Here is a 57671-nt window from a genome sequence, read left to right as displayed (position 1 = left end):
AATTTGCCGAATATTAAAGAATTACTCTATTTTAAAGAATCATTGAGCATTCTTTTAATCTCTATACTATTCATTTTATTGGCTGCTAATATTGATATTTCAGATCTAGAATTAATTTATACTTGGAAAACCATAGTGCTGTTCTTAGCTATTGTGTTAGTCATTAGGCCGCTTGGTGTTTTCTTAAGTTCTATTGGTTCTAATTTAAAATTGAATGAAAAGCTTTTTATCAGCTGGGTAGGTCCAAGAGGTATTGTGGCCGCTGGTATTGCGTCTTTATTTGGTTCTAAATTAATAGCTAGGGGAGAGCCAGGAGCAGATTACATTACTCCGTTAGTGTTTATGATAGTTTTGGGTACGGTTTTATTAAATGCCACCACAGCTAGAATTTTTGCTAAACTAATAGGTGTCTTTCTTAATAAGTCTGAAGGGATTTTGATTCTAGGGGCCTCAAAAGTATCTCGTTTAATTGGAGAGTATTTACATAAAAACGACAGGCATGTAGTACTAATAGACAATAACCAGTCTAATATTGAAAAAGCAAATAAATTAGGATTAGAAGCTATATCAGCAAACATTTATTCTGATAATTTAACCGATAATATAGAACTTAACGATATTGGTTATTTGATGGCATTAACCGCAAACTCAGATATAAACAAGTATGCTATAGATAAATTTCAAGATGCTTTCGGTGAAAACGGTTCCTTTAGATTGGTAGATGCAGATGAAATGTCAGATCCAGAGAATAATCCAAAAGAAGGGTTGTTTTCACACACCGATGACTTTATTAAATTGACAGAAGCGGCACGAAAGTATCCGGCTATACATGAAATTGAACTTCACGATGCAGAGCATTACGAAGGTTTAATAGAAATAACAAAGGCCGATGCAGATATTGTTCCTTTATTTCTCTTAGATCCAGAAGGAGAAATACATATTATTACTGCATTTAGTAAAGAGTTCACAGACATTCAAAAAGGATACAAATTGGCATACTTGGGTAAAATGTTCCCTCTTGAAGACCCTGATAAGGAAGAAGCCAAAGAGAATTCATAATAGCACATTTTCACTCTTTTAAATGTTAAGCAATAGATTTGCTAAAGGTCTATAGCATCATTTTACTTCATCATTTTCAAAACTAATGGAAAACCAGTAGGCACAAATACGTTGTTTATGGTATTGTCTAAGAGCCCTTTCGGGGCTAGTTTTATCTCGAAAAATAAACTAACCATTTAAAATATTCGAGATGAAAAATTTATTAAAAACGGTGTCAATTATTGTATTATTTATTATCGTAGCATCATGCAATAAGAGCGATGTAAATAAGTGTGTAGCATGTAATGTAGAGGGAGTTGAAATCTGTGAAGAAGAGGCTGGTAAAATTAGAATTCAAAGTGATGGAGAAGCAATTGGAGATTTAATCACCCTACCAAGTGATTTTGAATTTAATGATGTAGCAGAGCAATTGTGTGCAGAGTTTGAAAGAGAATTCAATGCACTTGGTGACTGTTATGAGTGCTCGGGACCTAACGTTGAAGATTTTCCTGTATGCCAAGAAGGAGATGAAATTACTGTAAATGGGTCTATTGTAGAAGGCTTTGAAGGCCTATCATTAGAAACGGTAATATCATTGTTAGAAGAAAACTCAACAGATGAAGAAGTCTTTAGAGAATTGGCCTGCCAAAGAAATTAAATTTTATGCGGGTGTTCCAGTTGTTTTCTATCGCACATGTACTAATTAGCTAGTTCTCAACTAGAACACCCGTTTACACCTTTTTAAAAATACCCTCATACTAGAGATAGACCTAACTTATCCTTTTTTTATCCCAATTGGGCAGAATCTACTTTATAGAATAAGAGGTTGACTATAGTTTTACAGCATCAATCAAAAAACGACCAGTCATGAAACTAAAATCAACAATTCTATTAGTTGCGCTACTCATCACAGCAGTTACTATCGCTCAAAACACTATTACGGGTACTATAAGTGACCCATTAAAAACACCGTTGCCTTATGCTAATATAATTCTTTATCAGGTAGGTGAAGAAAAAGCTATAACCGGGGTAATTAGTAATGAAATTGGTGCTTACTTATTTGAGAATATTGCAAATGGCACTTATGTGATAGAGGCATCTGTTCTTGGATTTGAAACCAAAAAATCTGATAAAATTCAATTACCTCAATCAGAGTTAACAGTGGATTTTACGCTGAACGAAGAAACACAAAACTTAGATGAGGTTGTTGTAAAAAGTAAAAGACCACAAATTAAACAAACTGCAGAAAAGCTTATTGTTAATCTTGAAAATTCAGATATGGTGAATACCAATCTTCAAGACGTGGTAAAAAAAGTTCCAGGTATTATAATGACTAACGGTAATGTAAGTTATGCGGGTCAAGGCAATATTAGAATACTCATTAACGGAAAGACTACCGATTATATGGATACGGCAAGTTTACTAAGAGATTTGCCTGCAGATAATATTTCTAAAGTAGAATTGATTCAACAACCTGGGTCAGAATACGATGCTGAAGGCTCTGGGCCGATTCTAAACATCATTTTAAAGAATAATGTAAAACTAGGTACGCATGGCAATGTAAAGCAAATGGTGGGCTATGAGAATAGATTTGAGTATGCTACCAGTGCTTCAATAGCAAGCTATAAAAACAAACTTAATTGGCAATTAAATGCAGGGTATAGAAAATCAACTTCTAGAGATGATTTAACACTATCTCGTAAAGTTCTTGATGACACTTATGAGCAAACCTCAAAATCTGCTTTTGACCCAATAATCATCAATATTGGTACAGGTGTAGATTATTACCTAACAGATAAGCATTCAATTGGTATAAGTGGTAGAGTAGTTAACAGCAACTCTGACCGAATTTCTAATAACAATACTACAATATCAAGCGCAACATCAGACATTACCTTATTAACCGATAATAGTTTCGATAGAAATAGAAACATTAAATCTTTGAATCCGTATTATGAGTTCAAAGATGACAAGAATAAATTAGTACTAGATTATAATTTTGTGGACTATAGCTATGATAATGAAAATAATTTATATCAAATAGGAACATCGCAATTACAGTATGATAATAGGCGTTACTTTCAAGATGCATCATATAAGATTAACACCTATAAAATCGATTATAAGCGAACTGTAAATGAGAATTTTTCATGGAATGCAGGTGCTAAGTTTTCAGATGTAAAATCAGATAGTGACTTACAATCGTTAACGGAGGATAATGAAGGAGTTTTTCAGTTTCGACCAGCAGAAAGTAATCGGTTCTTGGTAGATGAAACTATTCTTGCATTTTACTCTAAAATGAACATAAAGGTTGATAAATGGAATTTCTCTGGCGGATTGCGTTGGGAAGAAAGTGACACCCAAGGTACCGCAACAACAACGAGTGAAACCAGAACTAGAAAAATTTCAAAGCTATTTCCAAGTGCAAGTGTTAGTAGAAAAATAACAAATGAAATTAGTGCAAATTTAGCGTACAGTTATCGTATTCAGCGGCCTTCTTATAGCTCACTTAACTCTTTTGTGTATTTCTATGATCCATTTACCTTTGAAGAAGGAAACCCTAATTTAAAACCTGCATTCACAAATAGTTACCAGTTTAATTTAACGTATGACAACCAACCATTTTTTAATATAAATTACAGAGAAACCTCAGACCAATTATTTGAAATCATAACACAGAACGATGCCTCGGCAGAAACCTCTAGAACCATGATTAATTTGGCTGATAATAAAAACTGGAGTTTTAGTTTTTTCGCGCCATTAGATTTTATAGAGAATATAGATGGTTATGTAGGTGTTCAAGCGAATCATAATGAATATACCTCTGAGAATTTAGAACCGATGTTAGACTTGTCTAAATGGAGCTTTACGGGTTTCGCAGGGGCTGAATATGAACTACCATGGGAAATCAACTCTGAAGTATCTACATACTATACTTCTGGCGGGCTAGAGGGCATTATCGAATATGACTGGCTTGCCGGTATTGATATTGCTTTTAGCAAAAGTTTTCTTGATGATAAATTAAAAGTAAGTTTAGAGTTCGAAGAATTGATTCAAAGACCTTTTAATGGGGTTGTAAAGTATGATAATGTAGACGCAACAGTGGTTTCAAATTGGGCAAGAAACAATGTATTTTTACAATTGAACTATAATTTCGGTTCTAAATTCGGAAAGAATAAAAATAGAGGTAATTCTTCAAAAGACGAGCAAGATCGTATTAAACAAGACAATTAATACAGCATAGCAAATGAATACTAAACTAAATAAGTCAGATTACATTTTACTTGGTATTATTCTGGGCGTAACATCAATATTTAATGTTTGGCAGTATTACACTTATGACAATGATCTGTTGGAGTACCTAATCGATATTCCTGCTTATATTTTGATGACCATCGTAGCAATAGTATTGTTCTTGTATTGGTTAATGCCAAACTATTTACTAGGTAAGCCAAACTATTTTGCATTAATCAGTTTGGCAATTTTGATATTAACCGCAACAGGATTTATTGAACTTCTTGCTGGTTATTGGTCATGTGAAAGGGATTGTAATGAATTTCCAATATGGCATAGAGCTATTCTTAACGGGCTTTTTGTAGGGGCAGACAATGTTGGTATTCCCTTTGGGATTTTGTTGACCAAGAAGTTTTACGAAAGCCAAACTCAAGTCGTAAAAATTCAAAAACAGCAGAAAGAGAATGAGCTTAAACTTTTACGTTCACAACTAGACCCTCACTTTCTTTTTAATAACCTAAACACTCTAGATGCATTAATAGATAGCGATACTATAAAGGCAAAAGAATATATTAATCGCTTGTCATTAATCTATAGATATTTAATACAGACAAAAGATGCTGAGGTAATGGAACTGTCTAAAGAAATGAATTTAGCAGAGAATTATATCTTCCTGATTCAAACACGGTTCGGTGATGATTATGATTTTCATGTGAATAAGAATATTGATTTTTCGAACAAATTTTTACCAACAGGCGCTGTACAGACATTGTTAGAAAATGTGGTAAAGCACAATAAGGTAAATGGGGAAAACAAAACACATGTTGTCATAGATATTGATGAAGATAGGTTAACTGTTATGAATCTAAAATCAAATTCTACGAAAACTAAGGACAGTTTGGGCACAGGTCTTCCAAACCTAAAAGCACGATACCAATTACTTTCTAAAGAGTTACCTCATATAGAGGATACTGAAGCAGAGTATAAAATTTCAATTCCGATAATTAAACTAAGCAACTAATTAGAAGCCTATGACACTTTTAATATTAGAAGATGAAATTCCTGCATATCAGAAATTGTTAAGCCACCTTAAAACATTTTTTGATGATGAAATAACAAGTCATTGGGCTAGGTCTATTGTAGAGGGCAAAACACTTTTAGCGTCAAATTCATACGACCTAATTTTGTCTGATATTAAGTTGCTTGATGGTATTTCTTTTGATTTGTTCAATGAGGTTGAGGTTACCTGTCCTATAATATTCTGCTCCGCTTATGATGATTATTTGTTTCAAGCCTTCAATACAAATGGTATTGCCTATATCTTAAAACCATATTCAAATACTGATTTTAAAAAAGCGCTAGAAAAATATCAATCGCTCTTTAAGCAGGGGAAATATGATAGTAAATTAAGTAGCGACACTTTTAAAGCGTTAAAATTGGCATTAAAAGAAGACCAAAATAACTATAAGAAACGGTTTGTTATAAAACGGTCTAATGGCATTCAGCTATTGAACACTTCTGAAATTAGTATGATAGAAGCTTCTGGAGATTTTTGTATTGCTACCGACCAAGAAGGCAAAAGGCACCCAATATCTCAAACTATTGGTAGTATAGTACAGCAGTTACCACCACAAAAGTTCTTTAGAATCAACCGTAGCGAAATTGTACATATAGATTTTATAGAACAGATAGAAAGTCACTTTAAAAATCGATTACTTATTACGATAAAAGGGTGTAAAGAAAAAGCAATGACCAGTACCTCTACCACTTCCGACTTTAGAAAGTGGTTAGAGTAATCTGATATTTAGTCGTTCAATTTCAATACTGCCATAAAAGCTTCTTGTGGCACCTCTACGTTACCTACTTGACGCATACGTTTTTTACCTTTCTTCTGTTTTTCAAGAAGTTTACGTTTACGAGAAATATCACCACCATAACATTTGGCGGTTACATCTTTACGTAAAGCTTTTGTAGTCTCTCTAGAGATGATTTTTGCACCAATAGCGGCTTGAATTGGAATATCAAACTGTTGTCTTGGTATCAGTTCTTTTAGTTTCGCACAAATCTTCTTACCAATATTTACGGCATTATCAGCATGTAGTAAAGCAGAAAGCGCATCTACTGGCTGTGCATTTAGCAAAATATCTACACGTACTAATTTAGAAGGTCTCATACCTATAGGCGTGTAATCGAAAGAGGCATACCCTTTAGAAACTGTTTTTAAACGATCATAAAAATCAAAAACAATTTCTGCCAAAGGCATGTCGAAATTAAGTTCAACACGCTCGGTGGTCAAATACGTTTGATTGGTAATTACGCCACGCTTTTCAATACATAAAGACATTACGTTACCTACAAAGTCAGCCTTTGTAATAATGGTAGCTTTTATATAAGGTTCTTTAACATGATCAATACTTGATGGGTCAGGTAAATCAGTTGGGTTGTTTACAACAATTGGGGTATCAGGGTTTTTACGAGTAAATGCATGGTAACTAACGTTAGGTACCGTAGTAATTACCGTCATATTAAACTCTCGTTCTAAACGCTCTTGAATAATTTCCATGTGTAGCATTCCTAAGAAACCACATCTAAATCCGAAACCTAGGGCAGCACTACTTTCTGGTGCAAATACAAGAGAAGCATCATTCAATTGTAGTTTTTCCATCGAAGCACGTAGCTCTTCAAACTCATCCGTATCAACAGGGTAAATACCCGCAAATACCATTGGTTTTACATCTTCAAATCCGCCAATCGCATTTTTGGTTGGGTTGGCCGCATCTGTTATAGTATCACCTACTTTAACTTCGCGCGCATCTTTTATACCTGTTATTAAATAACCAACATCACCAGCCTTTACACTTTTTTTAATCTCTTGTGTCAACTTCAAAGTACCAACCTCATCGGCATAATAGTCTTTGTCAGTTGCTACAAATTTTATTTTTTGGCCCTTTTTAATTTCGCCGTTTATAACTCTAAAATAGGTTTCAACACCTCTAAAAGGATTGTAAACAGAATCAAACACCAAAGCTTGTAGCGCTTCATCTGGGTTGCCCGTAGGAGCAGGAATACGCTCAATGATAGCTGCTAATATTTCTTCAATACCAATACCTGTCTTTGCAGATGCAGGTATTACTTCTTCTGCCTTACAACCTAAAAGATCAACGATATCATCTGTAACTTCTTCTGGGTTGGCACTTGGTAAATCCACCTTGTTTAAAACGGGTATGATTTCAAGGTCATTTTCTAAAGCTAAATACAAATTTGAAATAGTCTGTGCCTGAATGCTCTGTGCAGCATCTACAACCAATAAGGCACCTTCACAAGCAGCAATTGATCTAGAAACCTCATATGAGAAATCTACGTGACCAGGTGTGTCAATTAGATTTAAAATATATTCTTCACCCTTGTAGGTGTATTCCATTTGTATGGCATGACTTTTTATAGTGATACCACGCTCCCTTTCAAGATCCATACTATCTAGCAACTGTTCCTTTTTCTCTCGATCAGTAACAGAACCGGTAAACTCTAACAGTCTGTCTGCCAGGGTACTTTTACCATGGTCAATATGTGCAATAATGCAGAAATTTCTAATGTTTTTCATAGCGGTAACAGTAATAATAAAGCCAATTTATACCAGGATTCTTGCCCCGGCATTAAAGAGCAATTGCAAATATAATCTAATTTATAGCGCTAAGCTTGAGTGTAGTTACCTATTTATTGTTGTATAGATTGGTTTGGATTACATATATTGTAAAGGATTACAACGTTTTTTTAACTAGATTTGATTACCAACCCCGAGTCACCATTGAAACTACTAACAGTTATTTTATTCTTTTGCATAGGTATGTCCCATTTTGGGTATAGTCAAACCTTTGAATTAAAAGGAGAGGTTAAAGACCAATACCAAGAACCCGTCGCATTTGCGTCTGTATTTCTACTGACCGTTGCAGATTCTGTATTGGTTAAAGGAAGTTCTGCTGATGAAAATGGATCGTTTTTATTCTCTGATATTGCAGAGGGTCTCTATTTTTTAAAAGCGTCTTATGTAGGTCAAACTTCAGAAAATTTAGCTATTGAGATTTTAAAGGATACCAAAATCGGAGCTGTAATAATTGAGCAGCAAGCGGAGCAACTTAATGAGGTAACCGTTACAAGCAATAAACCCGTTGTGAAAAGGGAAGTTGACCGAATTGTTTTCAATGTCGAAAACACGGTTATTTCTCAGAATAGCTCTTGGGATATTCTTCGTCAAACACCAGGAGTCATTATGATGAATGATGAACTGAAAGTGAGAAATCAAGCAACTACAGTCTATATCAACAATCGTAAAGTTCAATTGTCTTCAGAAGAGGTAAGAAGTCTTTTAGAAAATTACCAAGGAGAGAATATAAAATCTGTTGAGGTTATTCATAATCCGCCCGCAAGTTATGATGCTGAGGGCGGGTCAATTTTAAATATCGTTACCAGTAAAAATGTATCTGTAGGGTATAAAGGCAATGTAAATGCTGGGTATACACAAGGGGTATTCCCTAAGTACAATTTTGGAACTTCTCACTTTTACAAGACTAAAAAGCTAAATGTAAACGCAAGCTATAATTACACACCCAAAAAGGAGTTCAAGAATACTTTGAGCAATACCAATTTTATGGATAATACCGGTATTACTTCTGTTTGGGATACAGATTTTGATCAAGTAATACGCACTAATACCCATAGTGCTGGGGTATCGGTAGATTATGAATTTGATGATAAGAACACGCTAAGCCTAACAAGCAACGCACAGTATCAACCAAAAAAGGATGCTGATTTTTTTCAGGAAACTACCATTAAAAACAGTGTTGGGGTTTTAGATTCAATTTTTACAACAAACAGTTTTTTAAGCGAACAAAAGCATAATGTTTCGGGCGACCTTACTTTTAAACATCAGTTTAAAGACCAAGGTAATTTAACTGTAAATGCACATTACACAAATTTTGATCTAGACCGAAATCAAGAAGTAAACTCAGATTATTTTCAACCTAGTGGCTTATTTCTTCGCGATTTTAATTTCTCCACCATTGCCGATCAGCAGATAGAAATAAAGACCGCTCAAATAGATTATACTGATTATTTAGGCAGTGTATTTTTTGAAACAGGGGCAAAAGGTTCTTTTATTGATTCTGAAAGTAGATTAGATTATTTTTTACAAAATAACGGTACGCAGTTTATACCCAATTTATCTGATGACTATACCTATGACGAAAGCGTGTATGCCGGTTATTTTAGCCTTTCTAAAGATTGGGATAAGTGGAGTATAAAAACAGGCTTACGTGCAGAACAAACAGAAAGCACAGGAGTGTCTGTAAATGTATCAAACATTAACGAGCTTAGTTATTTTGAACTTTTCCCTTCATTGTATATTCTGCACAATATAAATGACCACCATAGTCTATCTTTTGATTATGCCAGAAAGGTACAACGCCCTCGTTATGAAGATTTGAATCCGTTTAGAACCTATATTAATGAACGTAATTTTGAGGAAGGAAATCCTAATTTAAGACCTGGTTTTGGGCATAATTTCAACTTGAATTACACGCTGAATCAAGAATTCTTTTTTGACTTCTACTATCGTGATAATGGGAATTATATTTCTACACTTACTTTTCAGGATAATGATAATTTTGTAATGAGAGATAATACCCAAAATGTTTTGGAAAGCACGTCTTTTGGGTTGGATTTTACTTATGGTAAGTCAATCTCCAACAACTGGTATTTGTACAGTTATATTTCTATTTTTCATGAAGATGAAACATTTCTAGCGTTAGAAAGCAATGAGTTTTCTTCTAAGAATAAATATAATGGAGCGTATGTAGACCTTACTAATTATATAACTCTATCTAAAGATGGAACTTTTAAAGGCGAATTAGGATTGGTTTATATGTCAGGTTATTTAGAAGGATCATATCTTCAAGAAGATTTTACAAATTTAACTGTAGGATTAAGAAAATCATTCTTGAACAATAGAGCTGTATTGAGTATAAGTGCTAACGACATCCTAGGGCAGTATAATAGTTATTTTTCTTCTAATTACTTAAATCAGAATAACGGATTTATAATAAAGCCAGAAACCCAATATGTAAAGTTTGGCTTCACGTATAACTTTGGTAATTTCCGCTTAGAAGACAATCAACGTGATATAGATAAAATAGAGAGAGAACGTCTTGAATAATGCTAACTGTTTAACTATCAGAACCTTTATTTTTTATTAAGAAAAAATTAAGAATACTGTAAGATAATTCAATATTACTTTCCTACATTTAGGTGTTATACCTGCACTAAATGATTAAGAATTTCAATATAACACTTCTATTTTGTCTTACGTTTACCCTAGCGTTTACCCAAGATTTTATTATTAATGGTGTAGTAATAGATGACAATCAAAACCCTATTGTTTTAGCGAATGTAATATTGTTAACCGGCGAGGGTGAATTCATAAAAGGAACGGTCACAAATGACCAAGGTTTTTACGAGTTTAAAGCTGTTACTTCTAGCACTTATAACATAGTTGCCAGTTATATAGCAAATACTGTAGAGAGCTCTAATATTTCAGTTACAGAAAACATTGAAATGAAACCCTTAGTTCTTCAAAGCGCTCAAGAGTTAGATGAGGTTGTAGTCACTCAAAAAAAGCCGGTATTAGAACAATTAGCAGATCGGCATATCTTTAGCGTTGAAAACACCGCACTATCAGATGGTGATATTTGGGATGTTCTAAAACGTACTCCTGGTGTTATGGTAATGAATAATCGTTTATACATTAACGGTAGTCCTAATGTTAATGTGATGATTAATGGTAAGCTAGTGAACTTACCAGAAAGCGATATTATTAATTTACTTAGCGGTAGTTCAGCAAGTAATGTACAATCTATAGAAGTAATAACGAGTCCCCCTGCAAAATATAGTGCTGAAGGCGGATTGTTGATTGACATTAAAATGAAGAAAAACTTGGTTGCAGGGTATAATGGTGCTGTTTTTAATAGATATACGCAAGGAGTTTTACCAAAACATACTGTAGGTACAGATCACTTCTTTAAAGGTAAAAAGATAGATTTTTCAACGAATTATAGCTTTAGTCATGATAGAAATAGGACCAGATATTCTGATGTTACAACATTTTTTGAAGCCGGACAGGAAAGTGAGATTTGGACAGCAGAGCAAAAATCTATAACTAAGAAAAAAAGTCATAATCTAAACCTTTTTTTAGATATTGAATTAAATGATAAAAATGCGATTAGCCTTTCTTCCACCTCAAGTTTTTCGCCCAATGGCAATACCTTATATACTTCTACGACCGATTTAGAAAATACCGATGCAGATTTAATAGCGCGTTTACAAGGTCTCAATATATTAAACGATGATACCTATAACTCGTCTAACTATTTAGACTGGGTGCATAAGTTGAATGATAAAGGAGCAGAAATTGCAACAAATACACATTTTACATATTATGATTCTAAAGATAGTCAAGAATTAAATAATGATATTGTAGAGGGTTTTACCGATAATACTTCTGAGAATACCTTGAATGTAGAATCAGACCAAATCATAAATCTTTTCAGTGTCCAAACAGACCTTACGTTACCATTGTCAGAACAGTCGACTATGGAGACAGGATTGAGATTTGCAAATATAAACTCTGAGTCGAGTATTCTTCAATTCGGTTTTGATGAAACCTTTGAAGGCATTAACCCTACTGAATCTGGTATTTTTAATTACGACGAACAAATTTATGCAGGGTATGTCAGTCTTAGCAACAGTTGGGAAAAATGGAAGTTGAATGTAGGTCTTAGAGCGGAATATACAGATACAAAGGGAGATTTAGATGTTTTATCACTGATGAACACGACTTCTTATTTTGATTTGTTCCCAAACCTGTCAATGTCTTATACGAAAGACAAAAATGCTTTCATGGTAAAATACTACAGGCGAATTACCCGGGCTAGATATAGCAGTATTAACCCTTTTCAATATTATCTTTCGGCAAATTCTATCTATGAAGGAAATCCTAATTTAAAACCAGCTTATAATACTTACGTAGAAGTCGATTATGTATTTGATAAAGACTTTAAGTTTGCCTTATTTACCAGTATAAAATCAGATGAACAAGTACAACAATTTATTCAAGATAATACAAGCAATATCCTTAAAGCACAATATTTAAATTTAGAAACTAATTATAGTTTTGGTGCCGATGTAAGTGTGTCTAAATATTTTACTTCGTACTGGTACTCTTATTTTTTGGTAAGCCAATATTATAATCAAAATAAGTTTATTGATATAGCAACAGATGCAACTATAGAGAATTCTATTTGGACAACATATATACGAGCTAATAACTATTTCACATTATTAAAAGATGAATCGTTGTATGCAGACATGGCATTCACCTATATTTCTCCATATGTTAAAGGTAATGCTAGTAATAGAGCATATAGTAAATTAGGTGTAAATTTTAGAAAGACTTTTTGGAATAAAGATGCTAGTGTTTCAATAGGAATAGAAGATATTTTTAATAACGGAAATACCTTTTCTACAAGAAACTACCTTGACCAAAATAATACTACAAGTACTAGATCTGAAAGTCGATTATTTGTATTTGGTTTTAGATATAAGTTCGGAAACACTAAAATTCGCGGTAATTCTAAAAGTAAGAATACAGACGAAAATAAGCGATTATAACATTTTCTATGATAGCATAGCACCGCATATACCAAGACTTATTAGGCAATAAACGCCGGCTAAAATCATAAAGACCTTACCCGCTTTTTTCTTTTTATAATAAAACAAAATCGCCCCAATTATGATGAACAATATTGCGGGACCGAACATTACTAGAAACAAAAATGTAGCAAGACCATCAAGATTACCAACTTCTAAAATCATAGCATTTCGTTTTGTAGTTCCTTTAAGCGTTCAATTTTATCATCTCGGTAAAAGAGGTTCATAGTCTCGAACGGAATAATTTTATAGTCTTTATTTACAATGTGCACACATGATTTTTTAATGGCACGCACATCAAAGTTATGGGCATCTATAAATTGCATAATAATGATGCGAAACAAGTTATCATACCCAAGCTCAGGCGCATCAATTTCTGGTAAGCAGCACATAATACTCTTTAGGTTTTCAGAAGCTTTTTCAACGGAGTTTCCAGTACTGAACAACTCGATCATTTTACCATGTAGCTGTTCATCTTGCTCATAGATAATGGTGTTTTTTCCTTCGTTCAACAAATCATCAGGATTTATAAAACGCGTTAACGGATTCACCTCATCTTCTAATTTTAATGCATAAGCCATAACCAAAGCATCTGGGTTACAGGGCACTGGTATTAAATCATCAGACTCAAAAATGGGGGACTGTTCTAATATCTTTCTACGTACTTCTGTTAAGGTGATACGGTTTTCATCCACTTCGAAGTTTTCTAACCGCCCAGCAATTTGTGTGGGCTGAAAAGTAACTCCGCGTATACATTTTTGCTTCAAAGCAAAATCTATAGTGCTTCCCATTTCGTGGTCGTTCAATCCTTTTTGTAGCACAACCACTAAAGTGGTAGAAAGATTTAATTTGTTAAGATGTTCAAGGGCTTGTAAACGAACATCCGCAAGGTCTGCGCCTCTTAAAGTTCGTAGCACTTTGTTATCCAAAGAATCAAATTGTAAATACACTTCAAAATCTGGAGCATAGGTAGCTAATCGTTTAGCAAATTCAAAATCCTTTGCAATTTTTATTCCGTTGGTATTCAACATTAAATGCCGAATTGGCAGTGACTTTGCGTAATCTAGTATTTTAAAAAAATCGGGGTGTATGGTAGGTTCACCACCACTAAGCTGCACCACATCTGGTTCACCTTCGTTTTTTACAATGACGTCGAGCATTTTCTTTATTTCCTCTAGTGATCTATGTCTACCATAAGTAGGCGAAGAACCAGCATAACAGGTAGGGCAAGTAAGGTTACAACGATCTGTCAGTTCTATAACCGTAAGACAAGAATGCTGCTCATGGTCAGGGCAAAGTCCGCAATCGTATGGGCAACCATAATGCGTTTGTGTATTGAATGTTTTAGGGTATTCAGAAGCCTTATTATAGTTTCTAATATTCTTGTAATACTCAATATCATCAGCTATAAGCACCTTAGATCTACCGTGCTCTTTACAATTTTTAAGCATGTACACCTTTTCATTTTCAAAAACGATTTTAGCATCTACCCGTCGTAAACATTCTGGGCAAAGGCTTAAAGTGAAATCATAATACGTATAGTTTTTTTCGGACATATGTAATTCCCTGAAGGATGAATTTATAGTAGTAAACCAAACAAATTAAACATAATATTTGAATGCTGCTTAGACCAAGGGTATAATAACTGTTAGGTTTTAGAAACTCGATACAGAAACGAAGGGAGAAATAACTGACCATAAAGAGCTTAAAAAGATCTCCGTTTTTAAAAGTAATATTCGATTTTTGAAATCTACGGATGATAATAAAAAGCACCATTAAAAACACCACTTCATACAACGCAATAGGATGCCTTTGAATACCATCACCTAAGTCCATTCCTGTAAATAACGTTGTTTCTTTTCCATAGGTAAACTCTTTAATACCCGCTAAAAAGCAGCCAATTCTTCCAATGATAATCCCTAAGATGATGGGTAATGTAAACAGGTCTCCAGAAGAGTGTTTCTCGCCGATAACCTTTTTGGCAAGCTCGACACCTAATAGACCACCAAAGAGTCCGCCCATTATAGTTTTGTTATTCAGATTGTATAGCCAATCTTCTTGAATATGCGCCACGGGGTTTTCAAAAAAAGCAACTACGCGTGAGAGAAACAAAGCACCAAAGACGGCACCTATTATAATAGAAAGCCGGTTGTTAGATGAAATGACATCAGCACTATTTTTCCGTAACAAAACATAATATCTGAATCCGATAAAGAACGCTAGGTATTCTAGAATGAGGTGGATATTTAACTTTATACCAAACACAACAGGCTCAAAAGGAAGCGAGACGATAAGAAGTGTATTGTTCATAAAGTAATTGGCAAGAGAATTAAGTGATAAAATGTCAGTCTGAGGGCAGCCGAAGACCAATTTAGTTACTAATTTACGTCCTTTCTACAAACAAGTATTTCAGTCCTCAACAATCCCTTTCAAAATGACACAATTTATCCAAAAGGGGTAGTAATGCCCTTCCCGTATTTTTATATAACTTTGCAACCCAAAATTAAAATACGCCAGTGCCCAAAATAGGAGACATACAACTGCCTGATTTCCCGTTGCTTTTAGCACCGATGGAAGATGTGAGCGACCCACCATTTAGAGCCCTTTGCAAAGAGCAAGGTGCCGATGTGGTATACACAGAATTTATTTCTTCGGAAGGATTAATTCGTGATGCTGCAAAGAGTGTCATGAAGTTAGATATTTACGAAAAAGAACGCCCAGTAGGTATTCAAATATTTGGTGCCAATCTAGATAGCATGTTGCAGTCTGTTGAGATTGTAGAAAAGTCTAAACCAGATATTATAGATATTAATTTTGGTTGTCCTGTTAAGAAAGTAGTCTCAAGAGGAGCAGGAGCCGGAATTCTAAAAGATATCGATCTAATGGTTTCTTTGACCGAGGCAATGGTAGAACATAGCAATTTGCCCATTACGGTAAAAACTAGACTGGGTTGGGATGATAGCTCTATTAAAATTGTTGAGGTTGCAGAGCGTTTACAAGATGTAGGCTGTGCCGCAATTGCTATTCATGGTAGAACCCGTGCACAAATGTATAAAGGTAATGCAGATTGGAATCCTATTAGAGACGTTAAGAACAACCCAAGAATGCATATACCTGTATTTGGTAACGGTGATGTAAATTCACCGGAAACAGCCATGAAAATGCGTGATGAATACGGATTAGATGGTGCAATGATAGGTCGTGCAAGCATAGGTTACCCTTGGATATTTAGGGAAATAAAGCACTTTTTTGAAACAGGAACACACTTAGCTCCACCTACCATGGCAGAACGCGTAGAAGCTGCTCGACGTCACTTGCAGATGTCAATAGACTGGAAGGGCGAAATACTAGGGGTCTTTGAAACCCGTAGGCATTATACCAACTATTTTAAGGGTATCCCTAATTTTAAGGAATATCGTATGAAAATGGTAACCAGTGATGATTCAGCATCGGTATTTGCCGCTTTTGATGAGGTATTGCAAAAATTTGGAGATCACGAATTTGTAAATCCTTAAGTTTTATTCGGAATTAAAGTACCCTTAAAACTTTAGCAGCTTTACTTGTTTCATAACCTGTACTGTATTTTCTTTCGCCAGATGTTTCATTGTAATTAAGTTTATAATTAGCATAAAGTTTGGCAAAATCAATTTGAGCTTGTTTTACGGTACTTGATTTAAATTTGACATCGGCAGCTTGTTGTAAATAGCTGTTTGCTGTATTAAAATTCTCGGTCATTAAAGACATTTGGTATAGGTTCATTAGAATACCCCCTCTAATTTTTGCGATTTTTTTATCACCGGTATCCTCATACTTGGGTAAGAAACCTTTCCAATAGGCAATATGTTCTTCCATCTTAGATTTGCTAGCTCTTGCATCTATCAAGGTAGAAAACTTAGCTTCAGAAAGTTGCGACATTGCCGTAAGTTGCTCTTTGGATTCATCGGATAAATCACTGTTTTTCTTATCTTTTATATAATAGAAGTTGGTATAGGTTTTCTCCATATTATTGTCGTAAATACCTTGAATGGTATTCACAATCTTATTTATAAAAGTTTTGCCTAGTTTTTTGTCCAAGAACATTTCAACCATATACGGACTAATATCTGGCACGGCACGACCGCTTTCTAGCATCAGATATTTTTCTTTCTCATCTTCCTTGAAATTGATAGTTGTCGGTATTTTGTTTCCCCTTACATCAACTTGTGGTAAAAGGGGTATTTGCCATAATTGTGTTAGTTTTTCGTTGTAATAGAAAAGTAGTTTTACGCTCTTATTATCCTTCGGAGATATATTAATGCTGTAAGTGTCACCTGATACAGGTGCAATAGTTCCAGTAACTTCTAGATCGTTTTCTGAAATACCGTTAATGGCAAAGAACAGATCCGGTGATTGATCACCGGTAATTTCCTTAAAATCTTCGAGTTGAAGTGCTTTTTTAAACTCACTTTTAGTGAAGTTCAACACTTCTTCAGGTCCTAATATGACCTCAGCCAAATAGGTTTCACTTTGTTTTGGAGCTAGTTGTTCTGCATAATTGGGCAGGTAAACGTTATATGCCTTAGACTTTAAAGATTGCGCCTGTATTTGAAAATGAAAAAGTACGATTGCTGTTAATGCGATGATTTTCTTGAACATTACTTTGATATTTTAGGTTTATTTGCCTTGATAGAATGTATTGTACTTGTCGCTGTATTCGGGTTTTACCGTATTTTCTCCTGGTGAAAAAAGAATCGCTTTTCGTTGCATTTTAAATTGAGCTTTCTTTTTTCCGTCAGACATATAAGAACTTAAACCTCCGCGACTGCTAAAAGAAGTACCTAAATCATATTGAGCAATTGCTTTTTTGAAATCTTCTAAGAGAGAGTAAAAGGAACCTAAATTACCATGTACAAATACTTTATAATCATCATTTTCTTTGTAATCTTCAGAATCTATTAGAGATGTAAATTTTTCAATTAAACTTTGTACTTCTTCATTTCTACTGCTTCTGGCTTTAAGACCGGTATCTATGTTCTTTAAATTTCTTATGGCTTCGGTAAGTGAATTTACCTCGTCTGCAGAATTCATTTTTTTGGTTTTCTTAAGTTTGATAAAAGCCATATTTTTCTTGCCATAAGATAATTGTGCCCTGCGTATAAAACCTTGATATGCATTATGAACCGTAACTAGTACATTGTCATTAGCGTCATAAGCTACATTTTTACTTTTGTTAACGGCTACAATGGCAAAATCTTTACCATTAAGCTTGCTTACAATTTCGCCTACTTTATCATTAAAGATTAAAGAGTCTTTGGCAATGGTATTTCCGTCATATTTAGCATTGTAACTAGCGGTAAAATTTGCGTAGACATCATAAATAGTGTCAGTCTCGCCTTTCTTATAGTAGAGTTCGATATTACTACTTTTTAAATTGTAAAAAATAGTATTTGATTTAATACTTTTTCGTTCATCATATTTTTGAAGTACACTTAGCGGATTGCTATAATTTTTATAATTTGGATGATAGGTAGGGCGCTTATGATTGAAGTTGTCAATGGTCACTATTTCGCCACGGTAGTCTTTCATGGTAATGCTACCTGATTTTAAATCATGGTCCATTTTGTAATAAGTCACACCAGAAGGTGCAGGGGAGAACGGGTAACTGAATTCGCGCATTTTTTCATAAAATCCGCTTGCTTTTTGAGCGTTGGAGTTAAAAATGAAACCTATTAAAAAAAGGGATAGATAAATAAATTTGGAGTGATCTTTTAAAATCTTCATTGGTTAGTTACTTAGTGTGGTAGAAGATAATAAAATAAAAATGAAGCGCTTGTTCAGCTTAAAAGCAAGGTCACTTATAAATCAACCAATTTCTTATTGATCCTACTGCTAGCTATTTTAGAAGCAATTACGCCCAATACTAAAATGGTTGCCAGCACTATGACAATATTGATGAATTCAAATTTTACTGGGTAAGCTAACGACGGGGTAATTTTCAACCAACTAAAAGCAAGTTGAGACCATACGATCAGCACACCTAGTAACACACCAATTAATCCGCCAAAACCTGTTACCAATATACCCTGAACAAAATAGATTCTGCGCAATTCTTTAATCGTTGTACCAAGACTGTATAGTGTTTTTGAATTCTGTTGCTTATCTAATATCATCATAATGATTGCGCCTACTACATTAAAAAGCGCAATTATAAGCACCAAGGTAAAGATGAGGTATGTAGCAACATTTTCAGTATTCAGCATTTTATACAACGTACTGTTCAGTTGTTGTCTATTTTTCAATTGCACATTAGAACCTAGAATAGACTGAATTTCTGAACGTACAGCACTTGGTTCTACACCTTCATCCATTTTAAAGTTGATTCCAGATACAGTAAGTGAGTCTTTTTCAAGTAAAGCTTGCGTTAAACGTAAATCTGCAAACACGTATTTATTATCCAAATCTGCCTCAACGGCATAAACACCGCCAATAACCATAGGTAGTTGATTGTATAGCGTTGATGTGTTCATAGTTTGTGAAAGAGAGCCTTTACCAGGTTTAAAGGCATAAATCTGCATTGGGCTACGAAACTGGTTGATGGTTACACCTAAAATATTGGCTATGCCTAAACCTGTAACTACTTGGGAATCATTAATGGTCCAATCGCCAATGTAGAGTGTACTGTCAACACCGGTTACTTTGGTGTAATTACTATTGATACCTTTAATGTATGCAATATGATTTTTACCTCGGTGTTCAAGAGAGACTTTTTCTTCTAGTTCTTTAGCGTAAAATGCGAGTCCGTCTACAGACTGTAAACGTTGTTCTTGTTCTGGGGATAGTGTAAATATCTTTCCGGTTGCCGGTAAAGCCTTTAGTTGAGGGTCGAAAGATTCGGTAAATGAAAGGCTAAAAGTTTTTAATCCGGCGAAAGCCGAAAGCACAATAAAAAGTGCTGCAGAGCCAATAACTATAACTAAAAAGGTAATAAAATTAATGATGTTGACCGCGTTCTGTGTGCTTTTAGAACGCACATACCTTTTAGCTATATAGAGAGGAAAATTCAACCGATCAGGACTTTTTACGTTTAGGTAACAAATCTCTATTTTCTATTGGGTTCTCTTCGCGTTTTAATGACTTTTCAATATTCTCAATATAATCTAAGGAATCATCTAGGTAAAAAAGTAACTCAGGCACTCTACGTAATTGGTTACGTGTGCGTTGAGAAAGCTCATGTTTAATAAGCGGTTGGTTAGATTTTATACCCTCCATTAATTCACCTGCTTTATCGTTTGGAAATATACTTAAGTAAATTTTCGCGATAGATAAATCAGTAGTTACAGCAACTTTAGACACTGATATTAGGGTATTACGTAATCCGCCATCAATGGCAGCCTTTTGTAGAATATCTACAATATCTTTCTGAATGACCCCAGCTATTTTACGTTGTCTTTGCGTTTCCATACTGCAAAAATACATAGAAATTGTATCTTAACCCCTATATGATGTACACTGAAGCAAATAAGGCATGAAAAAGATTGAACATTTAGGTATAGCGGTGAAGAGCATGGAAGATTCTAATGCGCTTTTCGAGAAATTATTGGGTGTTGCTCCCTATAAACAAGAAGAAGTAGCGTCTGAAGGCGTAATGACTTCTTTCTTTCAAAACGGACCTAATAAGATAGAGCTTTTGGCTGCCACAGAACCAGACGGACCTATTGCCAAATTCTTAGAAAAAAAAGGTGAGGGGATACATCATGTTGCATTTGAAGTAGAAGATATTGTTGCAGAAATGGTACGGCTAAAGAAAGAGGGCTTCACTTTATTAAATGAAAAACCCATAAAAGGAGCTGATAACAAGCTAGTAGCCTTCGTTCATCCAAAGACTGCAAATGGGGTGTTGGTAGAGTTGTGTCAAGAAATTAGAGAGTAATGATTTACTTTATTTAATCTTTCGAACGAGAATGGTTCTCGATACAAAATTCTGAAAATAGAATTTCACTCGAACTGACATTGATGCTAACGTTTGCTGAAATAATGTTGAGATGCCATACTGAGCGCAGTCGAAGTGTCTAGTAAGTTAGCACCTTTCACTTAGACATTTAACAATTACTCATTTAGTACAAATAAACTATTCCACGAACTATGCATAAAAATCTTGTGTCGATTAAAAATAAGTAGTAATATTGCATCCGCAATTTGCGGGTTTTGTAATACAGCTGGTATGAGCACCGGTCTTACTGATTTTAATCAGAATACGTATTTCAAAATTATAACCGGTCCTATAGCTCAGCTGGTTAGAGCACCTGACTCATAATCAGGTGGTCCCTGGTTCGAGTCCAGGTGGGACCACACATAAAACTCCTTTTAAATCTAATGATTTAAAAGGAGTTTTTTTATTTAGTTTCATGTCTTCACAGAAATAGGTACTAGAAAGTAGTGAAGACGACTTTTAAAAAAGTATTACTTAGATTTCAACAATCAGAAAATCATTTCCTCAACAACACACCTATTAGATTACATAATCAGAAATTAACATTTCTTTTAACACAATCTTTCTTGGTTAGATGTACCTAGCTCTTTACTATTTCTTAATTTACTAGTTCAAACAAACTAATTCGAAAAATGACTACAAAAAACTCTTGGTACAAGGCGGCGTTGCTGACCTTTGTACTAGCCATTTCGTGCATATCTGTGACGATGGCGCAAACCGTACCTTCACCAGAAGATGTTTATGGTTTTAAGGTAGGTACCGACTACAAACTGGCAGACTACAGCCAAATTGAAGACTACCTTTCTCAATTAGATGCATCTTCAGAGCGTGTAAAAAAAGTAGAAATAGGGACTACTGTACTTGGTAGAAAAATGTACATTCTATTTATTTCTAGTGAAGACAATCTTAAGGATTTAGATAAGTGGAAAGACATTAGCACTAAACTTGCCCGAGTACAAGTTTCTAATGATGAAGCCATGAAATTGTCTGAAGAAGGTAAAGCTGTGGTTTGGATTGATGGCGGTATGCACTCTACTGAATTGGCGCATGGGCAAATGACTTCTGAATTTGCATATACTTTGGCTACTTCTGAAACTACGGAAATAAAGAAAATCAGGGAGAATGTTATTACGATATTGATGCCTGTAATGAATCCTGATGGGTTGGATATTGTTGTAGACTGGTACAAGAAGAACTTAGGTACCGCTTATGAAACATCAAGACCTCCAATTTTATATCACTACTACATGGGTCACGATAATAACCGTGATTGGTTCATGAATACCATGCCAGAGACGTATAATGTTACAAAGATATTGTATAATGAGTGGTATCCGCAGATTGTGTATAACCACCATCAATCTTCTCCATCTTGGACAAAAATATCTTTACCACCATATGCAGATCCAGTAAACCCAAGAATTCACCCAGCAATTACCGCAGGTGTTAGTGAGGTAGGTTCAGCAATGACCAAAAGATTTTCACTTGAGAATATGCCAGGTGCTATTGCCGATAATTTTTATACGATGTTCTGGAACGGTGGCGGGCGTACAGTGCCTTATTACCATAACATGATCGGAATCTTAACAGAAGTTGGTCATACTTCTCCAACACCAAGATTTTATGATCCAGAGAAATTACCTAAAACTGTTGCGGGTGGTACCCCAACCGATGGTACGGATATTATGTATCCGGATCCATGGAAAGGTGGTGAGTCTCACTTTCGTGATGCGGTAGATTATATGTTGACTGCGACTTGGGCAACCTTAGATTTGGCAGCGGATCGTAAGAGCAACTACTTGTACAATATCTACAAAATGGGAGCTTCGGCAATCGAGAAGTCGAAAGAAGAAGGTCCGTTTGCATACGTAATCGGTAATAATCAATGGGATGCTTTCGAGTCTGTAAACTTGGTAAATGTATTGCTTAAAGGAGGAATCGAAATAGAAAAAACCACTAAGAGTTTTGAACTTAACGGTAAGAAATACGAGAAAGGTGCCTATGTAATTTACACGGCACAAGCATTTAGACCGTATTTGATGGATCTAATGGAAAAGCAAAATTACCCAACACGTTTTCAATATCCTGGTGGACCACCAGATACTCCGTATGACTTAGCAGGTTGGACACTACCAATGCAAATGGGCATCACCGTAGATAAAATAGCAGAACCTTTTGAGGTAGCTACAGAAAAGGTGTTGGATTCAGCTCCTTATTATGAAGGTGAAGTAAAAGGGAATGCATCTTACGGGTATTTGTTAAGCGCCAACAGTAATGCATCGGTTATAGTAACCAACAAAGTATTAAATGCCGGCGGTACTGCTTATAAAACGAAAGCATCGTTTAAATCGGGGAAATCAACATATCCGGCAGGTGCTTATATTGTTTCTGGAGGTAGTGCTTCAGTAGAAGAGTTAGCAGCTGAATATGGCTTAGAAGTAACAGGATTATCCGCAGAACCAAAAGTAGAAATGACAAAGGTCCACGCACCAAAAGTAGGCTTGTACAAATCTTGGGTTTCTAATATGGATGAAGGTTGGACACGTTTTATCATGGATGAATATTCGTTTGAAACAGATACGCTTCATGATACAGATATTCAAACAAAAGATTTATCGCAGTATGATGTATTGATAATACCATCGCAACGACCAAAGTCCATATTACATGGTAATTCTCCATTAAAAATGCCAGAGAAGTTTACAGGTGGTATTGGTCTAGAAGGATCTGTAGCCTTAAGTAATTATGTAAAAAATGGCGGCACATTATTGGCTTTCGATGAAGCTAGTAACTATGTAATAGAGCAATTTGGTTTGCCGTTGAAAGATGCTACCGAAGGTACGGATAGTAATGAATTCTTTATTCCAGGTTCATTGATAAAAACAGGTATAGACACCACACATCCGTTAGCATTTGGTATGCAAGACACAGTAGCGGTATCTTTTAATAAGAGTCGTGCATTTGTAATTGATAAGCAATCTAAAAAAGGAGAAGGCGGTACAGAGGATATTAAAGATGCGCCGGCACCAAATGTTGAGGTCATTGCCAATTATGCACCTAAAGATTTATTGATGAGTGGTTGGGCAATGGGTGAGAAAAAGTACATTGCAAAAAAGCCAGCTATGGTAAAAGCAACATACGGAAAAGGATCCGTTGTTTTGTTTGCTTTTAGACCGCAGTTTAGAGCGCAACCAAGAGGAACGTACAAACTTATTTTCAATTCCATTTTTGAAGGAGCTTCAGAGTAATTGAAGAAGTATAGGCATAGTAATGTATTTGAAAAATACTAACCTATGTTAAAACTTAGAAAATTGATATTTTTTGAATGATAGAAAGCAGCCTTTTAAGGCTGCTTTCTTGGTTTTTAGGTAATTTCTATGCAATAAGATGCTATCAATTTTTAAAAACTGATTTTTGTATTTCCTAATAAAATGTTAAATTGATACTGCCCTTAATATTAGTATACTAAAGTTCCCCCAGAATAGATTAGTGTTACTATTTATTATTGGGCTTTTTTTATTATTAAAGACAACCCAAAGGTTCTTGGCTCTAATTACCTCATTCAAGTAAAAACATCAAAAGCTACGTTCAAGAAAACCTACTGAATTAGCAGCGTAACATTGAAAATTCTAAAAATTCAATTAACTTTAAAAGGTAAATGTCCTATCAGGATATTTAACGGCACAGAATTCAAAGAATAGTATTAAATTAGGCAAGCACTATATAAAATGCATTTGTAAATAATGGCAAAGATTGAAATTAAAGGTTCCCCCGAAGAGCTAGAAAGAGTAGCTACTTTTTTAGCAAACAATAATGTGAAATTTGATATCGTAAATGACTACGGTAATCACTCTCTAGATGATTTAGATAAGTATGAGCATTTAAAAACTAGGTTCTCTGACCCAGTGCCAGAAAAATAACCCAGATCCATGAAAGGCTTACAACAAATAAAATCTGAAATTGAACTGTTGACTAGTTCTAATAACAAAACCGAACTAGAAGTAGTAGATGCATTACATAAGTATTACTTCAATAAAGCGGTAACGGCAGAAATCAAACTTTATAAGAAGAAAAAGAAAAAGGTAGCTCAAATAACCAAAGATCTTAAAATTAGTCATCGTAGATTCTACAAAATCTTGGAAGATAAAAAGGTAGAATTTACCAAATACAACAAGTCTAAGGAAGAAGTGGAAGAGTAGATTTTCTTTTGGCAGATCCATTCGCTATAATTAATAAAAAATGAGAGTTATAAAGTACATGCAAGTATTTCTTATTTCTACTTGGATGTCTCAAGCTGCCTATTCTCAAAAAGTAGTAGTAAAAACTCAGACACAAATCACAGTCAATATTGAATGCAATGATGATGGTTGTTTTGGTAGTTATTATGGCAAAGAATTTATAGATGGTTCAGATGTAGCTCATCAGTTCTCTAACACCATGTCGGCTAAAGTAGGGGGTAAATTAAAGGAGCTCTATTCTAAAGAGAAATACGTAAAAGTAAATTTTGAAAATATAGAGATGTCTACCAAGGGAATGGGTTCTGGTATGGTGAGGTATGAGCTGAAGATTCCGTTTGTTACGGTGGCTACAAAATGTGATGCCTATACATCTTTTGATCATGTTGGTGGCTGGAATCATACACCATCTTTACCCAGAAGAAAGAAGGAATTAAGTTCTCTTTTAATATCCGGCGAGTCTTTAGATATCAGTAAGCTAAAAACAACCAATGAAGGACTACAGGAATATTGGATTCAATGGAAGAACAAGACTACACAACATAACTGTAATCAGAATTAAAACCAAACCATATGGCATTTAACAAAAGGGAGTTAGTAATTGCATCGCCTTTTTTTATAATTGCCGTGAATTTTGCGGTTGCTTTTGGCTTTGGTGAATTTATGGGAAAATGGGCATTTATACCCATGATTCTTATAGGTTGGGCACTTTGGATTTTCTTTATTTTTAAATATGGAGGAAAAGAATCAATTATCAATTGGTTAAAGAAAACGAAGGGAGCTTTTGGTTGGAAATTATTTGCAGTATTTGTCGGATTGATTCCGTTACCGCTTTTTCTAATGCACTACCAATTGTTAGATCATTGGACCATTTGGTTACCCTGGATGCTACTTGCATTATTTAATCCCTTTATTGAAGAATTCTATTGGCGCGGACTATTGTTAGATTATACAAAAACATGGTCTAATTGGGCTTCTGTTTTGTTTACAGGAATACTGTTTGCAATTAATCATGCAGCATTCGGAGTCAACTCCGCGGTCAATAGCGGATTTGAATTGGTAATCTCTACCTTAATTATGGGTGTCGTTTGGGCATGGGTTTATAAGAAAACGAATAGCCTACGTTGGACTATCTTCTCTCATTTTTTAGTGGATTTTCTTGGCGTTTCAGCGGCAGCTTTCTTAGATTTATATGAGAAAGGAAACTGGTGATAAAATTTTAATGATAAGAGTATGAATAAAGAATCACTCTCTAAATTAAGTAACGAAGAACTACTAAAAAAGCATACAGCAGCAAAAACTATGGTGTGGCTTTTGGCGATAGGTTTAACTGGAGTTTTACTCTTTTTTATCTATGTTTCTATTCAAGATGGATTTACTCCGTTATTGGCAGTTCCGTTAGCGTTATCAACAATTATACCTTTGAATGTAAAGAATATGAATGTGCTGAAAAAGGAGTTAGATTCCAGAAAATAGGAACAAAATTATAGCCAAGTAATTAGAAAAATAACATTAAATATTATGAGAAAAATATTATCAATTGTTGGAATGGTCATAGCGATAATTGAAATAGCATATAGTTTTGTTGGAGACAGTGATACAGGTCAATTTTTTGGAATTGATATGAATATTTGGGTTTTCCGTTTACTTTGGCTTGCCTTATTTGGAGTGGTATTTAACGGATTCCTTAAAGAAAGTAAGAATCCACAATAACGATATAATTTGAACAATAATACTGTTTTGAGTCTATCTGTAAGATTAGGGTGGTAAAATAGTGTTGTTTTGTTTGTAAAATTAAAATTTCCGTAATCAATCACCAAATACTTCGACTCACATATTACATGAAAAAGCGAAAATTTAAAATCAGTGATATTGTATTTGTGGTATTCATTCTGTTGTTGATAATTCCGCAGACAAGAACGCCAATTCAGGTAGCCGTCAATAAACTGAAAGTAGCTGTTTGGTCACCAAGTGTAGAAAATGAAGAAAATCAAGATCAAGTAACTCCGTTTCAATATGCAGTAACTAATTTACAAGGCGATACCAAGAGTATTTCTGTAGGTAAAGGCAAGGTTACTTTTATCAGTTATTGGGCAACTTGGTGTCCGCCTTGTATTGCAGAATTACCAGTAATTCAAGATTTGTATAAAGACTACGGAGATAAAGTCAATTTTATATTATTAACCCAAGAAGAGCCAGATAAAGTACAGCGGTTTATTGATAAAAAAGAATATGAATTACCTATCTATTTTCCGCAAATGCAAGCTCCAGAAGTGTTACAAGAAAATAGTATCCCCACTAATTATGTCATTGGTGCTACAGGAAAGATCATCATAAAAGAAACAGGTGCCGCAGATTGGAACAGTAAAAAAATACGCAATCTGTTAGATGATTTAGTTTTAAATTATTCTGAATAGATAAGTTGTTTTTTAATACAAGCCGCCATAAAATCTTTTTTGGTTAACGCTTTTTCCGCAAAATCAAAAAGGCTTAAGCAACGGTCTAAGTTCTGATTCTCGTACATTACTTTGAAATACTTGTTATTGTTCAAGTAGTCGGTCAATGCACGTAATCCATGAATAAATGGCATAAAAACGGCACCTAAGGGTAAGCTGTCTTTATCTTCGGTCGTTAAAAATGAACTATTAACAGCTAAGCCATCAACAAAAGCTTTAAACAATGATTCATCAAAGTTTATCAATTTGTGGTTCTGCTCATCTTCAGGTGCATTGTTAACTACAGTTCTAATGGCATCACCAAAATCATAGAAGAAATAGCCTTTCATAATAGTATCAAGATCAATAAGGCACAATGCTTTTTTTGTCGATTTAGAGAATAAGATATTATTAAGCTTGGTATCATTATGGCAAATTCTAGTGGGTAAATTACTAGTATTTAAATATTGAAGCTCTTTAAGAAGTGACTGTGCCTTTTTAATGGCGCCATCGGCAATTTCTTTTTTTTGTGCATCGGCATTCTGCAGTGTTTCTTGAAATTCTAGAGTTCTAAAATCTAAATTATGAAACTTGGGTAGGGTATCATTAAATAATGCCGTATCTGAATATTGCAAGAGCTGATGAAATTTGCCAATAACGCGTCCCGCTTCAAAGGCAGTTGAGGTTTTGGTTGTTGTATCGTAAGTGGTACTATTGGGTATGTAGGTCATCATGCGCCAGAAATTATTATCCTGAATATGATGATTATTTCCAGTAGTTGTATTCAGAAAAGTAATTTGGCTATAATTGTCTGCTTTAAGAGCGGGTAAAGCAAATTGAATATTATCCATCAGAATACTAGCATTTTTAAAAACTTGGGTATTTATCTTTTGAAGAATATACTGTTGACCATCCTCTTCCGTAACCAAGTACGTGTCATTAATGAGTCCGCTGGTTAAGGGCGTCCATTGCAAAGAACTTCCATTAAGGTTGAATTCAGAAAGTATTTTTCGGATGGATTCTTTAGTCATTTTTTAGCGCTACGATTCATTGGTTAAAGGTATTGAAACTTAGGCATTTTTTTGAGGAATAGTTATGAGAGTATTAAAGCCTAATTAATAAGAATTTTCTTTATTTTATGCAGTTGGCCTAATAATAATACGATTTGTGAAATAATGCAGTTAGTATCATAACCTATCAAATTTCCCCCAATTATGATTACGATTAAAACCTACTTAAAAGTTTCAGTACTGTTTTTAACATCAACGTATGTTCAGGCCCAATGCGAAGTTTTTAAAAGTGAGATTAGCGATGTGCAAACTTACATGCAGCAAGTAAGCACTCTTTCAGATTCTTTGAGTACCGCCGTTGAAATTGCTTCTTTTGACGCCTCTATAAGTACCGCGCGAAAAAATACCAAAACAGCAATGCTTTTAATGGGGCAGGCAGTTAATGCTGCAGATGAAGCAGTAATTTTAGCTTCAGAAGCGCAATACGATTCTCAAACCTGTGGTTTAGAAGAAACCATGAGTTATACTATCGATGCCGAAAGACATACTATAGATTCTCGCGATTTTTCTACCGAAGCTTTTGAAAATGTAAAAAATGCTGCAAAGGCAAACAACTTAGGTAACTTACAATTTTATATGCGTAAAGCACAGCGTTTAATGAAAGAAGCGCAAGATTCGGCAGATTCAGCAGTGTACGCGGCAGATAATGCGCATTACAGTTGTAGTCATGACGTTGCACATCTTAGTTTTGAGAACTAGGTTACTCCTCTTTATTATTCACCAACCCTTTAGTGAACTCATTTAGGGTTTCCACTTTTTCTTCGAAATCGCCTTTGATGGTTTTTCGAAACTCGTTAAGGTTTTTTACAAGATCGTCTATATTTTCTGGAATAACATCCTCAAAAAATTGACGCAATCTTTTTGCGGTAGTAGGTGATTTTCCGTTGGTCGAAATCGCCACTTTTACATTTCCCTTGGTAACTATGCCGCCCATGTAGAAATCGCAAAAAGGAGGGTTGTCGGCTACGTTCACCAGTATTTGTCTTTCCCTACAATCATGATATACCTGCTCATTTACTGGTACATTGTCTGTAGTCGCAATTGCAATATGTTTCCCTTTTAAGTATGATACTTCATAGGGCGCTACATTCATTTTTATGTTGAACTTGTTGGCCAATACAATAGTTTCTTCCCTAAACATTGGTGACACCATTTCAACTTGTGCGGTAGGACTTGACTTTAACAAGAAAGTCAATTTTTCTAAGGCAACATTGCCTCCGCCAACAATTAAAATCTGAAGGTTAGATACTTTTAAAAATACAGGGTAAAGCTCATTCCGTTCCATTTGCAATTTTATTTTCTTCTGTTTTATAGTTGATGGTAACACGTGTACCTTGTCCAAGTTCTGAGTTTATGAATAAACGACCGTTAATATAGTTAATACGTTCTTTCATAAAAAACAGACCCATACCGCCTTCACTATTATTTTTTGGTAATTTTCCTAAAATAGAATCATCAAAACCTTTGCCATCATCATCTATGACTACACTTAAAATAGGATAGGAGTAATTTAAGGTAACCAAAATATAATTTGCTTCTGCATATTTTATGGCATTGTTAACCGCTTCTTGGGTAACACGATAAATATTGGTTTCAGCTAACGAATCAAACCTTATATTGGCATCGGTCTTATTTTTAAACAGAACGGTTTTACCTGTAAGTTTAGACAGCTCCGTAGTCATTTTATGTATTGCAGGGAAAATGCCGTGATCACTTAATTCTGGCGGAGTAAGATTAAAAGTAGCTGTTCTGACCCCTTTTATTAAGTCTGATGTCAGTGACTTTAAATAAGCTATTTTCTCTCTCGTCTTGTCCTTGTTTTCAATATCAATTGATTCAATATTAAATTTAAGTGCGGTCAACATTTGTCCAATACCATCATGGATATCTTTGGCAATACGCTTGCGCTCCTCTTCTTGACCTTCAACAATTTGACTTGCTTGCACCTTTTTTTGCTGCATGCGTTCTTCAAAATTCTGCTTAGTTAACTCTTGTACTTTAAGTTGATTTTCTTTTCGTTCGGTGATATCTGAACACAGAATTAAAATATCTTGTTCTAAGGTAGATTGATGCATGGGTACTATTGACATATCTAGCCAAATTGTAGTTCCTTTGGTGGTTACCACCTGGAGCTCTTCTGTACGCATCACATTTTTCCTATTAATTTTCAGAACTTCTTTGAGATAAGATTGTTGACCTTCTTCAACGGTCAATATTTCTGAAATAGGCTTGTTTACGGGTGTGGTCTCATGACCTAATAAATCTAAAAACTTCTTGCTTATAAAAACAATAGATCCATCTTTACGTATACTGGCAAAAAGAGCAGCATTATCAATAACAAAATTTAGTTCTTGCAACTCTTTGAGCGAGCGTTCTTTCTCGTCATATAAGCTTTGAATCTTTACTAGTTGATCTTTTGACTCTTCATCTTTACCCATTAAATGACCAATGGTATTTTTAATTTGAATGGATAATGGTCGGAAAATAACAAAGATTTCTAGAAGAAGAATTGCCAAGGAGAATGCCAATAACCAATACTCTTTTCGTTTTAGTTTTTGTAGCTGCTCATTACTACGGGCATCATATTCATTAACAATTTGATCCATGATATTTAAAAACGGACGCTCATTATCTAATAATGCGTTTAGGTCATTATCTTGAACGGTAGCGCTACTATTTTTTTCATGAGTAGAAAGTATATGTTCAACGGCTTTGACCATTGCAGAATGGTGTGGATCTAGTTCTGTAAAAAGTTGCTTAACCTTTGGGTCATCTTCATAAGGGAGGTTAAAAGAAGCATCGCCTAAATGAAGACCTTGGTGAGAGACTTTCCAAACGCTAAGTGTTTTATCAATTTCAGCTAGAATTGATTTTTTATCTGTTGGGTCGTTACTATTTTTTAACAGCAAGGTCTCTTTAACCAATTTTTGACTAAAGGCACGTTGTCTACCGGCAATATTAATAAGTACAGAGTCGCCAGATTGTGCTTTTAGGTGCAATTGAATAAGTACTTGAGCAATTATTACTGTAAGCGCTATGGCTGCCAATGCCAACAGGTACCATTTTCGTATACGTATAAACGTAGCCGTATCCAATGGTATGTTGTGTTCAATATTAGCCATAAAAAGGTGTGGTAATTTATTTTTAGGCGTCTAGAGCCTTGGTAATTAAATCTAAAGAGAATTTAGAAAGCGGTAATTTTAAAGCCGCTTCTTGACCTTTAACCGACATTTTTTTCCAGGTTTTTTGAAGAATATCTATTGTCTTGTCTTCTGGGTGTTTGTGCGCAAAAGGTTCAAAATAGAATTCTAAAAAAACCAGACAAATTACATCTTCTAAAGCCTGGGTTTCTTCGTTTTTTTTCAGCTGTTTTTTCTCTAAAAGAAACTTAACATTGTCAATGGTTTCGTCATCATAACCAACATTTTCTAAAATAGAAGCAGCTTTCTTTGCATGAAATCTTTTTAATTCTTGTCGCCATCTCAAGTAGCCCTCACGGTTCATTTCATAAGACTCTCGCGGTATTTCCCATCTACAGATATGTTGACATCTTGCAGTTAACCGTAAAGCTTCAGATGCATCTGGATCAAATGAATTAAGACTTTTTGTCATTCGAATACCATAAAGTACTTCTTTAGGGTAAGTAGTACCTTCATAGACTTCGGTATTGGGATCTTGCTTATTGGCTTCGTCAAAATGTTGAAATGCTAGTAGTAATTTATCCGTTTTCGCCATAAGTCAATTATTTACTCAAAGCTATTCAGAAAAGCCAACATACACAAAGTCCGACTCTATTTTTACAGGATATGTCGCAATTGCATCCAAAGAACCATTTAAGTTTTCTCCACTTTTTAGAGAAAATGTATTTTTATGTAATGGGCATGCAACTTTAGGTTCCATATTTTCTTCACCGATCATACCTCTAGACAATACCATTTCCATTTTATGCGGACATAAATTTTGACAAGCATACCAGGTACCTTCTCTCGTGAAATTGAACACGGCAATTTGTTTATCCTTATATTTTATACAGGCACCACCGTTTTTAGGAAATTTAGAAATAGGTGCAGCTTTGAACCAAACCTTTACGTTATTAGCAGCTACACTTTCGTACGTATTCAAAACAGATAAAGACATAATTTCGATTTTAATTTTTTAATTAATTTCTACACATGGATAATTGTAACAAAGGCCAACCAACAACTGTCAACCATCAACCGTTAGGCCCATTCTTTTGGCATTTTTTGGTCTCTTAAGGCAACATATTCAATATTGCTATCAGTTTCTTCAGAGTTTACAAAGTGTGTGTAGCGCTCTCTAATTTCTGGAGTTTCTACAGCTTCTTTCCATTCACATACATAAGAATCTACCAATGCTTGCATTTCGTCATCCAAATCTTTTACAATACCTAAAGAATCATTGATAACAACATTTTGTAGATAGGTAATACCACCTTCTAATTTCTCTAACCAAGGTGCTGTTCTTTGCAATGGTTGTGCAGTTTTAATATAGAACATGATAAAGCGATCTACATATTTTATTGCAGTTTCTTTATCTACTTTTTCAGCAAGTAAAAGAGCATGTTTAGGTGTAGCGCCACCGTTACCGCCTACGTATACATTCCAACCGCCCTCTACGGCAATGAATCCGAAATCTTTACCTCTTGCTTCGGCACATTCACGAATACAGCCAGAGACTCCGCCTTTAAATTTATGAGGAGATCGAATACCTTTATATCGGTTTTCGATTTCTACGGCAAAACTTACACTTTCATCCATACCGTATCTACACCATGTAGAACCTACACAACTTTTTACGGTACGTAAAGATTTACCGTATGCTTGTCCGGTTTCAAATCCTTCTTCAATCAATTCTTCCCAAATTAATGGTAGTTCGTTCAATTTTGCACCGAACATATCTATGCGTTGCCCACCAGTAATTTTGGTGTACAGATCATATTTTTGAGCTATTCTACCAATTGCCATTAATTGCTTTGGGGTAATTTCACCACCAGCAACCCTAGGCACTACAGAATAGGTTCCGTTACGTTGGATATTTGCTAAATACCTATCGTTAGTATCTTGAATTGTTTCTTGTCTATTTGCGGTTTCGTTATAAAGACTTGCAAAAATAGCTGCTACAGCAGGTTTACACACTTCGCATCCATTACCGGTACCTACTTCATCTAACAGGGTGTCGTAATCGGTAATACCTTTCAACTTCGCTAAATCAAAAAGCTCTTGTCTAGAATAATCGAAATGTTCGCAAAGGCGTTCTTTGACAGTTTTACCAAGTGTTTTTAAGCTTTCTTTTATTAAGTCGGCAACCATTGGTTTACAACCGCCACAACCTGTAGTTGCTTTTGTAGCCTTGGCCACATCTTTCATGGTTTCGTTACCATCATCTAGTACCGAGCAACAAACGTCACCTTTGGTAACTGCTTCACACGAGCAGATTACGGCATCGTCTGGTAAATCCATAGCGCTACCAAAAGCAGAACCCTCGCTTGCGGGTAAAATTAATTGAGAAGCATCTTCAGGAATTGGCATTCCGTTCAAATAAATTTGGTGCAACATACTATAGTCTGAAGCATCACCAACTAAAATTCCTCCCAACAGTTCTTTACCATCAAGACTTACATTGATTCTTTTATATAAATGCTGTGTTTTATTTTCGAATATAATAGAGTGACCCTTAGCTGCAGGCATAAAAGGCTCACCGAAACTAGCTACATCAACACCAATTAATTTTAGTTTGGTAGACATGTCTATCTCAGATGGCATTAGCGTTTCTGTTTTGCCTATAATTTGATCTACCGCTACACCCGCCATATCATAACCAGGGGCAACCAAACCATAAATCATATGATTGTAAAGTGCAATTTCGCCAATAGCGTATATATTACTATCGGATGTTTGCATTTTGTTATCTACAACAATACCGCCACGAACACCAACTTCTAATCCCGAATTTTTACCCAGTTCATCTCTAGGGCGAATTCCGGCAGAAACAACCAACATATCAACATCTAGAACATCGTCTTCTCCAAACTCCATACCGGTGATGTAGCCGTCATCTCCTAAAATTTGATTGGTAGCTTTACTTAAATGAATATTTAATCCAATAGATTCTAATTTCAATTGCAATACTTGACTACTTCTAGAATCTAATTGTCTTGGCATTAATTTAGGGGCAAACTCCACGATATGTGGCTCTAAGCCCATATCCATAACTGCTTTACCGGCTTCTAGGCCTAAAAGTCCTCCGCCTAAAACAGCAGCCTTGGCATTCGGGTTCTGTGCTTTTAATTTAGCGGCATAAGCTAACATACCTTCTAGATCTTCAATAGTTCGGTATACAAAAACACCTTCTTTTTCAACACCTTTAATTGGCGGTACAAAAGCAGATGAACCTGTTGCTAAAACCAGATGGTCATAAAAGAACTCTCTATCTTTAGCTGTAGTTATGGTCTTGTTGGTTCTGTCGATATCGGCAACGCGCTCGTCAACAATTAATTCGATACCATTTTCAGAGTACCATTCTGCCGGAGCCATTTCTAAAGCTTTAGCATCTTGGTTTTCAAAAAATTCACTTAAGTGAACTCTGTCATATGCAGGTCTTGGTTCTTCTCCAAAGACAATAAGTTTAAATTGTTTGCTTTCCTCTTTAGCGACAAATTTCTCGCAAAATTTGTACCCTACCATTCCATTACCGACAACTAGTATAGTTTTCATACCCTTATTATTTAGCTACAAAGCAATATTACGTATAAATACGTATATATTCTATGATTATACCGAAATAATTACGTATTCTTGTTATGGAATCAATAATTAATAAACCAATATACTATGAAGATGGAATTAGAGAAAACGGTTAAAGTAAGTCTGGTAGGCGCTGGTCCGGGTGCTAAAGACCTAATAACAGTAAGGGGTTTAAAGATTTTGAATGAAGCGGATGTAATATTGTATGATGCATTAATTAGTGATGAGCTATTATCTGAAATACGTATTGATATACCTAGAATATATACTGGTAAAAGATGTGGTAAACATTCGCACACCCAAGGTGAGATCAATGAACTTATAGTAAAATATGCATTCGAATATGGTCATGTAGTACGTTTAAAAGGAGGCGACCCTTTTGTTTTTGGGCGGGCGAATGAAGAGATTGATTATGTAGAATCTTTTGGTATACCGGTAAGCATTATACCAGGAATATCAAGTTCCATCGCCGTGCCATCTAGTCAAGGTATACCCATGACCAAGAGAGGTGTTAGTAGTAGTTTTTGGGTAATGACCGCAACCAAAAAAGATGGCACATTCTCCCAAGATTTGCAATATGCCGCTAAATCATCGACTACTATGGTGATTTTAATGGGGATAAGAAAATTAAATCAAATTGTTGATGAGGTTAGTAAATACAGGGGTAGAATGACGCCTGTTGCCGTAATTCAAAATGGAACAACACCAAATGAAAAATGTGTAGTGGCCACATTAGATACTATGCATAAGTACACACCGACTATAGAGACCAATGTTCACGGTATAATTGTTATTGGTGATGTTGTAGCAGATCATCCATCCTTTTTTGAAGAAGAAGTACAGCGTATATTGCATGATGCCATTTAAAGCATATTTCTTCCTTTCTACGTAGCGATTTTAAGATGACAACTTCTTGTTTTAAATCTGAAATTAAGAATAGCTAAATTTTATACATTCAAAATTTAGAATATAATAATGAAGGGGCTTAAATTGTAAAATTTGTGTAATTATGCGTAGTAAAAGTGTAAATTATTCAAAACTACGTATAATTACGTATTAAATGTCTTAGGTTTGTATTGGATTTATAAACGTAATCTGCAACACCATGGAAAATCAATCTAAAAAATCAACTACTTTAAAGTTAACAGATTTGAAAAGTATGCCTATTCGTACTTTTTGGATTACTTCGATAGCATTCTTTATTTGCTTTTTTGCTTGGTTCGGTATTGTACCGTTTATGCCAGATGTAGTAAAAGATTTAGGTTTGACTCCCGATCAAAAATGGAATTCAATCATATTAGCGGTAACGGGTACTGTTTTCGCAAGATTGTTGATAGGTAAGTTGTGTGATAAATATGGTCCAAGATTATGTTATACCTATTTATTGATTCTAGGTGCTATACCTGTAATACTTATCGGATTTGTTCAAACACCTACTCAATTCTTAATATGTAGATTGTTTATAGGTTTTATAGGTGCATCATTTGTAATTACACAGTTTCATACTTCTATTATGTTTGCCCCCAATATTGTAGGTACTGCCAATGCTACTTCTGCAGGGTGGGGTAATTTAGGTGGCGGGGCCAATCGTCTTGGTATGCCTTTAATTGCTGCTGCGGTAGTAAGCTTTGGTGTTGCCGATGAAATTGCTTGGCGTTATTCAATGATCATTGCCGGTGTAATCGCTATGATAATGGGTGTTGTTTATTATTTCTTTACACAAGATACCCCTGAAGGAAATTTTAAAGAATTAAAGGAAGCGGGTAAAATGCCGAAGCTTAAAAAAGATGAAGAATCATTTGTAAGTGTTCTAAAAGATTATCGAGTTTGGATTCTTTTTATAGTATATGCAGCATCATTTGGTATGGAGCTAACGGTATATGGTACTATGGATGATTACTTGCAAAACACATTCGGACTTACAAGATCCACCGCCGGTAACTTGGTACTTTCTTTTGCGTTGATGAATATTTTTGCCCGTACGTTGGGTGGTTTTTTCGGTGATCGATTTGGAAGGCTAAAGGGCTTGCGAGGTAGAGTATTGTTTTTAACTGTAATACTTGCGCTTGAAGGTGTTATGCTTTCAATCTTTTCTACAACTACCAGTTTTGCCATGGGTATAGTTTTTCTAATAGCTTTTAGTCTAACCGTTCAAATGGCTGAAGGAGCAACCTTTTCGGTAGTACCTTTCATAAACAAAAAAGCTATTGGTTCTATTTCGGGTATTGTTGGTGCAGGTGGTAATGTTGGTGCTTTTTTGGCAGCGCTTTTATTGAAATCAAAATCTGCTATGGCAGAAACCAATGCTTTAGCTGCAAATTCAAACTTAGGCGAAGAAGCCATGAAGACGGCACATGCTGCTGCTGCGTCGGGTGCTGTGTCAAGTGGTTACTTTATAATTGGTGGTTTTGTAGTTGTTACCGCATTGACAACATTGGCTATTAAATTCTCTGCAGAAGATGAAAAACAGGTAAAGGAAGAATTGGCTAAATCATCGAAACCTGTAATAAAATTAGCAACAAGCTCTATATAAGATAGTATTTCTATGCGCACAGGTACAGACTACATATCAAATTACTCAACCAATAAATCTGGTATGGTTGATAGCGCTTGTAGTATATGTACCAATCAAAATTGCCTTATTAGAAAAAATATTGATTCTCCGAATATTGATAAGTTAGTTCAGGCTAGAAAGGAGATAAAGTGTAAAAAAGGACAACAGTTTATTATGGAAGGTGCTTCTGTAACTGGTCTGTTCTTTTTGTTAAGTGGTAAGGTAAAAGTTTTAAGAACCGGTCTACATGGTAAAGAACAAATAGTTCGTTTTGCTACTCCCGGTGAAATTATTGGGCATAGAGGTTTTGGAACGGAAGAAACCTACCCAATAAGTGCAATTGCGCTTGTCGATTGTACCTTATGTTATTTTTCAAAAGAAATACTTCAACAGACATTAAGAGAATTTCCTAGCCTTACGTATGATTTCATGTTATTCTATGCCAACGAATTAAACCGTAGTGAAATTAGAGTAAAATCATTATCTCAAATGACGGTTAGAGAACGTGTTATTGATACCTTATTATATATAAACCGAAAATTTGGTCAAACCAATGGTTTTTCTTCCCTATTATTAAGTCGACGTGAATATGCTGACTATGCCGGTACAACCGAAGAGCAGGTTATAAGAATGTTTTCTATTCTTAAAAAAGAAGGCTTATTAATTATTAAAGGTAAAAGAGTAGGTATTTCTAATATTGAGCTACTTAAAAAAGAAATCTCAGAACACAACTTCTACTTAGATAGTTAATAATACGTACTCCCTAGATTCCACTACTTACGTAGTTAAACCCCCTTGTTTTTTACTTAGTAATTTACTGACAAACAAGCTTTTATAATATAAGCTGCCTTTTCGCATATTATTTTATGGTTACGGATCATATTATAATATGGTGCAAAAAGATGTTTGAATATTCCTAATGTCATTTATGAAAAACATCATTACGTATATATTTGTTGAAATAAGTATTAATACGTAGAACAATAAATTATATGATTATGAAAAACATTTTTACTACATCTATTTTAACCCTCTCCCTCGCCATGCTATTTACAGCTTGTGGAGATACAAAAAGCAAGAAAGCTGAAGCTGTTGCAGAAGAAGCTGTAACGTCTAAAACTAAAATGCTAGATATAGAAAAGCCTCAATTAACATTTGGCTTTATCAAACTAACAGATATGGCTCCTTTGGCTATAGCAAAAGAAAAAGGCTTTTTTGAGGAAGAAGGACTTTTTGTTTCTGTAGAAGCACAATCTAACTGGAAAAATGTTTTGGATCGTGTAATTGACGGTCAATTAGATGGGTCTCATATGTTAGCGGGTCAGCCAATTGCTGCAGGGGCAGGTTTTGGTAGACAAGCAAAATTGGTTACTCCTTTTTCTATGGATTTAAATGGAAATGGTATAACGGTATCTAATGATGTTTGGTCTAAAATGAAGCCGAATGTACCAGCAGATTCAGAAGATAAGCCTATTCACCCAATTAAAGCAGATGCTTTAAAGCCTGTAATTACTTCATATAAGAATGAAGGTAAACCTTTTAAAATGGGAATGGTTTTCCCGGTATCTACCCACAATTACGAATTGCGTTATTGGTTAGCAGCTGCTGGTATTCACCCAGGTATGTATACTGCCGATAATGTACAAGGTCAAATAGATGCTGAGGTGTTATTATCTGTTACGCCTCCGCCACAAATGCCAGCAACTTTAGAATCAGGTACTATTTATGGATACTGTGTAGGTGAGCCTTGGAACCAGCAAGCTGTTTTTAAAGGAATCGGTGTACCGGTTACTACAAACTATGATATCTGGAAAAACAACCCAGAGAAAGTATTTGTAATGACGAAGGAATTCGTAGAGCAGAATCCTAATACTGCCATTGCGGTAACTAAAGCATTGATCAGAGCAGGTAAGTGGTTAGACGAACCTTCAAATAGAGCTGAAGCTGTTGAAATACTTTCAATGTCACAATATGTTGGTGCGCCAAAAGAAGTATTGGCTAATTCTATGACAGGTACATTTGAATTTGAAAAAGGCGATAAGCGTGATATGCCAGATTTTAATGTGTTCTATAAATACAACGCAACGTATCCTTTCTATTCTGACGGAATATGGTTCTTAACACAAATGCGTAGATGGGGTCAAATTCCTGAATCAAAATCTTCTGATTGGTACGCAAGTACTATAAAAGACATTTACCGTCCTGATATTTGGAAAAAAGCCGCAGATCTTTTGGTTGCAGAAGGTCAAATACCAGCAGCTGATGTTCCTGATACAGATGGTTTTAAAGCAGCTACTTCAGATTTTATTGATGGTACAAGCTATGATGCCAAAGATCCAATTGGATATATCAATAGTTTCTCGATTGGTAACAAAGACAAGAAATAAGAACTTTTATCATTGATCTAAAATTGAATAATATGGAACAAGAAATGGTCTTAAAAAAAGAAAGTAATATGGTCTCAAATTTTAAGCAGACAATTTTAAAGCTAACACCCAGTATGAAAAAAGATGGGGTTTTCAAATCTCTGAAAAATACAGGTATAACACTCTTATCCATTCTATTGTTTTTAGGTCTTTGGCAAATGGGTTCAAAAGCACTTTACAATAAAGAAGCAAATTACAGAGTTGAAAAAGCGCTTCAAGAAAGAGGTGAAGAAGCCGCTGCTGCAGAGCGCGCGTGTATAGAGTCTGGCGACAGTAGTTGCCAGCCAAACACATTACCGTCGCCTTCTCAAGTATGGGCATCCTTACAATCTTTGATAGCGGACCATCAAGTTATTAGTGCCGATAAAGCTGCTTTTGCAGAGAAAATGGCAGTCACTAATGAGAAAATGATTTCACAAGGTAAAGATACAATTGTATATACGGGTAGAGCCTCATTTGTAGATATCGTTTTAACAAGTATAAAAACAGTATTTGCTGGTTTTCTTTTAGCAATGTTTATCGCAGTGCCTATTGGCATAATTATAGGTCTTAGTCCGTCATTAAGAAGTGCTTTCAACTGGTTCATTCAAATTTTTAAACCGGTATCTCCAGTAGTTTGGTACCTGTTAGTTTTTATGATTGTGAAAACACTATATATCGGCGATAGTTCAGACAATGCATTTGTAATTTCTTTTATAAGTGTGGGTCTTTGTGCCATGTGGGCAACTTTGGTCAATACGGCAATGGGTGTTGCATCTGTAGATAAAGATTATATCAATGTTGCCAAGGTTTTAAAGTTGGGTACGTTCCAGAAAGTGTTCAAGGTTATTTTGCCGTCTTCTTTACCATTAATTTTTACGGGATTACGAATTACACTTTCCGTGGCGTGGATGGTATTGATCGCTATTGAGCTTTTAGCACAAAGTCAAGGATTAGGTCTTTTCGTTTGGGAAGAATTTCAGAACGGGGCAAACGATTCCAACTCAAAAATTATCGTAGCAATGTTTGTCATAGGTATCATTGGATTCTTGTTAGATAGGCTAATGTTAGCGGTACAGAACATGGTTTCTTTTAATAAAAATGAAATGGCATAACGCTATCAAAAAGTTAGAATATGGCATACTTAGAACTAAATAATATTTACAAAACCTATGGTGAGGGAGATGGTAGTACAGAAGTACTTTCCAATATTAACCTGACTATGGATGAAGGTGAATTTGTAGCTATTGTAGGATTTACGGGAAGTGGTAAAACAACTTTAGTAAATCTTATAAACGGGCTCTTGCAACCAACTAGCGGAGAGGTTCTTTTTAAAGGAAAGCCGGTAACTGATACCAGTCATGAGCGTGGTGTAATTTTTCAGAACTATTCACTATTGCCTTGGTTGACGGTGGGTCAAAATATTTACATGGCGGTAAAAGAAGCTTTTCCGAAAGAGAGTAAAAAAGCCTTAATGGAAATTGTGAAAAATTATGTAGGCATGGTTAACCTTACCCCGGCAATCAATAAAAGACCTAAAGAACTATCCGGTGGTATGCGACAAAGGGTTGCGGTTGCACGTGCGCTGGCCATGAATCCAGAAATGATCATTATGGATGAACCTTTAGGAGCTTTAGATGCTTTGACAAGGGGAAATTTACAAGATGAAATCTTAAATATTTGGAGCCAAGACAAGCGTACCGCATTATTGATCACCAATGATGTAGACGAAGGTATTTATATGGCAGATCGGATTATTCCACTAAAGCCAGGACCAAATGCAACATTGGGACCAGAGTTTAAAATAAACATTGATAGGCCTAGGGATAAAACGGCAATGAACGATAATCCTGAATACAAGAAAACAAGAAACTCCATCATTGAGTATTTAATGGACATCGGAGATGAAAGAAAAACGGTATCAGAGGTCGAATATAAATTACCAGAGCTTACGCCAAAAAGCTTCGTAGCCTAAAGAAACATTATATGAACACAGCACAACAATCTAACCAGACATATTCAGAAAACGGTATTGTTTATCCATCCAATATAATGCTAGATCTTTCTAATTTAAAAAAGGTTTATCCAACGCCAAAGGGCGATTATGTTGTACTAGAAGATTTAAATCTACAGATACTAAAAGAAGAGTTTGTGACGATTATAGGACATTCTGGTTGTGGAAAAACAACCATGCTTTCCATGATAGCAGGTCTTAATGAAATCTCTGGAGGTAATATTTCGGTTTTAGGAAATCCGGTAAAAGGTCCAGGACCAGATAGAGGGGTCATATTTCAATCTCCAAGTTTAATGCCCTGGATGAGCGCATTGGATAATGTATTACTGGGGGTAAATCAAGTTTTTCCAGATGCGACAAAAGCACAGCGCCAAGATGTTGCAAAATATTATTTGCATAAAGTAGGCTTGGAAGATGCCTTTCACAAAAAAGCATCAGAATTATCTCAAGGTATGCAGCAACGTGTGGGTATAGCAAGGGCATTTGCCATAAAACCAAAAGTATTGTTGTTAGATGAGCCTTTTGGAATGCTGGATTCTTTGACCAGAGGAGAGCTACAAGACATCTTGATAGAAATCTGGAACAAAGAAAAAATTACAGCGGTCATGATTACACATGATGTTGATGAAGCCATATTTCTAGCTGATCGTGTCATTATGATGACCAGCGGACCAAAAGCAAAAATCGGAGATATTCTTAACATCGATTTTGAAAGACCGCGAACTCGAAAATCCGTTTTAGAAAACGATGATTATTACACCTATAGAAAACACCTAATAGACTTTTTAGAACACTAACAAATAACTCAATCAATTATTAAAAATTACGATTATGAAAAAACAATACTTAATCATCACCTTATTGTTTCTTGCGGCAAATTCAATTTATGCCCAATTTACATTAGACGGTCAGTTTAGACCAAGAACAGAATATAGAAATGGTTTCGGAAGTATAATTCCCGATGCCGCAGATGCCGGTTTCGCAATCTCTACCCGTGCCCGCTTAAATGCCAAATATGAATCTGAAGCATATCAGTTTTACTTAAGCATACAAGATGTAATGGTTTGGGGCGAGAACAGACAAATTCTACCTGATGACCAAAATGACTCGTTCGCAGTTTTCGAAGCTTGGGCGAATATTAATTTAGGCAAAGGCTGGTCTACTAAGCTAGGTAGACAAGTAATTTCATATGACGATCAACGTATTTTTGGCGGACTGGATTGGGCGCAACAAGGTAGAAACCATGATGCGGGACTTTTAAAGTACAAAAAAGATAAGTTTATGTTAGATGTAGGTCTTGCTTTTAGTCAAGATTTTGATAACCCAACAGGATTTCAATCTGTAGGTACGGCTTATAATACTACAGGGTTTTTTACATATAAGACCATGCAATATCTATATGCGAAACAACAAGGAGAAAAATTTTCAGGTAGTTTATTGATATTGAACAATGGTTTTCAAAATTTTGACATTGATGGTGCTGCAGATGGTGTAAGTAGCTTACAGACTATTGGAACTCACTTGGGTTATAAATCAGGTAAATTCAATGCAATGGCTAATTTATTTATACAAACAGGTGAAAGACAAGGTGAATTAGATGTTAAAGGTGCTTATTTACTAGGCTTGGAGCTAGGTTATAAAGCTAGCCCTAAAGTAGCCTTAGGTCTGGGTACTGAAGTAATCAGCGGTAATGATGGTGAACCTGGCGAAACTGGAGCCTTCTTTCCATTATACGGTACCAACCATAAGTTTAATGGGTTTATGGATTATTTCTACGTAGGTAACCATGCCAATTCAGTTGGTCTTTTTGATATTCACGCAAGTGCTAAGTTCGATTTAGGTAAGCAGTCTAGCTTAATGGTTAAGGTGTTGAATTTTAGTGGAGAGCAAGACTTACCAAGCGGTGAAAAATCTTTAGGTACTGAGATTGATTTAGTATATGCTAAAAAATTCAAAGGATACGGTTTAGCAATTGGGTATTCTCAAATGTTTGCTTCAGACGGTATGTATGAACTAAAAGGTGTATCAGAAGATTTAGCTGCTAGTAGCCAAAATTGGGCATGGGTACAGTTAACAATTAAGCCTCAGTTTTTAAACACGAAAAAAGAATAGTACTTGTTATAGAAATTATTTAATACGGTCTAAATAGCCCAAGGGTTATCTAGACCGTATTTTCATTTTTAAAATTATACGTATTTTAGCATGTTACGTATAATTACCTAAGTTTTGAGTGAAACAACGAGAATAGTATTGGCAGATGACCACGCTTTGGTCAGGGACGGAATCCGTTCGTTATTAGAGTCCGAATCTGATTTGGAAGTCATTGGTGAAGCATCCAATGGTAAAGAAGCTATTGAATTGGTAGCTAAGGTGAATCCTGATCTTTTAATCATTGATATTAGAATGCCCGTAATGAACGGTATTGATGCCGTTGCTGAACTTACTAAAAGTAATTCTGAGGTGAAGACTATTATACTTTCTATGCACGACTCAGAAGAATACATTTTAAAATCTATTAGTTCGGGCGCAAATGGGTATCTATTGAAAGACACCGACAAGTCAGAATTCATTAAGGCAATACACACCGTTAGAGAAGGCGGTAAATACTTTAGTGGAGACATAAGTAATGTTTTGGTAAATAACTTATTGGGCACTAAGAAAGAAGTTATTAAAGAAGAGGCACCACGTAAAACCGGAGATAATGTTTTTGACTTGACCAATAAAGAACTGAAGGTTCTAGAATTGGTGTTGTCTGGTCTTACTAATCAACAGATATCAGAAAAACTTCAAAATAGTAAACGTACCATTGAAACGCATCGTTTTAATTTAATGCGTAAGATGGATGTAAAAAACCTTATTGATCTTTCTAAAAAATCGCAAAAGCACAACCTTATTTAGAGGCTTCATTTCTACTTTTATTTGGTTATCGTTGATATAGAATGTAACGCGTAAATTAGGCTATAGCCTGTATCTATATTTTAACACATCTACGTACCACTTTCTCATTTATTGATCAATTCTCAGTGTAATAATGAGAAAATTGCGGATCATTCGATTATAAGCAAAACATTTATGATAAAAAAATACGTATTTATACGTACTTTTTATAATTTGCAGTATACTTCTGAACCATTCTTTATCATCGATAAAATGAATAGTAATAAAACTCATAAAACAATATGTTCCTATTGCGGCGTAGGCTGTGGTATACTTGTAGATGTAGACGCTAAAGGAACTATTTCTGTAGATGGTGATCCTGATTATCCATCTAATAAAGGTATGCTTTGTACAAAGGGGCGTAATCTAAACTACGTAGCACAAGACACTACAGATAGAATTCTATATCCAGAAATGAAGTGGAGTCGAAACCACCCTTTACAACGCGTTTCTTGGGATGCAGCTTTTGAGCGTGCCGCAGCCGTATTCAAGAGTATTATAGCGAAACATGGTCCAGATAGTGTTGGTTTTTATGTGTCAGGACAGTGTTTAACAGAAGAATACTATTTAATAAATAAACTGACCAAAGGATTTATTGGCACAAACAATATAGATACTAATTCTAGACTTTGCATGAGTTCTGCAGTTGTAGGATATAAGAAAACCTTGGGAGAAGATTCTGTTCCCATTTCATATGAAGATATAGAACTGGCAGATTGTTTTTTGATTGCAGGAGCTAATCCGGCATGGTGTCATCCTATTTTATATAGAAGGTTAGAAAAGCACAAAGAAGAGAATCCGAATGTAAAAATCATTGTTGTAGACCCACGTAAAACACAGACTTGCGCAGGTGCAGATTTACATTTACAAATTCTACCAGGTACAGACGTAATTCTATTTAATGCTATAGCACGTAGATTAATTGAAAAAAGAAAAATAGATACTGCCTTTATAAAAAAGCATACTGCAAATTTTGATGCTTGCAAAGAAATGGCATTCACTTTAAGCCTTAAAGAGGCTGCTAAAAAATGCGATATTCCTGTTGATGATATTCGTAAAGCTGCTGAGTACATAGGTAATGCTAAAAAGTTCATAAGCATGTGGACAATGGGGCTGAACCAAAGTGTTATTGGTGTAGCCAAAAATGTATCGTTACTTAACCTGTCTCTTTTGACAGGGCAAATTGGTAAACCTGGGGCAGGACCCTTTTCATTGACGGGTCAACCAAATGCGATGGGCGGAAGAGAAGTAGGTGGTATGGCCAGTCTATTGGCAGCACATAAAGATTTAGGAGATAAGGCACATAGAAAAGAAGTGTCAGATTTTTGGGGAGGTGGAGAAATACAGTCAGAACCAGGCTATACAGCAACAGAAATGTTCGATGCCCTAGATGAAGGAAAGTTAAAAGCGATTTGGATCGTATGTACTAACCCTGCGGTAAGTATGCCAAATTCTAACAAAGTAGAAAGAGCATTAAAAAAGGCAAAATTCGTAGTAGTACAAGATATATCCCATAACTCAGAGACCACTAAATTTGCCGATTTATTATTACCGGCAGCAGGTTGGTTAGAGAAAGAAGGCACGATGACCAATTCAGAAAGACGAATTAGTCATTTACCTAAAGTTATAGATGCGCCGGGTGAGGCATTGCCAGATGCAGAAATCATTTGGAGATTTGCACAAGCAATGGGCTATAATGGCTTTGATTATAAAAATAGCAGTGAAGTCTATGATGAGCATTGCTTATTAACAAAAGGTACTGAAATAGATATATCTGGTCTGTCTTACGAACGATTAATCAATGAAGGTAGTTTCCAATGGCCTGTACCACATAAAACACATAAGGGAACACCAAGGTTATTTACAGACCTTAAGTTCTTTACCAATGATAAAAAAGCACATTTTAATGCACCTATTACGCTCTACAATAAGTCTGAGGAAACTAACAATGAGTATCCGTTAATATTGAATTCAGGTAGGGTTCGTGATCAATGGCATACCCGTACCAAAACAGGTAAGGTAAAAAGATTATTGACCCACATACCGCAACCTTATTTAGAAATGAACGCGGTAGATGCCTACCTGAGAAAAATCAAGGAAGGGGATATTGCGGTAGTAAAAAGCCGAAGAGGAGAAGTACAGGTAAAAGTGCAGCTCAATTATGATATACGAGAATCTGTTGTTTTCTTGCCTATGCATTGGGGTAAAGTATTGAACAATGATTTTGGTAGGGCAAATAACCTGACTAATGATTTAGTGGATCCCGTTTCAAAAGAACCCGATTTTAAATATTGTGCCGTTGAGGTTTCAAAATTTGTAAAAGAAAAACAGAAGATTGTAGTTATTGGAGCAGGTGCTGCGGCTTATCGCTTTATACAATCATACAGAGAGAAGAATAGTATTGATGAGCTTCATGTGTTTTCAAAAGAGAAAGATCCTTTTTACAATCGTGTTTTACTTCCAGAATATGTAAGTGACGAACTTTCTTGGGAAGCTTTAGAGAAGCTAAAGGATGGTGAATTACAGAAATTAGACGTGTCGTTACATTCGGGTATTGGTATTGACAATATCGATGCCGATAATAAAACCGTTTTAGATTCTAACGGAAAAGAACATAACTATGATTTACTGATAATGGCAACAGGTAGTAGAGCATTTATACCTAGCGATGTACAGATACAGTTGCCTGGTCGTTTTACTATGCGCGAAAGAGGTGATGCCGATAAACTGAGAAAGTATTTAGCTGAAACAGGCTTACAGGCAAAAGACCAAAATGTGGTTATAGTTGGTGGCGGACTTTTAGGTTTAGAACTTGCTGCTGCGTTAAAGAAAATGGATATTAATATCAGTATTATTCAACGCGCACCACGATTAATGGAGCGTCAATTAGATAATATTGCCAGTCGCTTATTGGCAGAAGATGTCGTAGAACGAGGTATAAATCTGTATTTCGATAATGAAGTAAGTACTGTTTTTGAAGATAAGGATCAAAAACATAGCCTATCTGTAAACCTAAAAACAGGACGTTCTATTCAGTGCAATGCTATAGTGTATGCAATTGGTACGAGACCAAATATAGAATTGGCAAAACCTACGGGGATTAAAACGCGAAGAGGTGTGGTGGTAAATTCATACTTACAAAGTAGTGATCCATCAATATTTGCTTTGGGAGAAATTGCGGAGTTTAAAAATTCACTTTTCGGTATTACCTCAGCAGCCGAACAGCAAGCAGATATTGCAGCCAATTTTATTCTTGGAGACTTTAGTAGTATTTACAACGGCTCGGTTTTAATGAATATTTTAAAGTTCGAAAACCTTGATCTCTGTAGTATTGGTATGGTCAATTCTCCGCTAGGAGATTCAACTTATGAGGAGATTATTTTAATGGACGTTAGTAAGCGTTTTTATAAGAAATGTATTGTAAAAGATGACACTCTAAAAGGTGCCATTTTATTGGGTGATAAAAATGAATTTGCAGAATTTAAAAGGCTCATTGAAGAAGAGATTGAGCTATCTGAAAAACGAAATGAATTATTGCGTGGTGCTTCGACCTCTATACCGTTAAAAGGTAAATTGGTTTGTTCTTGTAGTCAAGTTGGTGAAGGCAATGTAGTAGATGCCATTAATGGCGGATGCTCAGATTTCAACAAGTTATGTTCAGAGACAGGCGCCGGTTTGGGATGCGGTAGCTGTAAGCCCGAAATAAAAGAATTATTAAAGAAACAGCTGGTTTTAGCAAATTAAAAGAGCGAGATATGAACGATGATCTTCATAGAATATTGATAAAAGGGGGTGTTACTTCGCCTGGTGAATTGAAAGATATTATTACCATGCTAGAGGCAGCCGGACTCACAAGTGTCAATTTTGGGTCTAGACAAGATATTTTATTCCCACTTAAAGATGCTAAAGAAGAACAGCTAGAAAGTATTTCTAAGTTTAATACCGATATTATAGCTAATCGTACGTTTCAAAACATAGTCAGTTCTTATGTGTCGGCAGATATTTTTGATATGACCCATTGGCTTAAGGGCTCTACTTATCTCTATATTCTTGAAGGATTTGATTTTTTACCGAAGTTGAAAATCAATATTACCGATCCAAAACAACGCTTAGTTCCCATTTTTAGTGGCAACCTCAACTTTATAGCATCTGAACAAGAAGATTATTGGTATTTGAATATTAAATTACCACACTGGAAATCATCTGCTTTTTATCCGGTGCTTATCTATAGTTGGGATATCAATTCTATCTCAAAACAGATTGAAGAAATTTATGAGGACATTACCGATATAGATGAGTTGTTCTTTGTGATGAACAAGAACTTAGAGACTAATAATAAAACCATGGAAAAGGAGCTGAAAGTTCCTTTTCAGACCTTTCCATATTATGAGGGTATGAACCGTTTGGGTTCAGATATGTATTGGCTTGGTCTTTACTGGAGAAATAATAAATACGACCTATCATTCTTAAAAGAATTCTGCGGCTTTTGTTTAGATAATAGTATTGGTAAAATCTGTATTACCCCATGGAAATCTTTTGTAGTAAAAGGTATTAAAAAATCTAGCAGACCTGCATTAGAACGCTTTTTAGGTAAAAGAGGAATAAATGTAAGGCATTCTCAACTAGAGATGAATTGGCATGTGCCTATTGATGATGGCGAGGCGTTAGAGTTAAAGAAGTATTTAGTAAGGAGTTTTGATCAAAATGATATTAGTACCTACGGACTTACTTTTGGTATTAGCAATGAGGTGGGTAAACGTTCGCACTTTGCCTCGGTGATTATTGAAAAGAATAGTTTGCCCACCATTGTTAAAGAATTTGAAGTACGGCCAACATATAACGTGTTACATTTTGAGCATTTTGACCCCAACAGCCAAAAGTACATTACCTATGCTCAAGACATAGATAAAATAGAACTGCCAGGGTTGTTAATGGAGTTAAGTAAAATGTACTTTGATCAGTTAGGTCGCGCTGAAGATGATGAAGAAACGACTAGCGTTGAAGTTGTTGAAGCAACACAATCGCTATATCAATGCCAAGATTGCTTAACGGTTTATGATGCTACTTTTGGTGATGAAGAATTTAATATTGCCGCAGGTACTAAATTTGAAGATATTGATGATACGTATGAGTGCCCAATGTGTTCGGCTCCAAAAGCTACATTTAAGGAAGCTATGATACAGATGAGTTAAGGGCAACTGTCTGTAAAATAATGATTTACAAGGTATAAATGAGTTGAAATAAGTGCAATGGAGACAATAAATTCATTTATGAAGTTAAGACTCTGGAATGTTTCAGCATAAATTTGTGTTATAATTCTAAATAACCGCTCATGACCAGGGTAAATGTAAATGATCAAACTAAAGAACCAGCTTTGGCAAAAGCTTTAAAGTTCACTATTGTAATTGCCGCTATCGGAATTTTGTTGTGTATACTTATAATGACTTTCGGGGTTTAAACTTTGTCATAAGTCTTTTGCTTTCAATTTCTTAGTACCCTTTCTAATTAGGGCTGCATCACAGGTAGTTCTAATATTCGTTCTGGACCGTAGTACTTCAGCGCTATACCAAATACAATTACTGAAATTATCATACCAATCATAAAAACGGTATACGTCCACCGCAAAATTCGATATTTCCTCTCTAAAACAATCCCAAGAAAATAAAGGTCTTTAGTCAATGAACTATAAATGTATTCTTTATCTTTAATAAGTTCAGACATTGCCCAATTATATTGCTCTAGTTTCATTTTATGAAAATTACCGAAGAACAATAGATTCACTTTTTTACTAGTTACTTCTTCTTCTGTAAACTGACCAGAAGTAATGTTTGGTTTAGTAGCTATAATGGACATCACCATAGATATTACACTAAAAATTATAAACAGAAACGTTGGGTAAAATAGATAGTCATTAGAAGGGTTGTCTAACTTCGGAACCAAGTTTGCCAACGCCATAGAAATTATAATAGCATTTACAGAAAGTAATATATTTGCCTTTGTATCTGCAATATCACTTAGTTTCAAATGATTTTGTAGCGTAACCCTGTATAATGTTTGAATTCCCCTATCGGGTAATTCTCCCTTAAATTTAGCTTTTAAACGCTCTTTTTTTATGAGTTGGTTATTTTTCTTCTTTGCTTTGATGAGCCTCTTTATATTCTTGTCTTTCCCTTCTTGCCAATTAGTTTTGGCATAGTCTGTGTAGAAACGATGTTTCGTTCGTAGAAGAGTAATATTTTCTTCTCGCCAGTCTGCAGAAGTAATACTTCCTTTACCTATTAAGGCAAGCTCTTCTCTTAGTAACTCGGTCGTTGCCATAAAATTTTTGACATGAAAATGGGAAGAATCCGCATCGCGAATTATTTTTTCTAGTTCATTTTTTGGTTCGTATCCATTTTTCGTTGCTAGAATTAGATTGCAAACATTGGTGATAAAAGTTGGAGTACAATTATGCTTGGTTAAAAAATCTCTAGATAATTGGCAGCCATGCTCTTCATGGTTTTCATAAGAAATAGTGTAACCAAGGTCATGAAACCAAGCAGCAACTAAAAGTAGCTCGCTCTCTTCCTTACCAATTTTCTCACCTTCAATTAGTTCTTTGATGCTATCTACAACACGTTGTGTATGCCTAAGATTATGATACAGAAATTTTGAATCAGTATTGCCATTTAATTGATTAATGGCAAATTCTTCGGCTGTAGAAATTAGTGTAGACATGATGGTTTTATAATACTTTAGAAAAGTACAAAAATAATTCTCTTGCGTTTAGTGGATAGTTGGAAACCTTCGTGAATTCATCTTCATTGAAAGTAAGAATCGATAAACCTTAACACATAAGGTATAAGTTAGCACGACTAAAAAGGTGAGAATAAATTATGCTCACCTTTTATATATTAAGTCTTGTACTTTAGTTGGTAAAAAACACATTTGAAATTACGAGACCAATAATAAGTAGTACTAAAAAGGCAATCAGTATGGTTACCCCTACTTTAGTTTTTTTATTCTTTTGCAGAATGTATTGTTGTGTATTTTCTTCGGGCTCTTTTACGAACTTCGTCTCTTGTTTATTTTGTGTCATAATTTTATTTTTTAATGTAAACCGTTTTCTTGTTTACGAATTCTAAGATGCCTTCTCTAGATAGTTCTCTACCATAGCCAGATGCTTTTGTACCTCCAAAAGGCAATCGTGGATCAGATTTGACCATATCGTTTATAAAGAATGCGCCATCAGGTATATTAGATATAACATCCATTGCGGCATCTATATCTTCAGTGAATAGCATACTACCAAGTCCTAATCTAGAATTTGCAGCTAAGGCAATAGCTTCTTCTCTATTTTTTGCTTTGGTTATCGCAGCAACAGGTCCAAAAGTTTCCTCTTTAAATACGGGCATGTCTACAGTAACATCGGTTAGTATGGTAGGTGAGAAATAAGCATCGTTTCGCATATTACCTAACACAACTTTAGCACCTTGTTTTACAGAATCGTTCACTTGTTTTTGAAGTTCTTCGGCTAAATCTTCGCGAGCCATTACACCAATAAACGTATCTTTTTTCATAGGGTCGCCACCTTGAAGTGACTTCACCTTTGCAGTAAATTTTTCTAGAAAAACATCATAAATACCCTCACAAACTATAAAGCGTTTTGCAGCAATACAGCTTTGACCCGTGTTCTGCATACGTGCAGTCACCATAGTATCTATGTGTTGATCTAAATCGGCATCTTCCCATACAATACAAGCATTGTTTCCACCAAGTTCAAGAACAGATTTTTTTAAGTTTTTTCCTGCTGTACCTGCTATTGACTTACCAGCTTTTTCGCTTCCGGTCAAGGTTACGGCTTTGATTCCGTCATTGGCAATAAGTTTTTCAATTTCTTCATGTCCCGCTTTTAAACTTTGAAAACATCCTTCAGGATATCCTGCATCTAAGAATAGCTTTTCAATAGCCATGGAACAACCAGTTACATTTTGCGCATGTTTAAGTAATGCGGTATTACCTGCGGTTAATGTAGGTGCTGCAAAACGAAGTACTTGCCAAAAAGGATAATTCCATGGCATTACGGCAAGAATACATCCTAAGGGATCGTGACTTATAAAACTTTCGTCAGCGTCTGTTTCTATGACCTCATCAGCTAAAAGATCTTCAGCGTTATGTGCATAAAAATCACATGCCCAAGCGCATTTTTCAATTTCAGAAATACCTTGCGAATAAGGTTTTCCCATTTCTTGTGTCATGAGTTCTGCATATTCCTCTTTACGTTCTATTAGCAGTTCTGCTACGTTAGTGAGAAGTTCGCACCTATCTTCAATTTCCATAGCTGCCCAAGAGGCTTCTATAACTAAAGCTTTATTTAATTTTTCTTCTATATCTGCAGTGCTGTCTTGTGTATATGTATTTACAACCTCACCGTTGTACGGATTCTTAGTTTGATATTCTTTCATGTTTCAAATTTAGAGTTAAACAGTTTGATGCATTAATTCGTTCCATATAATTCTTAACCCTTTTAGCTATTGTTAACGTCAATATTAAAAGGTTTTGAGTTAAGTAGTTGTGTCTTTATTTAAGACATTTGTATAGCAGGATAATAAATATTTTATCAGGTATAAAAAAACGTTTAATTTAAAATATATAATATGAACAATAGTGGAAATACATTATTAGCAATTATCGCAGGATCTGCCATAGGTGCAGCCTTAGGAATTCTTTACGCACCAGATAAGGGTGAGAATACAAGAAAATTAATTGCTGATCAAGCAGCTGCTACAAGAGATAATTTTGCAGATAGTGCAGTAGATCTAAAAAATAGAGTTGCTTCTAAAATGACTGACGAAAAGCAAACATTGGACACAAGAGTAGAATCTTTAGTATCTGATTTAAGTTATAAAACAGAGGATGTGATTTCAACCTTAGAGAAAAAATTGTCTGAGTTGAAGACAAAAAATAAGAAACTGCAGAAAACAGTATAAATGGGAGTTATTGAATCACTTAACGAAACGTCTAATAAGGCAATTGATGTAGGAGAGGTTTACTATAAGAAAACCCAAGAATACTACAGGCTAAAAGTGTTTCAACAATTAACAATGACCACCGGTATGCTGCTAAAAATGGCAGTTGTAGGTGGTCTTGCTTTTTTGGCACTTATATTTATAACTGTAGCTGGTGTCGTTTTCTTGGCGAACATTCTTGAGAGTATGGTTGGCGCATGTTTAATTGCCGGAGTTTTATTTATAGTGTTATTAATTTTAGCTTATGTTTTTAGAGGTAAAATTGATAATATGCTAGTAAAAAAGCTGTCTGTTAAATTCTTTAATTAAGAAGATATGTACAAAAATTTTGAGGAAATAGAGTTTAATTTAAAACGCTTAAAATTAGAGCGCGAAATTGCTTTAGAAGAGCTTAAAGGATTGAAACAAGATGTACAAGAAGATTTGAGTCCGTATAATTGGGTATCGACCGCATTCTCGGCTGCCAAGAAATTTGGTATGTTATATTTGATGCGAAAAGTAGTAAAGTAATTTGCAATTAGATTGCAATGGTAATCTAGTTGAAAGCAAAAAGCACCTCTTTTAAAGAGGTGCTTTTTTTATACTGTATATATAGTAGTTTTATTCTTTTGACCAGGCGTCAAGCATCCAACTTACTTTTTCGATTTCACCGATATATGCTCCAATCATATCAATAGTTCCTTCATCTCCACCACCTTCCGCTTTCTTAATTACTTTGTTCATTTGCTTCAACAACGTTTCATGCTGATTTAAAATATGGTCTACCATATCGGTATCTGCAATAAGAGAAGAAGTTTCTTTAATAGAAGACATTTCAAAATATTTAGAAAATTCGCTAGTTGGGTTATGTCTTAAGGTTAAGATTCGCTCAGCAATTTCATCGATCTTTATTCTTGCATCGGTATATAATTCCTCAAACTTAATATGAAGATCAAAAAAGTTCTTTCCAGAAACATTCCAATGGTATCCTCTTAGGTTTTGGTAGTACAAATTGTAATCTGCCAATAGAGTGTTCAATTCATCTACGATTGGCTTTATATCTTTTGATTTTATATCTAAATAGCTCATAATTTTTGTTTAATTAATATGCTACAAAGTTAAAGGGTATAGAAGGTTACCATTGACTCAGAAAACTAAATGATGAACGTTTTACAGTTTTGGATTGGTAATAAAACTTATTCTTCTACCAAAGGTTTTAAGTTGATATATGAGTAGTTAATTTCACCTACGTGATCATACTCTGTTGAGTTTTGTTTTAATGAGCCCCAATCGAACTGATCGTTTAAATTATTCTCTTTATAGTAATTGGTCAAGCCATCGGTTAAGAGTAAATATTCGCTCAAGTTAATTTCGTTTTTCAACAGCTTGTGAGCAATGATAAGGTCTTCGCCAAAGAGTTTTATACTGTTACCAACTTTGGTCAAAGCAATTTCTTTACCGTAATGTAGTATGATTTTTAGGCCGAGTATTTCGGGTATAGATTCGGCATCTTTATTCTTCTTATGTTTTTTTCTAAGTGATGCCAGTTCTTTATAAAATTCGGTATAAAACATTCTACACTGTTCAATAAGGTTTTCTAAGCTTGGCATTTCGCCGGTCTTAAAAAATAGAACGGCATCGCCTTCAATTTCAGAAACTTTGAGTCCGATATTATTCGTGTAGATAATTTGGTTTAGAAGCGCAGGAATGATTTTTGAACTTAATTCAAAATCAGTTTCGCTCATAAACTCTGTAAAGCCGCTTATGTCTGGTATACATATTAACATAGGTTCTCCTTTCATAAGCAATGGCTATTTATATAAGGAAAGGTATACAACTTCTGCGATTAAAAAGAATCCGTATAAGAAAAATTCTACCACAATCGAACTTAGTATGTGCTACTTATGAGCTAGTTGAAAGAAGTTTTTAGGCTATAAAAGAGTTGTATAGGACACCAATTTAGCTTCTTGATTTGTTATTTTTGTTTCAAGTTGCGCGAAAAAGAATAAACAAATTAATCAATTTGTACAAATGCCAACCTTAAAAGGATATAATAGATGAATTATTCAGAACTACTGGCGAGTGAACCACATGATGTAGCTGCACATATGCACTTAAAATATGTAAACAGAGAAGCACTATCTATTCTGCGTATTAAAGAGAAAGATAAATTTCTATACCTATTAAAGAACAAGCCGCTGAGTAAAAAAGCTGAATTATCTAGAATAAAAAAACTGGTGATTCCACCGGCATGGCAAGAAGTAAAAATTGCACCGATAGCAAATGCACATTTGCAAGCAGTAGGTTTTGATGTCAAGCATAGACTTCAATATCGTTACCATGAATTGTGGTTAAGGGTGAGAAACCGAACCAAGTTTTTAAGAATGCATCAATTTGGGGAAGCTTTGCCTGTAATTAGAAAAAAGGTAGATGAAGATTTACAGTTAGACGGGTGGCCTAAAGAAAAAGTTCTTGCACTAATTGTCAGATTAATGGAAGAAACCCATATACGAATAGGTAATCAACAATATGCAAAACGAAACAAGACCTATGGCTTATCCACCCTAAGAACAAGGCACTTAAAAACCAGTAAGAATAAGCTAAAGTTTGAATTTACCGGCAAGAAAGGTAAAAAGCACAGTATCACTTTAAATAATAGAAAATTACGCAAGTTAGTATTGCAATGCGAAGAAATACCTGGTTGGGATCTTTTTCAATTCTTTGATGAAGACGGAGCTAAAACGGGAGTTGACAGTGGCATGGTCAATGAGTATTTACAAGAAATAAGCGGAGAACTTTTTACTGCAAAAGATTTTAGAACATGGTCTGGTACGCTGATATTCTTTGAATCGCTCATGGAAAATGAAACTACAGATTTGGAAAGTGAAATTAAAAAGAATGTTATAAAAGCATTTGACGATACCGCTAGAGCGTTGGGTAATACTAGAAATGTCTGCAAGAAATACTATGTGCATCCATTTGTAGTCAATAAGTATGAAAAGAATGAGCTCAATGATGTTTTTGAAAATGTAGAGAAGGCAACTTCTTCAGAATACCAAACAGCAGCAGAAAAAGCATTGATAAACCTTATAGCCGATTTTAATCCGTTATTGAATTTAGAGATAAAGAAGTAGTATTAAAATCTTACGTAAAAATTAATCGGCACGTTCAACTTCACTTTCGCTCTTTAAAACATAATCGCCATCTTCTTGTTGAATATAAAGTGCCTTATCATCATCACTACCATTTCTGGTAACTTCATTTCCTTTAAT

At 35.1% G+C, this 57671-nt stretch carries 54 protein-coding genes and 1 tRNA gene (2 of these 55 cut by a window edge); 35 read left to right on the top strand and 20 right to left on the bottom strand.

All coding sequences use genetic code 11. The features are described from left to right. The 5 genes from Q0871_RS04135 to Q0871_RS04115 form a co-directional block, all read left to right on the top strand. A protein-coding gene (locus Q0871_RS04135) for a sodium:proton antiporter (protein WP_299318216.1) crosses the window boundary here: on the top strand, window positions 1-1059 show its 3' portion. It extends 801 nt beyond the left edge of the window; 1059 of the gene's 1860 nt are visible here — the last part of the coding sequence; its start codon lies off the left edge, out of view; its stop codon occupies window positions 1057-1059. Between the two features lie 190 nt (window positions 1060-1249). Then, entirely contained in the window at window positions 1250-1696 is a 447-nt protein-coding gene (locus tag Q0871_RS04130; protein WP_299318213.1) for a hypothetical protein, read from the top strand. Window positions 1697-1905: 209 nt separating this feature from the next. Beyond that, window positions 1906-4272, top strand: a complete 2367-nt coding sequence (locus tag Q0871_RS04125) for an outer membrane beta-barrel family protein (RefSeq protein WP_299318211.1) — start codon at window positions 1906-1908, stop codon at window positions 4270-4272. A 13-nt stretch (window positions 4273-4285) separates the two neighbouring features. Further along, complete coding sequence (locus tag Q0871_RS04120; RefSeq protein ID WP_299318208.1) at window positions 4286-5293, top strand: sensor histidine kinase; 1008 nt, start codon at window positions 4286-4288, stop codon at window positions 5291-5293. 10 nt (window positions 5294-5303) lie between these two features. Then, window positions 5304-6068: a LytTR family DNA-binding domain-containing protein gene (locus Q0871_RS04115; protein WP_299318205.1), complete on the top strand. Its 765-nt coding sequence runs from the start codon at window positions 5304-5306 to the stop codon at window positions 6066-6068. An 8-nt stretch (window positions 6069-6076) separates the two neighbouring features. Here the strand turns inward: Q0871_RS04115 and lepA are convergent, their stop codons facing one another. After that, a complete protein-coding gene (gene lepA / locus Q0871_RS04110) occupies window positions 6077-7873 on the bottom strand; it encodes a translation elongation factor 4 (RefSeq protein ID WP_299318203.1) in 1797 nt (598 codons plus the stop codon). 204 nt (window positions 7874-8077) lie between these two features. Between lepA and Q0871_RS04105 the strand changes: the two genes are divergently transcribed. Both Q0871_RS04105 and Q0871_RS04100 read left to right on the top strand, forming a co-directional pair. Next, complete coding sequence (locus tag Q0871_RS04105; RefSeq protein ID WP_299318201.1) at window positions 8078-10480, top strand: outer membrane beta-barrel family protein; 2403 nt, start codon at window positions 8078-8080, stop codon at window positions 10478-10480. A 110-nt stretch (window positions 10481-10590) separates the two neighbouring features. Continuing rightward, window positions 10591-12990, top strand: a complete 2400-nt coding sequence (locus tag Q0871_RS04100) for an outer membrane beta-barrel protein (protein ID WP_299318199.1) — start codon at window positions 10591-10593, stop codon at window positions 12988-12990. A 6-nt stretch (window positions 12991-12996) separates the two neighbouring features. On the opposite strand, the gene Q0871_RS04095 is transcribed toward Q0871_RS04100, so the two are convergent. From Q0871_RS04095 to Q0871_RS04085, 3 genes are read right to left on the bottom strand one after another with little or no spacing between them, the layout of a single operon-like run. Beyond that, the gene (locus Q0871_RS04095) at window positions 12997-13194 is read right to left on the bottom strand and encodes a hypothetical protein (RefSeq protein WP_299318196.1); all 198 of its coding nucleotides are present in this window, start codon (window positions 13192-13194) and stop codon (window positions 12997-12999) included. Further along, window positions 13191-14585 carry a radical SAM protein gene (locus tag Q0871_RS04090; RefSeq protein WP_299318193.1) on the bottom strand — a complete coding sequence of 465 codons (1395 nt, stop codon included), beginning with the start codon at window positions 14583-14585 and terminating at the stop codon, window positions 13191-13193. Before Q0871_RS04090 ends, Q0871_RS04095 begins: the two co-directional genes overlap by 4 nt. Continuing rightward, window positions 14557-15339 carry a prolipoprotein diacylglyceryl transferase family protein gene (locus tag Q0871_RS04085; protein ID WP_299318190.1) on the bottom strand — a complete coding sequence of 261 codons (783 nt, stop codon included), beginning with the start codon at window positions 15337-15339 and terminating at the stop codon, window positions 14557-14559. Before Q0871_RS04085 ends, Q0871_RS04090 begins: the two co-directional genes overlap by 29 nt. 206 nt (window positions 15340-15545) lie before the next feature. Between Q0871_RS04085 and dusB the strand changes: the two genes are divergently transcribed. Continuing rightward, the gene (gene dusB / locus Q0871_RS04080) at window positions 15546-16544 is read left to right on the top strand and encodes a tRNA dihydrouridine synthase DusB (RefSeq protein WP_299318187.1); all 999 of its coding nucleotides are present in this window, start codon (window positions 15546-15548) and stop codon (window positions 16542-16544) included. A gap of 13 nt (window positions 16545-16557) precedes the next feature. Here the strand turns inward: dusB and Q0871_RS04075 are convergent, their stop codons facing one another. The 4 genes from Q0871_RS04075 to rbfA form a co-directional block, all read right to left on the bottom strand. Continuing rightward, entirely contained in the window at window positions 16558-17664 is a 1107-nt protein-coding gene (locus Q0871_RS04075; RefSeq protein WP_299318185.1) for a hypothetical protein, read from the bottom strand. Window positions 17665-17682: 18 nt separating this feature from the next. Then, entirely contained in the window at window positions 17683-18789 is a 1107-nt protein-coding gene (locus Q0871_RS04070) for a hypothetical protein (protein ID WP_299318182.1), read from the bottom strand. Window positions 18790-18863: 74 nt separating this feature from the next. Next, the gene (locus Q0871_RS04065) at window positions 18864-20072 is read right to left on the bottom strand and encodes an FtsX-like permease family protein (protein ID WP_299318180.1); all 1209 of its coding nucleotides are present in this window, start codon (window positions 20070-20072) and stop codon (window positions 18864-18866) included. Window positions 20073-20076: 4 nt separating this feature from the next. Then, a complete protein-coding gene (rbfA, locus tag Q0871_RS04060) occupies window positions 20077-20469 on the bottom strand; it encodes a 30S ribosome-binding factor RbfA (protein ID WP_027065546.1) in 393 nt (130 codons plus the stop codon). Window positions 20470-20533: 64 nt separating this feature from the next. Between rbfA and mce the strand changes: the two genes are divergently transcribed. The 10 genes from mce to Q0871_RS04010 all read left to right on the top strand — a co-directional run bounded on the left by mce (window position 20534) and on the right by Q0871_RS04010 (window position 27650). Beyond that, window positions 20534-20938 carry a methylmalonyl-CoA epimerase gene (mce, locus tag Q0871_RS04055; RefSeq protein ID WP_299318176.1) on the top strand — a complete coding sequence of 135 codons (405 nt, stop codon included), beginning with the start codon at window positions 20534-20536 and terminating at the stop codon, window positions 20936-20938. A gap of 345 nt (window positions 20939-21283) precedes the next feature. Further along, a tRNA-Ile gene (locus Q0871_RS04050) sits at window positions 21284-21357 on the top strand. Between the two features lie 273 nt (window positions 21358-21630). Next, entirely contained in the window at window positions 21631-24246 is a 2616-nt protein-coding gene (locus tag Q0871_RS04045) for a M14 metallopeptidase family protein (protein ID WP_299318174.1), read from the top strand. Window positions 24247-24741: 495 nt separating this feature from the next. Beyond that, window positions 24742-24918: a hypothetical protein gene (locus Q0871_RS04040; protein ID WP_299318171.1), complete on the top strand. Its 177-nt coding sequence runs from the start codon at window positions 24742-24744 to the stop codon at window positions 24916-24918. A 9-nt stretch (window positions 24919-24927) separates the two neighbouring features. Continuing rightward, window positions 24928-25197 (top strand): hypothetical protein, encoded by a 270-nt coding sequence (locus Q0871_RS04035; protein WP_299318169.1) that lies wholly within the window; start codon window positions 24928-24930, stop codon window positions 25195-25197. A gap of 40 nt (window positions 25198-25237) precedes the next feature. After that, window positions 25238-25795 (top strand): hypothetical protein, encoded by a 558-nt coding sequence (locus tag Q0871_RS04030; RefSeq protein ID WP_299318166.1) that lies wholly within the window; start codon window positions 25238-25240, stop codon window positions 25793-25795. Window positions 25796-25806: 11 nt separating this feature from the next. Beyond that, the gene (locus Q0871_RS04025) at window positions 25807-26445 is read left to right on the top strand and encodes a CPBP family intramembrane glutamic endopeptidase (RefSeq protein WP_299318163.1); all 639 of its coding nucleotides are present in this window, start codon (window positions 25807-25809) and stop codon (window positions 26443-26445) included. Between the two features lie 21 nt (window positions 26446-26466). Further along, window positions 26467-26709: a hypothetical protein gene (locus Q0871_RS04020; RefSeq protein WP_299318161.1), complete on the top strand. Its 243-nt coding sequence runs from the start codon at window positions 26467-26469 to the stop codon at window positions 26707-26709. A 45-nt stretch (window positions 26710-26754) separates the two neighbouring features. Further along, window positions 26755-26946, top strand: coding sequence for a hypothetical protein (locus Q0871_RS04015; RefSeq protein WP_299318159.1), 192 nt, complete (start codon window positions 26755-26757; stop codon window positions 26944-26946). A 128-nt stretch (window positions 26947-27074) separates the two neighbouring features. Continuing rightward, window positions 27075-27650 carry a TlpA disulfide reductase family protein gene (locus Q0871_RS04010; protein WP_299318156.1) on the top strand — a complete coding sequence of 192 codons (576 nt, stop codon included), beginning with the start codon at window positions 27075-27077 and terminating at the stop codon, window positions 27648-27650. On the opposite strand, the gene Q0871_RS04005 is transcribed toward Q0871_RS04010, so the two are convergent. After that, window positions 27638-28699, bottom strand: coding sequence for a phosphotransferase enzyme family protein (locus tag Q0871_RS04005; RefSeq protein ID WP_299318154.1), 1062 nt, complete (start codon window positions 28697-28699; stop codon window positions 27638-27640). The two genes, Q0871_RS04010 and Q0871_RS04005, sit on opposite strands and share 13 nt — an antisense overlap. Window positions 28700-28882: 183 nt before the next feature. On the opposite strand from Q0871_RS04005, the gene Q0871_RS04000 reads away from it, so the two are divergent. Beyond that, the gene (locus tag Q0871_RS04000) at window positions 28883-29437 is read left to right on the top strand and encodes a hypothetical protein (RefSeq protein WP_299318151.1); all 555 of its coding nucleotides are present in this window, start codon (window positions 28883-28885) and stop codon (window positions 29435-29437) included. Window position 29438: 1 nt separating this feature from the next. Here Q0871_RS04000 and Q0871_RS03995 read toward each other — a convergent pair whose 3' ends face one another. The 5 genes from Q0871_RS03995 to nirB form a co-directional block, all read right to left on the bottom strand. Beyond that, entirely contained in the window at window positions 29439-30023 is a 585-nt protein-coding gene (locus tag Q0871_RS03995) for a bifunctional precorrin-2 dehydrogenase/sirohydrochlorin ferrochelatase (RefSeq protein ID WP_299318148.1), read from the bottom strand. Further along, complete coding sequence (locus Q0871_RS03990) at window positions 30010-31860, bottom strand: ATP-binding protein (RefSeq protein ID WP_299318146.1); 1851 nt, start codon at window positions 31858-31860, stop codon at window positions 30010-30012. Before Q0871_RS03990 ends, Q0871_RS03995 begins: the two co-directional genes overlap by 14 nt. A 22-nt stretch (window positions 31861-31882) precedes the next feature. After that, the gene (locus Q0871_RS03985) at window positions 31883-32473 is read right to left on the bottom strand and encodes a DUF4202 domain-containing protein (protein WP_299318143.1); all 591 of its coding nucleotides are present in this window, start codon (window positions 32471-32473) and stop codon (window positions 31883-31885) included. A 21-nt stretch (window positions 32474-32494) separates the two neighbouring features. Beyond that, window positions 32495-32875, bottom strand: a complete 381-nt coding sequence (gene nirD, locus Q0871_RS03980; protein ID WP_299318141.1) for a nitrite reductase small subunit NirD — start codon at window positions 32873-32875, stop codon at window positions 32495-32497. A gap of 83 nt (window positions 32876-32958) precedes the next feature. After that, complete coding sequence (gene nirB, locus Q0871_RS03975; RefSeq protein WP_299318139.1) at window positions 32959-35472, bottom strand: nitrite reductase large subunit NirB; 2514 nt, start codon at window positions 35470-35472, stop codon at window positions 32959-32961. Between the two features lie 123 nt (window positions 35473-35595). Here nirB and cobA point away from each other — a divergent pair, with 123 nt between their 5' ends. From cobA to Q0871_RS03915, 12 genes are all read left to right on the top strand, one after another. Next, window positions 35596-36369 (top strand): uroporphyrinogen-III C-methyltransferase, encoded by a 774-nt coding sequence (cobA, locus tag Q0871_RS03970; protein WP_299318137.1) that lies wholly within the window; start codon window positions 35596-35598, stop codon window positions 36367-36369. A gap of 238 nt (window positions 36370-36607) precedes the next feature. Further along, window positions 36608-38035, top strand: coding sequence for a NarK family nitrate/nitrite MFS transporter (locus tag Q0871_RS03965; RefSeq protein ID WP_299318136.1), 1428 nt, complete (start codon window positions 36608-36610; stop codon window positions 38033-38035). Window positions 38036-38047: 12 nt separating this feature from the next. After that, window positions 38048-38806, top strand: coding sequence for a Crp/Fnr family transcriptional regulator (locus Q0871_RS03960; RefSeq protein ID WP_299318133.1), 759 nt, complete (start codon window positions 38048-38050; stop codon window positions 38804-38806). A 248-nt stretch (window positions 38807-39054) separates the two neighbouring features. Further along, window positions 39055-40443, top strand: coding sequence for a CmpA/NrtA family ABC transporter substrate-binding protein (locus tag Q0871_RS03955; RefSeq protein ID WP_299318131.1), 1389 nt, complete (start codon window positions 39055-39057; stop codon window positions 40441-40443). A gap of 32 nt (window positions 40444-40475) precedes the next feature. After that, complete coding sequence (locus Q0871_RS03950; RefSeq protein ID WP_299318129.1) at window positions 40476-41576, top strand: ABC transporter permease; 1101 nt, start codon at window positions 40476-40478, stop codon at window positions 41574-41576. A 20-nt stretch (window positions 41577-41596) separates the two neighbouring features. Further along, window positions 41597-42436, top strand: coding sequence for an ABC transporter ATP-binding protein (locus Q0871_RS03945; RefSeq protein WP_299318128.1), 840 nt, complete (start codon window positions 41597-41599; stop codon window positions 42434-42436). 11 nt (window positions 42437-42447) lie between these two features. After that, window positions 42448-43272: an ABC transporter ATP-binding protein gene (locus tag Q0871_RS03940; RefSeq protein ID WP_299318127.1), complete on the top strand. Its 825-nt coding sequence runs from the start codon at window positions 42448-42450 to the stop codon at window positions 43270-43272. Window positions 43273-43306: 34 nt separating this feature from the next. Beyond that, window positions 43307-44587, top strand: coding sequence for an alginate export family protein (locus Q0871_RS03935; RefSeq protein ID WP_299318126.1), 1281 nt, complete (start codon window positions 43307-43309; stop codon window positions 44585-44587). Window positions 44588-44701: 114 nt separating this feature from the next. Then, window positions 44702-45373 (top strand): response regulator transcription factor, encoded by a 672-nt coding sequence (locus tag Q0871_RS03930; protein ID WP_299318125.1) that lies wholly within the window; start codon window positions 44702-44704, stop codon window positions 45371-45373. Between the two features lie 252 nt (window positions 45374-45625). Next, entirely contained in the window at window positions 45626-49156 is a 3531-nt protein-coding gene (locus Q0871_RS03925; protein ID WP_299319765.1) for a nitrate reductase, read from the top strand. A gap of 11 nt (window positions 49157-49167) precedes the next feature. Next, the gene (locus Q0871_RS03920) at window positions 49168-50604 is read left to right on the top strand and encodes a rubredoxin (RefSeq protein ID WP_299318122.1); all 1437 of its coding nucleotides are present in this window, start codon (window positions 49168-49170) and stop codon (window positions 50602-50604) included. Between the two features lie 140 nt (window positions 50605-50744). After that, window positions 50745-50870: a hypothetical protein gene (locus tag Q0871_RS03915; protein ID WP_299318119.1), complete on the top strand. Its 126-nt coding sequence runs from the start codon at window positions 50745-50747 to the stop codon at window positions 50868-50870. 47 nt (window positions 50871-50917) lie between these two features. Here the strand turns inward: Q0871_RS03915 and Q0871_RS03910 are convergent, their stop codons facing one another. The 3 genes from Q0871_RS03910 to Q0871_RS03900 all read right to left on the bottom strand — a co-directional run bounded on the left by Q0871_RS03910 (window position 50918) and on the right by Q0871_RS03900 (window position 53856). After that, complete coding sequence (locus Q0871_RS03910; protein WP_299318116.1) at window positions 50918-52129, bottom strand: Pycsar system effector family protein; 1212 nt, start codon at window positions 52127-52129, stop codon at window positions 50918-50920. A 190-nt stretch (window positions 52130-52319) separates the two neighbouring features. After that, window positions 52320-52490 (bottom strand): hypothetical protein, encoded by a 171-nt coding sequence (locus tag Q0871_RS03905; RefSeq protein WP_299318113.1) that lies wholly within the window; start codon window positions 52488-52490, stop codon window positions 52320-52322. A gap of 4 nt (window positions 52491-52494) precedes the next feature. After that, complete coding sequence (locus Q0871_RS03900; RefSeq protein ID WP_299318111.1) at window positions 52495-53856, bottom strand: NAD-dependent succinate-semialdehyde dehydrogenase; 1362 nt, start codon at window positions 53854-53856, stop codon at window positions 52495-52497. Window positions 53857-54048: 192 nt separating this feature from the next. On the opposite strand from Q0871_RS03900, the gene Q0871_RS03895 reads away from it, so the two are divergent. From Q0871_RS03895 to Q0871_RS03885, 3 genes are read left to right on the top strand one after another with little or no spacing between them, the layout of a single operon-like run. Next, window positions 54049-54381: a YtxH domain-containing protein gene (locus tag Q0871_RS03895; protein ID WP_299318109.1), complete on the top strand. Its 333-nt coding sequence runs from the start codon at window positions 54049-54051 to the stop codon at window positions 54379-54381. Next, the gene (locus Q0871_RS03890; RefSeq protein ID WP_299318107.1) at window positions 54382-54729 is read left to right on the top strand and encodes a phage holin family protein; all 348 of its coding nucleotides are present in this window, start codon (window positions 54382-54384) and stop codon (window positions 54727-54729) included. 6 nt (window positions 54730-54735) lie between these two features. Then, window positions 54736-54930, top strand: a complete 195-nt coding sequence (locus Q0871_RS03885; protein ID WP_133671188.1) for a hypothetical protein — start codon at window positions 54736-54738, stop codon at window positions 54928-54930. Between the two features lie 90 nt (window positions 54931-55020). Here the strand turns inward: Q0871_RS03885 and Q0871_RS03880 are convergent, their stop codons facing one another. Beyond that, on the bottom strand, window positions 55021-55488 hold the full coding sequence (locus Q0871_RS03880; protein ID WP_299318105.1) for a DNA starvation/stationary phase protection protein: 468 nt from the start codon (window positions 55486-55488) through the stop codon (window positions 55021-55023). 107 nt (window positions 55489-55595) lie between these two features. Further along, on the bottom strand, window positions 55596-56201 hold the full coding sequence (locus Q0871_RS03875) for a DUF2652 domain-containing protein (protein WP_299318103.1): 606 nt from the start codon (window positions 56199-56201) through the stop codon (window positions 55596-55598). Between the two features lie 255 nt (window positions 56202-56456). On the opposite strand from Q0871_RS03875, the gene Q0871_RS03870 reads away from it, so the two are divergent. After that, complete coding sequence (locus tag Q0871_RS03870; protein WP_299318100.1) at window positions 56457-57533, top strand: DNA topoisomerase IB; 1077 nt, start codon at window positions 56457-56459, stop codon at window positions 57531-57533. Window positions 57534-57554: 21 nt separating this feature from the next. Here the strand turns inward: Q0871_RS03870 and Q0871_RS03865 are convergent, their stop codons facing one another. Next, a protein-coding gene (locus Q0871_RS03865; protein WP_299318098.1) for a DUF2945 domain-containing protein crosses the window boundary here: on the bottom strand, window positions 57555-57671 show its 3' portion. 96 nt of this gene lie beyond the right edge of the window; only the last 117 of its 213 coding nucleotides appear in the window; the start codon falls outside the window, past its right edge — the gene reads right to left on this strand; it ends in the stop codon at window positions 57555-57557.

Origin of the sequence: uncultured Maribacter sp. (genome assembly GCF_947500985.1) — a bacterium.
In the GTDB taxonomy this organism is placed as follows: Bacteria; Bacteroidota; Bacteroidia; order Flavobacteriales; family Flavobacteriaceae; genus Maribacter.
This window is presented reverse-complemented; position numbering and strand designations above follow the sequence as displayed.

Coding starts and splice junctions, on each gene's coding strand:
- Q0871_RS03955 (WP_299318131.1), top strand. CDS start 39,055: ATGAAAAACATTTTTACTACATCTATTTTAACCCTCTCCCTCGCCATG.
- Q0871_RS04120 (WP_299318208.1), top strand. CDS start 4,286: ATGAATACTAAACTAAATAAGTCAGATTACATTTTACTTGGTATTATT.
- Q0871_RS03990 (WP_299318146.1), bottom strand. CDS start 31,860: ATGGCTAATATTGAACACAACATACCATTGGATACGGCTACGTTTATA.
- Q0871_RS04035 (WP_299318169.1), top strand. CDS start 24,928: ATGAAAGGCTTACAACAAATAAAATCTGAAATTGAACTGTTGACTAGT.
- Q0871_RS04125 (WP_299318211.1), top strand. CDS start 1,906: ATGAAACTAAAATCAACAATTCTATTAGTTGCGCTACTCATCACAGCA.
- Q0871_RS04040 (WP_299318171.1), top strand. CDS start 24,742: ATGGCAAAGATTGAAATTAAAGGTTCCCCCGAAGAGCTAGAAAGAGTA.
- Q0871_RS04090 (WP_299318193.1), bottom strand. CDS start 14,585: ATGTCCGAAAAAAACTATACGTATTATGATTTCACTTTAAGCCTTTGC.
- Q0871_RS04020 (WP_299318161.1), top strand. CDS start 26,467: ATGAATAAAGAATCACTCTCTAAATTAAGTAACGAAGAACTACTAAAA.
- Q0871_RS03995 (WP_299318148.1), bottom strand. CDS start 30,023: ATGGAACGGAATGAGCTTTACCCTGTATTTTTAAAAGTATCTAACCTT.
- rbfA (WP_027065546.1), bottom strand. CDS start 20,469: ATGGAAACGCAAAGACAACGTAAAATAGCTGGGGTCATTCAGAAAGAT.
- nirD (WP_299318141.1), bottom strand. CDS start 32,875: ATGTCTTTATCTGTTTTGAATACGTACGAAAGTGTAGCTGCTAATAAC.
- cobA (WP_299318137.1), top strand. CDS start 35,596: ATGGAATTAGAGAAAACGGTTAAAGTAAGTCTGGTAGGCGCTGGTCCG.
- Q0871_RS04015 (WP_299318159.1), top strand. CDS start 26,755: ATGAGAAAAATATTATCAATTGTTGGAATGGTCATAGCGATAATTGAA.
- Q0871_RS04030 (WP_299318166.1), top strand. CDS start 25,238: ATGAGAGTTATAAAGTACATGCAAGTATTTCTTATTTCTACTTGGATG.
- Q0871_RS04075 (WP_299318185.1), bottom strand. CDS start 17,664: ATGTTCAAGAAAATCATCGCATTAACAGCAATCGTACTTTTTCATTTT.
- Q0871_RS04100 (WP_299318199.1), top strand. CDS start 10,591: ATGATTAAGAATTTCAATATAACACTTCTATTTTGTCTTACGTTTACC.
- Q0871_RS03935 (WP_299318126.1), top strand. CDS start 43,307: ATGAAAAAACAATACTTAATCATCACCTTATTGTTTCTTGCGGCAAAT.
- Q0871_RS04070 (WP_299318182.1), bottom strand. CDS start 18,789: ATGAAGATTTTAAAAGATCACTCCAAATTTATTTATCTATCCCTTTTT.
- Q0871_RS04005 (WP_299318154.1), bottom strand. CDS start 28,699: ATGACTAAAGAATCCATCCGAAAAATACTTTCTGAATTCAACCTTAAT.
- Q0871_RS04025 (WP_299318163.1), top strand. CDS start 25,807: ATGGCATTTAACAAAAGGGAGTTAGTAATTGCATCGCCTTTTTTTATA.
- Q0871_RS04130 (WP_299318213.1), top strand. CDS start 1,250: ATGAAAAATTTATTAAAAACGGTGTCAATTATTGTATTATTTATTATC.
- Q0871_RS04045 (WP_299318174.1), top strand. CDS start 21,631: ATGACTACAAAAAACTCTTGGTACAAGGCGGCGTTGCTGACCTTTGTA.
- Q0871_RS04085 (WP_299318190.1), bottom strand. CDS start 15,339: ATGAACAATACACTTCTTATCGTCTCGCTTCCTTTTGAGCCTGTTGTG.
- Q0871_RS03940 (WP_299318127.1), top strand. CDS start 42,448: ATGAACACAGCACAACAATCTAACCAGACATATTCAGAAAACGGTATT.
- lepA (WP_299318203.1), bottom strand. CDS start 7,873: ATGAAAAACATTAGAAATTTCTGCATTATTGCACATATTGACCATGGT.
- Q0871_RS03960 (WP_299318133.1), top strand. CDS start 38,048: ATGCGCACAGGTACAGACTACATATCAAATTACTCAACCAATAAATCT.
- Q0871_RS03915 (WP_299318119.1), top strand. CDS start 50,745: ATGACCAGGGTAAATGTAAATGATCAAACTAAAGAACCAGCTTTGGCA.
- Q0871_RS03875 (WP_299318103.1), bottom strand. CDS start 56,201: ATGAAAGGAGAACCTATGTTAATATGTATACCAGACATAAGCGGCTTT.
- Q0871_RS03985 (WP_299318143.1), bottom strand. CDS start 32,473: ATGGCGAAAACGGATAAATTACTACTAGCATTTCAACATTTTGACGAA.
- nirB (WP_299318139.1), bottom strand. CDS start 35,472: ATGAAAACTATACTAGTTGTCGGTAATGGAATGGTAGGGTACAAATTT.
- Q0871_RS03950 (WP_299318129.1), top strand. CDS start 40,476: ATGGAACAAGAAATGGTCTTAAAAAAAGAAAGTAATATGGTCTCAAAT.
- mce (WP_299318176.1), top strand. CDS start 20,534: ATGAAAAAGATTGAACATTTAGGTATAGCGGTGAAGAGCATGGAAGAT.
- Q0871_RS03910 (WP_299318116.1), bottom strand. CDS start 52,129: ATGTCTACACTAATTTCTACAGCCGAAGAATTTGCCATTAATCAATTA.
- Q0871_RS03870 (WP_299318100.1), top strand. CDS start 56,457: ATGAATTATTCAGAACTACTGGCGAGTGAACCACATGATGTAGCTGCA.
- Q0871_RS03885 (WP_133671188.1), top strand. CDS start 54,736: ATGTACAAAAATTTTGAGGAAATAGAGTTTAATTTAAAACGCTTAAAA.
- Q0871_RS04010 (WP_299318156.1), top strand. CDS start 27,075: ATGAAAAAGCGAAAATTTAAAATCAGTGATATTGTATTTGTGGTATTC.
- Q0871_RS03900 (WP_299318111.1), bottom strand. CDS start 53,856: ATGAAAGAATATCAAACTAAGAATCCGTACAACGGTGAGGTTGTAAAT.
- Q0871_RS03965 (WP_299318136.1), top strand. CDS start 36,608: ATGGAAAATCAATCTAAAAAATCAACTACTTTAAAGTTAACAGATTTG.
- Q0871_RS03890 (WP_299318107.1), top strand. CDS start 54,382: ATGGGAGTTATTGAATCACTTAACGAAACGTCTAATAAGGCAATTGAT.
- Q0871_RS04000 (WP_299318151.1), top strand. CDS start 28,883: ATGATTACGATTAAAACCTACTTAAAAGTTTCAGTACTGTTTTTAACA.
- Q0871_RS03925 (WP_299319765.1), top strand. CDS start 45,626: ATGAATAGTAATAAAACTCATAAAACAATATGTTCCTATTGCGGCGTA.
- Q0871_RS03945 (WP_299318128.1), top strand. CDS start 41,597: ATGGCATACTTAGAACTAAATAATATTTACAAAACCTATGGTGAGGGA.
- Q0871_RS03880 (WP_299318105.1), bottom strand. CDS start 55,488: ATGAGCTATTTAGATATAAAATCAAAAGATATAAAGCCAATCGTAGAT.
- Q0871_RS04095 (WP_299318196.1), bottom strand. CDS start 13,194: ATGATTTTAGAAGTTGGTAATCTTGATGGTCTTGCTACATTTTTGTTT.
- Q0871_RS03895 (WP_299318109.1), top strand. CDS start 54,049: ATGAACAATAGTGGAAATACATTATTAGCAATTATCGCAGGATCTGCC.
- Q0871_RS04115 (WP_299318205.1), top strand. CDS start 5,304: ATGACACTTTTAATATTAGAAGATGAAATTCCTGCATATCAGAAATTG.
- Q0871_RS03905 (WP_299318113.1), bottom strand. CDS start 52,490: ATGACACAAAATAAACAAGAGACGAAGTTCGTAAAAGAGCCCGAAGAA.
- Q0871_RS03920 (WP_299318122.1), top strand. CDS start 49,168: ATGAACGATGATCTTCATAGAATATTGATAAAAGGGGGTGTTACTTCG.